Source organism: Ramlibacter sp. Leaf400, from assembly GCF_001424545.1.
Classification (GTDB): domain Bacteria; phylum Pseudomonadota; class Gammaproteobacteria; order Burkholderiales; family Burkholderiaceae_C; genus Ramlibacter.
This window is the reverse complement of record NZ_LMQL01000012.1, coordinates 167,424-221,723: the sequence shown is the minus strand read 5'-3', so window position 1 is coordinate 221,723 and position 54,300 is coordinate 167,424. Positions and strand designations below refer to the sequence as shown.

Annotated in this window: 54 protein-coding genes (2 of these 54 running past the window's edge); 28 read left to right on the top strand and 26 right to left on the bottom strand. The window is 70.3% G+C overall.

Annotated features, from left to right (window positions below):
• Positions 1-1,157, top strand: partial view of a diaminopimelate decarboxylase gene (gene lysA / locus ASG30_RS16825; RefSeq protein ID WP_055899330.1) — the 3' portion only. Its footprint begins 115 nt before the window's first position; only the last 1,157 of its 1,272 coding nucleotides appear in the window; its start codon lies beyond the left edge, outside the window; its stop codon occupies positions 1,155-1,157.
• On the opposite strand, the gene ASG30_RS16820 is transcribed toward lysA, so the two are convergent.
• Complete coding sequence (locus ASG30_RS16820; RefSeq protein WP_055899328.1) at positions 1,120-1,788, bottom strand: sulfite oxidase heme-binding subunit YedZ; 669 nt, start codon at positions 1,786-1,788, stop codon at positions 1,120-1,122. The two genes, lysA and ASG30_RS16820, sit on opposite strands and share 38 nt — an antisense overlap.
• 178 nt (positions 1,789-1,966) lie before the next feature.
• Here ASG30_RS16820 and ASG30_RS16815 point away from each other — a divergent pair, with 178 nt between their 5' ends.
• Entirely contained in the window at positions 1,967-2,536 is a 570-nt protein-coding gene (locus tag ASG30_RS16815) for a GAF domain-containing protein (protein ID WP_200947314.1), read from the top strand.
• Here the strand turns inward: ASG30_RS16815 and msrP are convergent, their stop codons facing one another.
• The 4 genes from msrP to ASG30_RS16795 form a co-directional block, all read right to left on the bottom strand.
• The gene (msrP, locus tag ASG30_RS16810; protein ID WP_055899326.1) at positions 2,537-3,532 is read right to left on the bottom strand and encodes a protein-methionine-sulfoxide reductase catalytic subunit MsrP; all 996 of its coding nucleotides are present in this window, start codon (positions 3,530-3,532) and stop codon (positions 2,537-2,539) included.
• Between the two features lie 70 nt (positions 3,533-3,602).
• Positions 3,603-4,922: a c-type cytochrome biogenesis protein CcsB gene (gene ccsB / locus ASG30_RS16805; RefSeq protein ID WP_055899324.1), complete on the bottom strand. Its 1,320-nt coding sequence runs from the start codon at positions 4,920-4,922 to the stop codon at positions 3,603-3,605.
• Positions 4,919-7,036: a cytochrome c biogenesis protein ResB gene (locus ASG30_RS16800; protein WP_055899323.1), complete on the bottom strand. Its 2,118-nt coding sequence runs from the start codon at positions 7,034-7,036 to the stop codon at positions 4,919-4,921. Before ASG30_RS16800 ends, ccsB begins: the two co-directional genes overlap by 4 nt.
• Before the next feature lie 94 nt (positions 7,037-7,130).
• Positions 7,131-7,847 carry a c-type cytochrome gene (locus ASG30_RS16795; RefSeq protein WP_055899321.1) on the bottom strand — a complete coding sequence of 239 codons (717 nt, stop codon included), beginning with the start codon at positions 7,845-7,847 and terminating at the stop codon, positions 7,131-7,133.
• A gap of 82 nt (positions 7,848-7,929) precedes the next feature.
• On the opposite strand from ASG30_RS16795, the gene yihA reads away from it, so the two are divergent.
• Positions 7,930-8,595: a ribosome biogenesis GTP-binding protein YihA/YsxC gene (gene yihA / locus ASG30_RS16790; RefSeq protein WP_055899319.1), complete on the top strand. Its 666-nt coding sequence runs from the start codon at positions 7,930-7,932 to the stop codon at positions 8,593-8,595.
• Positions 8,592-9,509, top strand: coding sequence for an alpha/beta fold hydrolase (locus ASG30_RS16785; RefSeq protein WP_235579825.1), 918 nt, complete (start codon positions 8,592-8,594; stop codon positions 9,507-9,509). The genes yihA and ASG30_RS16785 overlap by 4 nt, the downstream gene beginning before the upstream one ends.
• Before the next feature lie 466 nt (positions 9,510-9,975).
• Here ASG30_RS16785 and ASG30_RS22655 read toward each other — a convergent pair whose 3' ends face one another.
• Both ASG30_RS22655 and ASG30_RS22650 read right to left on the bottom strand, forming a co-directional pair.
• Positions 9,976-10,842 (bottom strand): LpxL/LpxP family acyltransferase, encoded by an 867-nt coding sequence (locus ASG30_RS22655; RefSeq protein WP_055899315.1) that lies wholly within the window; start codon positions 10,840-10,842, stop codon positions 9,976-9,978.
• Positions 10,842-11,660, bottom strand: a complete 819-nt coding sequence (locus tag ASG30_RS22650; RefSeq protein WP_055899313.1) for a lysophospholipid acyltransferase family protein — start codon at positions 11,658-11,660, stop codon at positions 10,842-10,844. The genes ASG30_RS22655 and ASG30_RS22650 overlap by 1 nt, the downstream gene beginning before the upstream one ends.
• A gap of 141 nt (positions 11,661-11,801) precedes the next feature.
• Here ASG30_RS22650 and metK point away from each other — a divergent pair, with 141 nt between their 5' ends.
• Positions 11,802-12,986, top strand: a complete 1,185-nt coding sequence (gene metK / locus ASG30_RS16770) for a methionine adenosyltransferase (protein WP_055899311.1) — start codon at positions 11,802-11,804, stop codon at positions 12,984-12,986.
• Positions 12,987-13,008: 22 nt separating this feature from the next.
• Here the strand turns inward: metK and ASG30_RS16765 are convergent, their stop codons facing one another.
• The 3 genes from ASG30_RS16765 to ASG30_RS16755 form a co-directional block, all read right to left on the bottom strand.
• A complete protein-coding gene (locus tag ASG30_RS16765; protein WP_055899310.1) occupies positions 13,009-13,614 on the bottom strand; it encodes a class I SAM-dependent methyltransferase in 606 nt (201 codons plus the stop codon).
• 18 nt (positions 13,615-13,632) lie between these two features.
• Positions 13,633-15,081, bottom strand: coding sequence for an APC family permease (locus tag ASG30_RS16760; protein WP_082522160.1), 1,449 nt, complete (start codon positions 15,079-15,081; stop codon positions 13,633-13,635).
• A gap of 127 nt (positions 15,082-15,208) precedes the next feature.
• Positions 15,209-16,105 carry a hypothetical protein gene (locus ASG30_RS16755; RefSeq protein WP_055899308.1) on the bottom strand — a complete coding sequence of 299 codons (897 nt, stop codon included), beginning with the start codon at positions 16,103-16,105 and terminating at the stop codon, positions 15,209-15,211.
• 231 nt (positions 16,106-16,336) lie between these two features.
• Between ASG30_RS16755 and ASG30_RS16750 the strand changes: the two genes are divergently transcribed.
• The 4 genes from ASG30_RS16750 to ASG30_RS16735 all read left to right on the top strand — a co-directional run bounded on the left by ASG30_RS16750 (position 16,337) and on the right by ASG30_RS16735 (position 21,825).
• Positions 16,337-17,452 (top strand): ferritin-like domain-containing protein, encoded by a 1,116-nt coding sequence (locus ASG30_RS16750; protein WP_055899306.1) that lies wholly within the window; start codon positions 16,337-16,339, stop codon positions 17,450-17,452.
• A gap of 61 nt (positions 17,453-17,513) precedes the next feature.
• Positions 17,514-20,123 (top strand): DNA ligase D, encoded by a 2,610-nt coding sequence (ligD, locus tag ASG30_RS16745; RefSeq protein ID WP_055899304.1) that lies wholly within the window; start codon positions 17,514-17,516, stop codon positions 20,121-20,123.
• 17 nt (positions 20,124-20,140) lie between these two features.
• The gene (locus tag ASG30_RS16740; RefSeq protein WP_055899298.1) at positions 20,141-20,899 is read left to right on the top strand and encodes a histidine phosphatase family protein; all 759 of its coding nucleotides are present in this window, start codon (positions 20,141-20,143) and stop codon (positions 20,897-20,899) included.
• Positions 20,899-21,825, top strand: coding sequence for an NAD(P)H-hydrate dehydratase (locus tag ASG30_RS16735; protein WP_055899296.1), 927 nt, complete (start codon positions 20,899-20,901; stop codon positions 21,823-21,825). Before ASG30_RS16740 ends, ASG30_RS16735 begins: the two co-directional genes overlap by 1 nt.
• Here ASG30_RS16735 and ASG30_RS16730 read toward each other — a convergent pair.
• The 3 genes from ASG30_RS16730 to ASG30_RS16720 form a co-directional block, all read right to left on the bottom strand.
• Positions 21,791-22,474, bottom strand: a complete 684-nt coding sequence (locus tag ASG30_RS16730; protein ID WP_055899294.1) for a hypothetical protein — start codon at positions 22,472-22,474, stop codon at positions 21,791-21,793. The genes ASG30_RS16735 and ASG30_RS16730 overlap by 35 nt on opposite strands.
• Positions 22,475-22,582: 108 nt before the next feature.
• Positions 22,583-23,647 (bottom strand): M14 family metallopeptidase, encoded by a 1,065-nt coding sequence (locus tag ASG30_RS16725; RefSeq protein ID WP_055899292.1) that lies wholly within the window; start codon positions 23,645-23,647, stop codon positions 22,583-22,585.
• Positions 23,644-24,615, bottom strand: a complete 972-nt coding sequence (locus ASG30_RS16720; RefSeq protein ID WP_055899290.1) for a tripartite tricarboxylate transporter substrate binding protein — start codon at positions 24,613-24,615, stop codon at positions 23,644-23,646. The genes ASG30_RS16725 and ASG30_RS16720 overlap by 4 nt, the downstream gene beginning before the upstream one ends.
• A gap of 98 nt (positions 24,616-24,713) precedes the next feature.
• Here ASG30_RS16720 and ASG30_RS16715 point away from each other — a divergent pair, with 98 nt between their 5' ends.
• From ASG30_RS16715 to ASG30_RS16705, 3 genes are all read left to right on the top strand, one after another.
• Positions 24,714-25,616, top strand: coding sequence for a LysR family transcriptional regulator (locus ASG30_RS16715; protein WP_055899289.1), 903 nt, complete (start codon positions 24,714-24,716; stop codon positions 25,614-25,616).
• A 128-nt stretch (positions 25,617-25,744) separates the two neighbouring features.
• The gene (locus ASG30_RS16710; RefSeq protein ID WP_055899287.1) at positions 25,745-26,077 is read left to right on the top strand and encodes a helix-turn-helix transcriptional regulator; all 333 of its coding nucleotides are present in this window, start codon (positions 25,745-25,747) and stop codon (positions 26,075-26,077) included.
• A 10-nt stretch (positions 26,078-26,087) separates the two neighbouring features.
• Positions 26,088-27,362: a type II toxin-antitoxin system HipA family toxin gene (locus ASG30_RS16705; protein WP_055899285.1), complete on the top strand. Its 1,275-nt coding sequence runs from the start codon at positions 26,088-26,090 to the stop codon at positions 27,360-27,362.
• A 17-nt stretch (positions 27,363-27,379) separates the two neighbouring features.
• Here ASG30_RS16705 and glmS read toward each other — a convergent pair whose 3' ends face one another.
• The gene (gene glmS, locus ASG30_RS16700) at positions 27,380-29,230 is read right to left on the bottom strand and encodes a glutamine--fructose-6-phosphate transaminase (isomerizing) (RefSeq protein WP_055899283.1); all 1,851 of its coding nucleotides are present in this window, start codon (positions 29,228-29,230) and stop codon (positions 27,380-27,382) included.
• 130 nt (positions 29,231-29,360) lie between these two features.
• Here glmS and ASG30_RS16695 point away from each other — a divergent pair, with 130 nt between their 5' ends.
• Entirely contained in the window at positions 29,361-29,867 is a 507-nt protein-coding gene (locus ASG30_RS16695; protein WP_055899281.1) for an Lrp/AsnC family transcriptional regulator, read from the top strand.
• A gap of 40 nt (positions 29,868-29,907) precedes the next feature.
• Here ASG30_RS16695 and glmU read toward each other — a convergent pair whose 3' ends face one another.
• Positions 29,908-31,293: a bifunctional UDP-N-acetylglucosamine diphosphorylase/glucosamine-1-phosphate N-acetyltransferase GlmU gene (glmU, locus tag ASG30_RS16690; RefSeq protein ID WP_055899280.1), complete on the bottom strand. Its 1,386-nt coding sequence runs from the start codon at positions 31,291-31,293 to the stop codon at positions 29,908-29,910.
• Here glmU and ASG30_RS16685 point away from each other — a divergent pair.
• Together ASG30_RS16685 and ASG30_RS22645 are read left to right on the top strand one after the other, a co-directional pair.
• Positions 31,292-32,185 carry a DUF6279 family lipoprotein gene (locus ASG30_RS16685; RefSeq protein WP_055899277.1) on the top strand — a complete coding sequence of 298 codons (894 nt, stop codon included), beginning with the start codon at positions 31,292-31,294 and terminating at the stop codon, positions 32,183-32,185. The genes glmU and ASG30_RS16685 overlap by 2 nt on opposite strands.
• A complete protein-coding gene (locus ASG30_RS22645) occupies positions 32,182-33,324 on the top strand; it encodes an MFS transporter (RefSeq protein WP_055899274.1) in 1,143 nt (380 codons plus the stop codon). The genes ASG30_RS16685 and ASG30_RS22645 overlap by 4 nt, the downstream gene beginning before the upstream one ends.
• 139 nt (positions 33,325-33,463) lie before the next feature.
• Here the strand turns inward: ASG30_RS22645 and ASG30_RS16675 are convergent, their stop codons facing one another.
• From ASG30_RS16675 to ASG30_RS16655, 5 genes are all read right to left on the bottom strand, one after another.
• Positions 33,464-33,796 (bottom strand): hypothetical protein, encoded by a 333-nt coding sequence (locus ASG30_RS16675; protein ID WP_055899271.1) that lies wholly within the window; start codon positions 33,794-33,796, stop codon positions 33,464-33,466.
• Between the two features lie 118 nt (positions 33,797-33,914).
• Positions 33,915-34,904 carry an MBL fold metallo-hydrolase gene (locus ASG30_RS16670; protein WP_055899268.1) on the bottom strand — a complete coding sequence of 330 codons (990 nt, stop codon included), beginning with the start codon at positions 34,902-34,904 and terminating at the stop codon, positions 33,915-33,917.
• Between the two features lie 98 nt (positions 34,905-35,002).
• Complete coding sequence (locus tag ASG30_RS16665) at positions 35,003-35,497, bottom strand: gluconokinase (RefSeq protein ID WP_055899265.1); 495 nt, start codon at positions 35,495-35,497, stop codon at positions 35,003-35,005.
• A complete protein-coding gene (locus ASG30_RS16660) occupies positions 35,494-36,093 on the bottom strand; it encodes a TetR/AcrR family transcriptional regulator (RefSeq protein WP_055899262.1) in 600 nt (199 codons plus the stop codon). Before ASG30_RS16660 ends, ASG30_RS16665 begins: the two co-directional genes overlap by 4 nt.
• Before the next feature lie 41 nt (positions 36,094-36,134).
• A complete protein-coding gene (locus tag ASG30_RS16655) occupies positions 36,135-36,605 on the bottom strand; it encodes a DUF2917 domain-containing protein (RefSeq protein WP_055899260.1) in 471 nt (156 codons plus the stop codon).
• Between the two features lie 129 nt (positions 36,606-36,734).
• On the opposite strand from ASG30_RS16655, the gene ASG30_RS16650 reads away from it, so the two are divergent.
• Positions 36,735-37,718, top strand: coding sequence for a LysR substrate-binding domain-containing protein (locus ASG30_RS16650; RefSeq protein WP_055899257.1), 984 nt, complete (start codon positions 36,735-36,737; stop codon positions 37,716-37,718).
• A 95-nt stretch (positions 37,719-37,813) separates the two neighbouring features.
• Here ASG30_RS16650 and ASG30_RS16645 read toward each other — a convergent pair whose 3' ends face one another.
• The gene (locus tag ASG30_RS16645; protein ID WP_055899254.1) at positions 37,814-38,401 is read right to left on the bottom strand and encodes a 5-formyltetrahydrofolate cyclo-ligase; all 588 of its coding nucleotides are present in this window, start codon (positions 38,399-38,401) and stop codon (positions 37,814-37,816) included.
• Between the two features lie 10 nt (positions 38,402-38,411).
• On the opposite strand from ASG30_RS16645, the gene ASG30_RS16640 reads away from it, so the two are divergent.
• The 4 genes from ASG30_RS16640 to ASG30_RS16625 all read left to right on the top strand — a co-directional run bounded on the left by ASG30_RS16640 (position 38,412) and on the right by ASG30_RS16625 (position 43,033).
• Positions 38,412-40,403, top strand: coding sequence for a lytic transglycosylase domain-containing protein (locus ASG30_RS16640; protein ID WP_055899251.1), 1,992 nt, complete (start codon positions 38,412-38,414; stop codon positions 40,401-40,403).
• A gap of 66 nt (positions 40,404-40,469) precedes the next feature.
• Positions 40,470-41,000, top strand: a complete 531-nt coding sequence (locus ASG30_RS16635) for an MgtC/SapB family protein (protein ID WP_055899248.1) — start codon at positions 40,470-40,472, stop codon at positions 40,998-41,000.
• Positions 41,001-41,085: 85 nt separating this feature from the next.
• Complete coding sequence (locus tag ASG30_RS16630; RefSeq protein ID WP_055899245.1) at positions 41,086-41,769, top strand: glutathione S-transferase family protein; 684 nt, start codon at positions 41,086-41,088, stop codon at positions 41,767-41,769.
• 34 nt (positions 41,770-41,803) lie between these two features.
• Entirely contained in the window at positions 41,804-43,033 is a 1,230-nt protein-coding gene (locus ASG30_RS16625) for a multifunctional CCA addition/repair protein (protein ID WP_055899243.1), read from the top strand.
• A gap of 131 nt (positions 43,034-43,164) precedes the next feature.
• Here the strand turns inward: ASG30_RS16625 and ASG30_RS16620 are convergent, their stop codons facing one another.
• The 3 genes from ASG30_RS16620 to ASG30_RS16610 are packed head-to-tail and all read right to left on the bottom strand — an operon-like array spanning position 43,165 to position 45,426.
• Positions 43,165-44,088 (bottom strand): ROK family protein, encoded by a 924-nt coding sequence (locus ASG30_RS16620; protein WP_055899240.1) that lies wholly within the window; start codon positions 44,086-44,088, stop codon positions 43,165-43,167.
• A 10-nt stretch (positions 44,089-44,098) separates the two neighbouring features.
• Positions 44,099-44,293 carry a DUF2905 domain-containing protein gene (locus ASG30_RS16615; RefSeq protein ID WP_055899237.1) on the bottom strand — a complete coding sequence of 65 codons (195 nt, stop codon included), beginning with the start codon at positions 44,291-44,293 and terminating at the stop codon, positions 44,099-44,101.
• A 38-nt stretch (positions 44,294-44,331) separates the two neighbouring features.
• Positions 44,332-45,426, bottom strand: coding sequence for a class I SAM-dependent methyltransferase (locus ASG30_RS16610; protein ID WP_055899234.1), 1,095 nt, complete (start codon positions 45,424-45,426; stop codon positions 44,332-44,334).
• 37 nt (positions 45,427-45,463) lie between these two features.
• Between ASG30_RS16610 and ASG30_RS16605 the strand changes: the two genes are divergently transcribed.
• Genes ASG30_RS16605 through ASG30_RS16595 form a run of 3 tightly spaced genes read left to right on the top strand, consistent with a single transcriptional unit; the run spans position 45,464 to position 47,033 of the window.
• On the top strand, positions 45,464-46,237 hold the full coding sequence (locus ASG30_RS16605) for an SDR family oxidoreductase (RefSeq protein ID WP_055899231.1): 774 nt from the start codon (positions 45,464-45,466) through the stop codon (positions 46,235-46,237).
• Positions 46,238-46,257: 20 nt separating this feature from the next.
• Entirely contained in the window at positions 46,258-46,629 is a 372-nt protein-coding gene (locus ASG30_RS16600) for a dihydroneopterin aldolase (protein WP_055900154.1), read from the top strand.
• A complete protein-coding gene (locus ASG30_RS16595) occupies positions 46,623-47,033 on the top strand; it encodes a GFA family protein (RefSeq protein WP_055899228.1) in 411 nt (136 codons plus the stop codon). The genes ASG30_RS16600 and ASG30_RS16595 overlap by 7 nt, the downstream gene beginning before the upstream one ends.
• 7 nt (positions 47,034-47,040) lie before the next feature.
• Here ASG30_RS16595 and ASG30_RS16590 read toward each other — a convergent pair whose 3' ends face one another.
• The gene (locus ASG30_RS16590) at positions 47,041-48,459 is read right to left on the bottom strand and encodes an MFS transporter (protein ID WP_055899225.1); all 1,419 of its coding nucleotides are present in this window, start codon (positions 48,457-48,459) and stop codon (positions 47,041-47,043) included.
• Between the two features lie 59 nt (positions 48,460-48,518).
• On the opposite strand from ASG30_RS16590, the gene ttcA reads away from it, so the two are divergent.
• The 5 genes from ttcA to ASG30_RS16565 all read left to right on the top strand — a co-directional run bounded on the left by ttcA (position 48,519) and on the right by ASG30_RS16565 (position 53,847).
• Positions 48,519-49,439, top strand: a complete 921-nt coding sequence (ttcA, locus tag ASG30_RS16585) for a tRNA 2-thiocytidine(32) synthetase TtcA (RefSeq protein ID WP_055899222.1) — start codon at positions 48,519-48,521, stop codon at positions 49,437-49,439.
• A 25-nt stretch (positions 49,440-49,464) separates the two neighbouring features.
• A complete protein-coding gene (locus ASG30_RS16580) occupies positions 49,465-50,157 on the top strand; it encodes a DUF4136 domain-containing protein (RefSeq protein ID WP_055899219.1) in 693 nt (230 codons plus the stop codon).
• Positions 50,158-50,213: 56 nt separating this feature from the next.
• Positions 50,214-50,861: a histidine phosphatase family protein gene (locus ASG30_RS16575; RefSeq protein WP_055899216.1), complete on the top strand. Its 648-nt coding sequence runs from the start codon at positions 50,214-50,216 to the stop codon at positions 50,859-50,861.
• Positions 50,833-52,026 (top strand): DSD1 family PLP-dependent enzyme, encoded by a 1,194-nt coding sequence (locus tag ASG30_RS16570; RefSeq protein WP_055899214.1) that lies wholly within the window; start codon positions 50,833-50,835, stop codon positions 52,024-52,026. Before ASG30_RS16575 ends, ASG30_RS16570 begins: the two co-directional genes overlap by 29 nt.
• 75 nt (positions 52,027-52,101) lie before the next feature.
• Positions 52,102-53,847, top strand: a complete 1,746-nt coding sequence (locus tag ASG30_RS16565) for a lysoplasmalogenase family protein (protein WP_055899211.1) — start codon at positions 52,102-52,104, stop codon at positions 53,845-53,847.
• Here the strand turns inward: ASG30_RS16565 and ruvB are convergent.
• Positions 53,844-54,300 carry the 3' end of a Holliday junction branch migration DNA helicase RuvB gene (gene ruvB, locus ASG30_RS16560; RefSeq protein WP_055899208.1) on the bottom strand. 602 nt of this gene lie beyond the right edge of the window, so 457 of the gene's 1,059 nt are visible here — the last part of the coding sequence; its start codon lies beyond the right edge, outside the window — the gene reads right to left on this strand; the stop codon is at positions 53,844-53,846. The two genes, ASG30_RS16565 and ruvB, sit on opposite strands and share 4 nt — an antisense overlap.

The following is a 54,300-nucleotide window of genomic DNA, read 5'->3' as shown; positions in this document are numbered from 1 at the left end:
AGGCTTCGATGCTCGCCGCGCTCGAGGCGTACCGGCGCGGCTTTGCCGGTCGCAGGTCGAAGATCTGCTACGCGATGAAGGCCAACTCGTCGCTGGGCATCCTGCAGGTGTTCGCCCAGGCGGGCTGCGGCTTCGACATCGTCTCGGGCGGCGAGCTCGAGAGGGTGCTGGCGGTCGGCGCGCCGGCTCGCGACATCATCTTCTCGGGCGTGGGCAAGACACGCGCCGAGATGGCCCGTGCGCTCGAGGTCGGCATCGGCTGCTTCAACGTCGAGAGCGAGGCCGAGCTCGAAGTGCTGAGCGAAGTCGCCGCCGCGCACGGACACACCGCCCCGGTGAGCATCCGGGTCAATCCCAACGTCGATCCCAAGACGCACCCCTACATCTCCACCGGGCTCAAGGGCAACAAGTTCGGCATCGCGCACGAGCGCACGCTGGCCGCCTACCGACGCGCCGCCGAGCTGCCGGGACTGCGCGTGGTGGGCATCGACTGCCACATCGGCTCGCAGATCACCGACAGCAGCCCCTACCTGGACGCCATGGACCGCGTGCTCGACCTGGTCGAAGCGATCGAAGCCGCCGGCATCCGCCTGCAGCACATCGACTTCGGCGGGGGCCTGGGCATCGACTACCAGGGCGTGCTGCCGCCGGCAGCCGACCAGCTGTGGGCACAGCTGCTGCGCCGGCTGGACGCCCGGGGCTATGGCGATCGCGAGCTGATGATCGAACCGGGCCGCTCGCTGGTCGGCAACGCCGGTGTTTGCGTCACCGAGGTGCTCTACCTCAAGCCCGGCGAGCAGAAGAACTTCTGCATCGTCGATGCAGCCATGAACGACCTGCCGCGGCCGGCCATGTACGAGGCCTTCCACGGCATCCTGCCGGTGACACCACGTGCGCAGGCCGAAGAGTCGAGCTACGACGTGGTGGGCCCCGTCTGCGAAAGCGGCGACTGGCTGGGGCGCAACCGCAGCCTGGCGGTGCAGCTGGGCGACCTGCTGGCCGTGCTGTCCGCCGGTGCGTACTGCATGAGCATGGCCAGCAACTACAACACGCGGCCACGCGCCGCCGAGGTGCTGGTCGACGGCGACCGGGCGCACCTGATCCGAGAGCGCGAACAGGTCAGCGACCTGATGCGGGGCGAGCGCCTGGTGCGCTAGCCGCCACCGCAGCGCCGCGCAGACGCCGCCACAGGCGCCAGCCGAGCAGCAGGCCCAGGATGGCGGCATAGACCGCCACCTCGGCGAAATCGTTCTTGCCCGCGCGCATCCAGAAGAAGTGAAGGATCGCCAGCCCGGCGATGACGTACACCAGCCGGTGCAGCGCCTGCCAGCGCGCGGCACCGAGCGCGCGGATCACGCGGTTGAACGAGGTGGCGGCCAGCGGCGTCAGCAGCAGGAAGCCGGAGAAGCCCACCAGGATGAACGGCCGCTTGGCGATGTCCTTGGTGATCTCGGCGACGTCGAAGCCCATGTCGAACCACGCATAGCCCAGCAGGTGCAGGAAAGCGTAGAAGTACGTGAACAGCCCCAGCATGCGGCGAAAGCGCACCAGCGCCGGCTGGCCCATGGTCACGCGCAGCGGCGTGATCGCCAGTGTCAGGCACAGGAAACGCAGGGTCCAGTCGCCAAGCGATCGGATCAGGTACTCGGCCGGATTGGCGCCCAGCTGGTCGGTGAGCGCGCCGTGGAACAGCCAGGCGAAGGGCAGCAGCGAAGCGGCGAAAAGAACGGGCTTGGCCGCGGGATGCAGCCAGATCACGCGCCGCGCGCGGGGGGCGGTCGAGGCCATCTCAGTCGGACCCGCGCAAAGCAAGTGGGCCTGCTTCTGCGCAGCGCCTGCTGCCGGGAGGGTCGTGATCCATGCGTGCTCCAGATTGAATTTCAAGGTAGGCCGGCCCGGTCGGAACGCTCTTCACCGCGCTCTTCTTGCCAGCGGCCACGGCAAGTCGAAGCATTACGATTCGGGAATGAGTCACTTCTTCGATTACGACCCCGACGACATCGACGTGCAGTTCGCCGAACTGCTGACCGCCACGCACGACAGCGTCGACCCGCTGGTGCACCCGAAGGTGAGCGAAGCGCTGGGCCTGATGCGCCGGCACCTCGGCATGGACGTGATGTTCGTGTCGCAGTTCAGGGACCGCAAGCGCACCTTCCGCGTGGTGGACGCCAGCCCCGGGCTGACCAAGGTCGTCGCCGGCCATTCCGACCCGCTGGAGGAGAGCTGGTGCCATTTCGTCGTCGAAGGCCGGGCGCCGCAGCTCATCACCGACCCGGCGCCACTGGTCGAGGCCGGCACGCTGCCGGAGCCCGACCTTCCGATCGGGACCCATCTCAGCACGCCCATCCGGTTGAAGAACGGCACGGTGTACGGCACGCTGTGCTGCTTCAGCGAGGAGGTGAAGCAAGGCGTCTCCGGGACCCAGCTGCGCCGCCTGCAGGCGGCCGCGAAGATCCTGGGCGAGGACCTGAGCCGCACTCCCCTGGGCGCGGAACTGGAACTCTCGCCACTCGAGCCTCCCGCCAGGACGCGCTGACTAGTAGTTCTTCTTCAGATCCATGCCGGCGTACAGCTGCCCGACCTGGGGCTCGTAGCCGTTGAACATCAGCGTCTTGCGCTTCTTGGTGAACAGGCCGTCCTCGCCGATGCGCCGCTCGGTGGCCTGGCTCCAGCGCGGGTGGTCCACTTCGGGATTCACGTTGGAATAGAAGCCGTACTCGTTGGCCGCGGCCTTGTTCCAGGCGGTCTTGGGCTCCTTGTCGGAAAAGCGGATGCGAACCAGGCTCTTGGCGCTCTTGAAACCGTACTTCCAGGGCACCACCAGCCGCACCGGCGCGCCGTTCTGGTTGGGCAGCACCTCGCCGTACATGCCGAAGGAGAGCAGCGTCAGAGGATGCATGGCCTCGTCCATCCGCAGGCCCTCGACGTACGGCCAGTCCAGCACGCCCGAGCGCAGGCCCGGCATGGTGGCGCGATCGGCTTGCGTGTGGAACTCGACGAACTTCGCGCCGCCCAGCGGCTCCACGCGCTCGACCAGCTTCGACAGCGGGTAGCCCACCCAGGGCACGACCATCGACCAGCCCTCCACGCAGCGCAGCCGGTAGATGCGTTCCTCCTGCGGGGACAGCTTGAGCAGGTCCTCCAGCGCGAACTTGCCCGGCTTCTTGACCATCCCGTCGACCTCCACCGTCCAGGGCGAAGTCTTGAGCGTGCCCGCGTTCTTCGCCGGGTCGGCCTTGTCGGTGCCGAACTCGTAGAAGTTGTTGTAGGTGGTGGCGTCCTTGTACTCGGTGACCTTCTCCATGGTCACCGCGCCCGGCACCTGCGACCGCGTGGCCTGCAGCGCCGCCAGCTTGCCCGGCCGCTGCACCTGGGCCAGCGCCTCGCGCCCGGCCCAGGAGGCCAGCGCCGCGCCAGCGGCGCCGGTGGCCATCAGCTTGAGCATCTCGCGCCGCTGGCGGTACATCGCCTCGGGCGTGATCTCGCTGGAGTTCGGGTGGTGGAATCCGTCGCGTCCGGTCTTGATCAGCATGAAGGTCCTCTTCGCAGGTTGCCCTGGTTAGACGGTTCTACGCGCCCGGACCTTACACGGATTCGCAAAGTCAGAGCGCGCCGTAGCTGTGCAGGCCCGAGAGGAACATGTTGACGCCCAGGAAAGCGAACGTCGTCACCGCCAGGCCGACCAGCGCCCACCACGCCGAGACGGCGCCCCGCAGGCCCTTCATCAGCCGCATGTGCAGCCAGGCCGCGTAATTGAGCCAGACGATCAGCGCCCAGGTCTCCTTCGGGTCCCAGCTCCAGTAGCCGCCCCAGGCTTCGGCGGCCCACAGCGCGCCCAGCACGGTGGCGATGGTGAAGAAGGCGAAGCCGACGGCGATGGACTTGTACATCACGTCGTCCAGCACCTCGAACGAAGGCAGCCGCGCAGCAATCCGGCGACGGCCCCAGAGGATCGTGGCGACGATCAGCGCGGCGATGCCGAAGTACACCGCCCAGTAGCTGCTGCTGCCCCCGACGTCGCGGCGGAACACCACCGGCTCGAAGCACAGCACCACGCCCAGGCCCCAGAGCGGCGCCAGCTTCCACCAGCGCGTCTCGCCGGCCTTCTGCTTGATCAGGTAGGCGAAAGCCACCATCGCGGCCAGCGCGAATGTGCCGTAGCCGATGAAGTTGGCCGGCACGTGCAGCTTCATCCACCAGCTTTTGAGCGCGGGCACCAGGGGCTGGATCTCGTGCGCTTCGCGCACCACCGTGTACCAGAGCAGGAAACCCACCGCGGCGCTCACCACCAGCATCACGAAGGCGCCCAGCGAACGCGTGCCGTAGTGCGCCTCGAAGTACAGGTAGAACAGCGCCGTCAGCCAGCAGAACAGGACGAAGACCTCGTACAGGTTGCTGACCGGGATGTGGCCGATGTCGGCGCCGATCAGGTAGCTCTCGTACCAGCGAACCATGGTCCCGACCAGCGCCATGCCGACCGCCACCCACGCGAGCCGCGAGCCGATGCGCTCCATCGCGTCGGCCTGGCTGCGCCCGACCATGCCGAACCAGTAGAACGCCGTGCTCATGAAGAACAGCACGCTCATCCAGAGGATGGCCGACTGGCTGGACAGGAAGTACTTGAGCCAGAACACGCTGTCGGCGCGTTCCAGCGAGCCCTGGTACGAGAAGACCCCGAGCAGCGAGAACCCGGCCACGGCGGCCATCAGCCCCTGCAGCGGCCGCCAGAACCAGCCCAGCCAGATGGCTGCGGGTATGGCGCCCAGCAGGATGCCCTTCTCGTACACGTCCATGTAGGCCGAGTAGCGGGCGAAGGCGAACAGCCCGCCGGCGACGACCAGGAGGGCGAACAGCCAGTCGAGCGGGCGGCGCCGGGCGAAGAAGCCTTCGTCGAGGGTGATGGTCTGGGTGGCGGTGTTCATCGTGGTCCGAGCAGTTGGGTGCGCAGGCGGTCGAACTCGCGATCGACCTCCAGGGTCTGGCGGTTGCTCGACAGCGCCATCGAGGCCTCGCTGCCATCTCCCGCGGGCCGCAACCACACCCACAGGCGGCGCTCGCGGACGTAGAGCATCGCAAAAATGCCAAGGATCAGCAAAGCGCACCCCAGGTAGACAACGTTGCGCCCGGGGGAACGTGTCACCTGGAACACGCTGGCCTGCAGTTGCTGGAAATCCTTGAGCTGGAACGCCATGGGCGCGGGATAGAGGTGCGCGTCGCTCAGTGCCATCACGGCCTGCGTCATGAAGGCCTGCGTGCGATCGCCCGGCTCCAGCGGTTTCTGGCCGGCCTGCTCGCGCGTGATCTGCGCCAGCTCGAACAGCACGCCGCCCAGGATGCGCACCACCACCTCGCCGGCGCGATTGCGCTCGGCCTCGGGCACGCGCGTCTCGAGGAAATCGGAGACGGCCGCCAGCCCCGCGCCCTTGCCGCCCGCAGCGGGGTCGCCGGCGAACAGCGCCAGCGCCTGGCCGGCCGAGCCCGCGAGCTGCTCGGCGAGTTGCGGCCGCGAGGCGTCGGTGGCGGCCTTCGCATAGCGGCTCACTGCCTGTTCACGCAGCGCCGGATTGGCCAGCGCCGCGCGCAGCCGCATGAAGCCGTCCAGGTTGCCCTGGTCGTCCGCGGGGATGCGCAGGTAGCGGAAGCTCTCCGCCGGCGTGTCGCGCAGGCCGAGCAGGAACAGCGGCACGCCGTCGCCCAGGTCCACCGGCAGCATGTAGTTGTTGAACTCGCGCGCCTGGCCCGCCGCGTCGCGCAGCTTGTAGCTGACCGAAGGCCCGATGTTGCGCAGCTCCTTCTTGGTCGTCGTCCTGTTGGCTGCACCCAGCCGGGCGTCGATGGACGACCGCAGGTCGACCTTGCGCGGATCGGCGCCGCTCGCGCCGGCCTCGGTCATGTTCTCCACGTTGATCACGCGCAGGCCGGTGAACTCCAGCGTGAGCTTGTCGACGCCCTCGCCCGGGCCGCGAGTGAGCTGCGTGCTGCTGCCGATCGTGCCCTGCACCTCGAAGGGCTTGCCGCTCCCGCTCATCGGCACCGCCGCCAGCTTCACCACCGAGCCGCCATCGTCGAAGCTGGACTGGTAGATCTCGATGCCGCGCCAGCGCGCCGGGTGGTTCACCTCCACCCGCGCCGGCACCTTCTCCCCGGTCTCGCGGTCGTGGATCACGATCTCGCTGGCGAACAGCTTGGGCATGCCGGTGGAGTAGTACTCCACGATGAATTTCTTCAGCTCGATCGAGAACGGCAGCTCCTGCAGCAGGATGCCGTCCGACTGCGCCAGGATGGCCGTGCTCGACTGCGTGCCTTCGGACACCAGGATGTTGCCGCGGAAGGTCGGGTTGCTGGCCGGCAGGCGGTGCCGGGAAGGCACGTCGGCGATCAGGCCGCCGCCGTTGTACGGCAGCTTGCCCCCCATCAACATTTGCGCGCGCACGATCAGGTCGCCGTCCAGCAGCCCGCCCAGGCAGACCAGCACGATGGCGCTGTGGGCGGCGATGTAGCCGACCTTGTTGGCCGCGCCCGCCTTGGCCGCCACCATCCAGCCGTCGCCCTGCGGCGTGGGCCGCTGCTGCAGCCGCACCTTCCAGCCGCCCGAGGCCAGCGCCTGGCCGATGCGCCGCGCGGCCGCCTGCGGCGCATCGCCCAGTCCGCCGGTGGCGCGGTGGTGGAAGGCCTGCAGGCTCTGCTCGCGGATGTTTTCCTTGTAGCCCTTGAGGTCCGTGATGATCTTGGGCGTGTTGCGCGCGATGCACAGCGAGGTGCTGGTCACCAGGAAGGCCAGGATCAGCAGGAACCACCAGGCGCTGTAGACCGCGTTGAGCTTGAGCGCCAGGAACAGCTGCGACCAGAACGGGCCGAACTGGTTGACGTAATTGACCGCCGGTTCGTGCTGCTTGAGGATGGTGCCGATCACCGAGGCGATGCAGATCACCGTCAGCAGCGAGATCGCGAACCGCATCGACGACAGCAGTTCCACCCCGGCGCGAAGCCGTTCGGAAGGTGTCGTCAGGCGAAGGCCCTCGGCGGAAGCGGTCATCGGGGAGGCTTTGAAAAACAAAAAGGCGGGATCCGAAAGATCCCGCCCACTGTAGTGTCGGGCCGGACCTGCTTGGTTCCCGGCCCGCGCTGGGTCAGCGCAGGCCGGCGATGTAGTCGGCCACGGCGCGGATCTCCTGGTCGGTCATGCGCGAGGCGATCTGCATCATCTGGACACTGTTGCCGCGGGCGCTCTCGCCCTTGACGTTGGGCACGTTGGCGGCGATGCGGAACTTGCCGAGCTGGGCCGTCGTGTAGTCGGCGTGCTGGCCCGACAGGCGCGGGTACTGGGCCGGGATGCCGGCGCCGTTGGGGCTGTGGCAGCCCGCGCAGGCGGCGATCTGCCGGTCGGCGATGCCGCCGCGCCAGATGCGCTCACCCTGGGCCACCAGGCCCTTGTCGCGGGCGAAGCCCGGCTTGGCCTTGCTGCCGGCCAGGAAGGCGGCGATGTTCAGCATGTCCTGGTCGCTCAGCTGCGACGCGAACGGCTGCATCACGGCGCTGGGCCGCTTGCCGGACTTGAACTCCTGCAGCTGCTTGACCACGTATTCGGGGAACTGCTGGGCCAGCTTGGGGTTGGCCGCGATGCCCGAGTTGCCGTCGGCCCCGTGGCAGGCGGCGCACACGGCGGCGTAGCGCTGGCCGCCGGCGGCCGCATCCACCTTGGCGGGGCCCGCAGGAGCAGCGGGCGCGGCGGCCGAAGCCGGCGCGGAAGCTGCAGCGGCCGCAGGGGCGGCGGGTGCCTGGGCAAAGGCGTGGAGCACGGGAGCGGCCAGGATCGCGGCGGCGAGCAGGCGGGCGAGCAAGGTCATGTTCTAAAGCTTGGTTTCTTGGCGCAAAACCTCGTGATTCTACAATGCGCCTCCCCGGGCTCCCCGGGCGGCACCTCCCCAGATGACCACACCGCCGGCCCCCAGCGCCGCTTCCCCTGGCCCGGCAGAGCGCGCGATGGCGTGGATGCACACGGCCCGCTTCCTCACCACCGCGCCCAAGCTGGAGTTCCTGCCCCCGCACGACCATCCGGAGATCGCGTTCGTCGGCCGCTCCAACGCGGGCAAGTCGACCTGCATCAACACGCTCACCCAGCAGAAGCGCCTGGCCTTCGCCTCCAAGACACCGGGGCGCACCCAGAGCATCAACCTGTTCTCGCTGGGCAAGCAGGGCATCACCGACGCCGTGCTGGCCGACCTGCCCGGCTACGGCTACGCCGCCGTGCCCAAGCAGGACAAGCTGCGCTGGCAGCAGGTGATGGCCAACTACCTGGTCAGCCGCCCCAACCTGCGCGGCATCGTGCTGCTTTGCGATCCGCGCCATGGCCTCACCGAGCTGGACGAGGTCCTGCTCGAGGTGATCCGCCCCCGGGTCGAGGCGGGCCTGAAGTTCCTCGTGCTCCTGACCAAGGCCGACAAGCTCAACCGCAGCGAGGCGGCCAAGGCGCTGTCCATCGCGCGACTGCAGACGGCGGGCGGCGACATCAAACTCTTCTCCGCCCTCAAGCGGCAGGGCGTCAGTGAGACGGCGCTGCTGCTGTGGCAATGGACGCACGAGGAAGAGGCTTGATTGACACCTACCTGCAGGAACTCCCGCACGGCATCACGCTGAGCTGCCGCGCCAGCGGCGAGCGCGGCCGGCCGGTGCTGATGTTCCTGCACGGCTTTCCCGAAGCGGCCTTCGTGTGGGACGAGCTGCTGGCGCATTTCGCGCGGCCGGAGAACGGCGGCTACCGCTGCGTCGCGCCCAACCTGCGCGGGTTCGAGCGATCTTCCTCGCCCGCCGAAGTCAGCGCCTACCGGGCCAGGCACCTGGTGCAGGACATCTCGGCCCTAATCGCGGCCGAAGGGGGCCGCCTCGAATGCCTGGTGGCGCACGACTGGGGCGGCGCCGTCGCCTGGAACCTCGCCAACCAGCAGCCCCGGCTCATGCGCCGGCTGGCCATCGTCAACTCGCCCCACCCCGGCACCTTCCTGCGCGAGCTGCGCGACAGCCCGCAGCAGCAGCAAGCCAGTGCCTACATGAATTTCCTGATCCGGCCCGATGCGGAAAGGCTGCTGGCGGAAGACGACTACCGGCGGCTCTGGGCCTTCTTCACGAACTGGGGCGGCGCGATCTGGCTGACCGAGGCCGTGAAAGAGCAGTACCGCGGGGTGTGGAACGGGCCGGCTGGCGGCGCGCCGGGCGCGGGGCTGGTCGGTGGGTGCAACTACTACCGGGCTTCGCCGGTGCGCCCGCCGACGGCCGAAGACCCGGGTGCTGCGGGCGTGACGTTGCCGCGCGAGATGCTGACGGTGTCGCTTCCCACGCTGGTGCTTTGGGCCATGGAGGATGTGGCGCTGCCGCCTGCCTTGGTTGACGGGCTGGAGGAGTACGTGGCCGACCTGACGCTGGAGCGCGTGCCGGGGGCGACGCATTGGATCGTGCACGAGCAGGCGGGGTTTGTGGCGGAGCGGTTGAAGGCGTTCCTTTTGCGGACTTAGCCTGCCGCGTGGGAGCAGGGTGCGGGGGTGGGCAGGAAACCGTCAGCGCCCCGCCTCTCGCCCCGTGACCGCCATTCGCTTTTCTTCGCCACCGTCATCCCCGCGAAGGCGGGGATCCAGTGCTTCCTTGAAGTCCGCTGAAGGCGGACGCTCTGGATTCCCGCCTTCGCGGGAATGACGGAACAGGGCGAGCGGGACCGGCGTGGCGAAGAGAGGAGCCGGAGTGACGGTGGGGCCTTGCCCAACGAACCACCACCGCCTCCAGCGGCAGGGGGTCCCCGGCGGGGGGCGATTTCTGTGCCGAGCGGCGCCGCAGTGGTGCGGGCCCTGCGAGCCCGCGGCAAGACATGAACCTCCATCTCGCGGCAACTGTCTGAACGGAGCGGTGCGAAGCAGCGCGCAGTGAGTTTTGCCGCGCGGGCCCGCACCACGGAAGGCGACGAGCCCAGGACGTACGCCGCCGTCTTCAGTACACCGGCTTCGCCCCCTCAGGCCGCGTCTTGAACCGCTTGTGCACCCAGTAGTACTGCTCCGGCATCCCGTCGATGTAATCCTGCAGCCGCTCGTTCATCAGCGCCGTATCCGCCTCCAGGTCGTCGGACGGGAAATCGCGCCAGGCCGGCAGCACCTGCACCTCGTACCCCTGCGGCGTGATGCGCGTGAGCAGCGGCACCACCTTGGCCCGCCCGAGCCGCGCGAAGCGGGAGAGCGACGGCACCGTGGCCGCGGGCACGCCGTAGAACGGCACGAAGATCGATTCCTCCGGCCCGAAATTCATGTCCGGCAGCAGGCACAGCGGAACCCCGTCCCGCAGCGCGCTGACCACCACCTTCACGCCGTCCGCGCGGCGGAACAGCCGCACCCGGCCGAAACGCTGGCGGCCCTCCAGGATCCAGTCGTCCACCACACGGTTCTTCTGGTGCGTGTAGATCGTCATGAAGGGCCGGTGCGAATCCAGCGTCAGCGCGGTCCAGCCCGCGTCCATGCCGACGAAGTGCGGCCAGAACACCACCGTGGGCTCGGCGCCCTCGAGTTCGGCCACCGCGCCGCTCAGCCGCACGCGTTCGCGCACCCTTTTCGGGTCGCCATGCCACAGCCAGCTGCGGTCCAGCCAGGCCTGGGCAAAGGCGATGAACACGCGGGGCACCAGCGCCTTGCGCTGCTCGGCTGTCCATTGCGGGAAGCACAGGTCCAGGTTCACCCGCACCACGTGGCGCCGGCGCGGCACTACCGCGTACAGCACCCAGCCCAGCCCCCAGCCGAGGCCGCGCACCCAGGTGAGCGGCAGCGGCGCCAGCGCCTTCATGAACAGAACGCCCAGACGGCTGAGCATCAGCGGGCCTCCCTCGGCGACTTGTAACGCTCGTAACCCCAGAGGTACTGAGCCGGGCACTCACGGATCAGCGCCTCCATCTGGGCGTTGACCCGCCCCGCGGCGGCCAGCGGCTCAGCCGGCAGCTCGCCCGGCCAGGGACGCAAATGGATGCGGTAGCCGCGGCCCCAGGCGAGCCGCTCGCCCCAGGCCAGCAGGACGGTGGCGCCGGTCTGGCGGGCGAGGCGCGACGACAGCGTCATCGTGTACGCGGGCCGGCCGAAGAACGGCGCCCACACGCCCAGTCCCGAGGGCGGGACCTGGTCCGGCAGCAGTCCCACCGCCTGGCCGGCCTGCAGGGCCTTGAGCATCTGCTTGACGCCAGCCAGCGTCGTGGGAGCGGTCGACAGGTTGTGGCGGGCGCGCGCGCCGTCCACCAGCGGCCGCAGCCAGGCCTTGCGGGCCGGCCGGTACAGCACCGTGATCGGGCCGAAGCGCCCGGCGTAGCCCTGCGCCGTGGCCTCGAAGCACCCCAGGTGCGGCGTGAGGAAGACCACGCCGCGTCCGCGGGCCAGCGCCGCGTCCACCAGTTCGGCCCCCGACCACTGCACCCGGGGCGCCGCGCCGAACCACAGGCGCGGCACCTCCGCGACCAGCCGGCCGGCCGCCGACACCGCCCCGCCCACGTCCGCCAGCCGGTAGCCCGCCTGGCGCGCGTTCTCGGCGAACCGGCGCCGGTACGTGGGCGACGCCAGGAAGGCCCCCCAGCCCAGGACACAGCCGATGCCATGCAGCAGCCACAAGGGCAGCACGGCCAGCGCACGGAAGAGGGCGATCACTTTCAGGAGGCTTTAGAATTGGCGGGTCGCCGAGTTATTGAACTACTTGCAGGGCGACTCAAAAAATTCTGCTAAAGCGTTCGCCCGAAGCTCCGGCCAAGGCAACGCGCCTTGCAACCGCCAACCGCTGGAGTTTATTCAATGGCGAACGACTTCCTCTTCACCTCCGAATCCGTCTCGGAAGGCCACCCGGACAAGGTGGCCGACCAGGTCTCCGACGCGATCCTCGACGCGATCTTCAAGCAGGACCCGCGCAGCCGCGTGGCCGCCGAGACCCTGTGCAACACCGGCCTGGTGGTCCTGGCCGGCGAGATCACCACCAACGCGCACGTCGACTACATCCAGGTCGCGCGCGACACCATCAAGCGCATCGGCTACGACAACACCGAGTACGGCATCGACTACAAGGGCTGCGCGGTCATGGTCTGCTACGACAAGCAGTCCAACGACATCGCCCAGGGCGTGGACCACGCCAGCGACGACCACCTGAACACCGGTGCCGGCGACCAGGGCCTGATGTTCGGCTACGCCTGCGACGAGACGCCGGTGCTGATGCCCGCGCCGATCTACTACGCGCACCGGCTGGTGGAGCGCCAGGCCCAGCTGCGCAAGGACGGCCGCCTGCCCTTCCTGCGTCCCGACGCCAAGAGCCAGGTGACGATGCGCTACGTGAACGGCAAGCCGCACAGCATCGACACCGTGGTGCTCTCCACGCAGCACGACCCGAGCCAGAGCGAGTCGCACACCAAGATGAAGGCCAGCTTCAACGAGGCCATCATCGAGGAGATCATCAAGCCGGTCCTGCCCAAGGAGTGGCTCAAGGAAACCCGCTACCTGATCAACCCGACCGGCCGCTTCGTCATCGGCGGCCCGCAGGGCGACTGCGGCCTGACCGGCCGCAAGATCATCGTCGACACCTACGGCGGCGCCTGCCCGCACGGCGGTGGCGCGTTCTCGGGCAAGGACCCGTCCAAGGTCGACCGCTCGGCCGCCTACGCCGCGCGCTACGTGGCCAAGAACATCGTGGCCGCCGGCCTGGCGCGCCAGTGCCAGATCCAGGTGGCGTACGCGATCGGCGTGGCCAAGCCGATGAACGTGACGGTCTACACCGAAGGCACCGGCGTCATCCCCGACGAGAAGATCGCCGAGCTGGTCAACGAGCTCTTCGACCTGCGTCCCAAGGGCATCATCCAGATGCTGGACCTGCTGCGTCCGGTGTACGAGAAGACCGCCGCCTACGGCCACTTCGGCCGCGAGGAGCCGGAATTCACGTGGGAGCGCACCGACCGCGCCCAGGCGCTGCGCAGCGCCGCCGGCCTGAAGTAAGGCCCATCGCGTCGGGGATCCGTCAGGCCCGGGACTTCTTGTGCTCGGGCCGGATGGTCCAGGAATAGATCGTCTTGAAGTCCACCCGCTCGGTGCGCTCGGGCGGCCATTCGTCGCCCATGTCGAACGCGTGCGACACCACGCGCGTGCCGACCTTGAGCTGCTGCCACAGCTGCGGCCGCAGCTTGCGATTGAGGTCGGGCAGCAGGTAGAGCGTGACCACCGTGGCCGGCGCGAAGTCGGCCTGGAACAGGTCGCCCACGCGGAACTCCACCCGGTTCTTCACGCCCGCCTTCTCCGCGTTCTCGTTCGCCTCGGCGATGCGCTGCGGGTCGATGTCGATGCCCACGCCGCGCGCGCCGCGCTCCTTGGCCGCCGTCACCACGATGCGGCCGTCGCCGCACCCCAGGTCGTACAGCACGTCCGAGGCGCCGACCTTGCCCATGTCCAGCATCTTGTTGACCACCTCCATCGGGGTGGGCACGTAGGGCACGTCCAGCTTGGGCTTGGCGTCCTGCGCGTAGAGCGGCAGCGCGGGATACGCCAGGGCGGCCAGCGAGGCCGGCAGGGCGATCGAGACGGCCCGCCGGTGCGGGTCGAAGTCCACGGGGCGGCGGGGCTGCGTCATGGTTTCCTCCGGCAAGGGTCAGGGACGTAGGGGCGTGGGCGCCAGACCCGCGGGCCGGCTGCGCATCACCAGCAGCAGCACGCAGCCCAGCGCCAGCACGGCCACGCCGATCCACGCAGCGTTCAGGCCGCCGAGCGACTGGCTGTACACGTACGACAGGCTCGACCACAGCATGTAGGCGCAGGTGGCGCAGAACACCACCGGCAGCAGCGGATAGAGCGGCACCTTGAACGGCCGCTCGGTGTCCGGCTCCCTGGCGCGCAAGACGAACAGCGACAAGCCGGCCAGCAGGAAGAAGAACCAGAACACCGGCGCGGTGAACTCGACCATCGAGCGGAAGCCGCTGCCGGTCCAGGCACCCAGGCCCACCAGCAGCAGCGCCGCGATGTTCTGCACGTGCATCGCATTGGCCGGCGTGCCGCGACGGCCATCCCACAGCGCCAGCTTCTGCAGCACCGGCCAGTCGCGGCCGAGCGCGTAGTTGGTGCGCGCGCCCACGATCATGGTGGCGTTGATCGACGTGAGCGCGGCCACGGCCACCAGCACGGCGATGACCTTCTCGCCCGCGGGCCCGAACGCCACCCGCATCAGGTCGGCGGCCAGCGCCTCCGACTTGGCCATGCCCTGCAGGCCCAGGCCGCGCCAGTAGGCCCAGGTCACCAGCAGGTACAGCAACGTGATCAGCAGGATGGAGAACACCAGCGCGCGGACCATGTTGCGGCGCTCGTCCTTCAGCTCGGCGCTGATGTAGGCCGCCTCGTTCCAGCCGCCGAAGGTGAGCAGCACGAACACCATCGCCAGGCCGAACGAAGCGAGTCCGGGCGCCGGAGCGGGCGCAGCCGGTGCCGCGGCGGTCGCCGGCGCGGGCCCGCTCACCAGCCACAGCGCCGCCACCACGATCAGCAGCAGGCCGGCCACCTCCACGCCGGTGAGCCAGCTCTGGGTGGAGGCGCCCGCGCGGATGCCGCGCGAGTTGACCCACCACAGCACAACGATGGCGGCCAGCGCGTACGCCGCGGGGCCAACCGCCGTCTGCCCCATGTACAGCGGCACGGCCTGGTGCAGGTAGTCGCCGAACACGAAGGCCAGCAGCGCGATCGAACCGGTGGTGATCACCGAGAAGCGCGCCCATCCAAACAGGAAGGCCACCGAACGCCCGTAGGCGCGGCGCAGGAAGTGGTAGTCGCCGCCCGCGCTGGGATACGCGGTCGCGAGCTCCGCGTAGCAGAGCGCGCCCACCAGCGAGATCAGCCCGCCCAGCAGCCAGGCCCCGAACATCCAGGGGGCCGATCCGGTCATGCCGGCCACCATCGAGGGCGCCTTGAAGATGCCGGCGCCGATCACCACGCCCACGATCAGCAGCATGGCCTCGCGCAGGCCCAGCACGGCGGCGGGCTGGGCCTCCGCCAGCGGCACCGCGGCGGAAGCGGCCTGCGCGGCGGCAGGCCGGGTCGTGGGATGTTCCATGGGCCGGGTCCTCGTCAGTGCGCCGCAGACGGCAAAGGCCGCGATGGTGGGTCCGCTTCCTCTTCTTTCCGTGTCGGCCGGCGATGAACCTGGCGTAAGACCGCCCTTGCGCCGAGCAAGGCGCGCTCTACTGCAGCAGGGTCTGCTGGCGCTCGTGCTCGACCATCTTCATGGTGGCGTAGGTCGGGAACGGCATCTCCCGCAGCTGCTGGGGAAAGCGCTCGGTGGCCGCGAACCAGCGGCGGATGCGCTCCTCCACCTGCTTGGGCGCAGGCGCCGAGAGGGAATCGAGGTACGCGTCGATGGCCAGGTAGTAGCGCATGGCGTTGCGCTCGACCGCGCCTCGCACGCCGCCGATGAACTGCGGTTGACCGTTGCCGTCGCGGCCGGTGACGGTGAAGCCGATCTTGTCCGCGCCCACCGTGCCGAGGTAGGCCTGCATCGCCATGCGGCCGAGCGAGCCGAAGCCGTAGGCATAACTGAGCTGCAGGAAGGTGCGCTTGCCGTCGTCCAGCGGCACGGCGGAGACCGCGATGCGGTAGTCGCGCGTGCCCATCGGCCCGCTGGGCGCGGAGAGGCGGCTCTCGAAATAATCCGGCCGCGCCGCCACGCTGCGGTACGCGAATTCCAGGCGGAAGGCCTGCTCGACCGGCTGGTCGTACTTGCGGCCGATGCGCACCAGCAGCGCCGGGCCGTTGGGGCCGTCGACCGCGTGGCAGTACTTGGTGTTGAAGGGAAGGATCAGGATGTCGCACCAGCGCGCCGGGTCCTTGAGCGCCTGGCTCACGGTGGCGAAGGAGTGGTCGAGCACCGCGTACACGTCGCCTCGCAACGTGTCGGGCTGCTCGGCCGAGTCGATGTGCATCGCGCTGCCGAAAGGACTGTTGCGAAGCTGCTCGCGCAACTGGCCATGGCGGGCGTGCAGCTGGCCGGCGTCGGCCGCTGCGGGGGCCGGCAGCATCGCGGCGCCGGCCAGGGCGAAGGCGGCCAGCGATGCCGCACGAAAGGCGCGAAGGATGCGCATGGGGGGCTCCTGGATGCGTCCGAGGTTGCGCGCGACTCGCCGCGCGAGGTGTAGGACCTCGGCGGAAAACACGCCGGCCGCAGCCTTGGCCGGCCGTGACGCCGTTCTCCTACAGCCAGTCCTAGGATTGACTGACGGCCCAGTTCCGGCCTCGTCCGAAGATGCCTTTTGCAGCGGTGCGCCCTCGACACCGCAGGCCTTCATTCCACCGGAAAAGCAAAGGAGCATCCCATGGCTGCAGAAGACAAGGACCTGAACCGCGACCCGATCACCGACGAGCCCGGTGCGCATCCCGTGGGCACCGGCGTGGGCGCCGCGGGCGGCGCGATGGCAGGCGCCGCCGCAGGCACGGTCGGCGGTCCCGTCGGCACGCTGGTGGGCGGCGTGATCGGCGCCGTGGTCGGCGGGCTGGCCGGCAAGGCGGCGGCCGAGGCCATCAACCCGACGGCCGAGGAAGAGCACTGGCGCGAGAACTACACGCGCGAGCCTTACTACGAGCAGGGCCGCAGCTACGACGACTACGGGCCGGCCTACATGCACGGCGTGCGCGGCCGCATGGAGCATGAGAGTGACTGGGACACGGCCGAGCCGCGCCTGGCCTCCGACTGGTCGACCGCACGCGCCAGCTCCGGCCTCAACTGGGACCAGGCGCGGCCCGCCAGCCGCGCCGCCTGGGAACGCGCGGACCGCATCCGCAAGACCACGCCCGACTCGGGCCGGACCGGCATCACCCCGATCAGCAGCGACACGGCGGCCGTGCGCGCCGCCGACCTGTCCACCAGCACCGGCAGCGGCGGCACCGACATGGCCGGCCTGCGCAGCAGCGGCATGGGCGCCGACCTGCGCGACCAGAACACCGGCGCGGCCGGCATCGTCGGCTCCGCGCAGAGCGCGGGCAACACCAGCGGCGACCGCGGCGACGTGATCGATGCGTTGCAGGACCTGGTGGAGTGCTGCAAGGACGGCGAGTACGGCTTCCGCGAATGCGCCGAGCAGGCGAAGCGTCCGGACCTCAAGTCCATGTTCCTGCAGCGTGCCGACGATTGCCGTCGCGGCGCCGACGAACTGAACCAGAAGCTGCGCTCCCTGGGCGGCAAGGCCGAGGAGAGCGGCAGCGCCGCCGGTGCGCTGCACCGCGGCTGGGTGGCCGTGCGCTCGGCGCTCACCACCTATGACGACAAGGCCGTGCTGCAGGAGTGCGAACGCGGCGAGGACAACGCCATGGCGCGTTACCGCAAGGCGCTCAAGCAGGCGCTGCCGGCCGACGTCAAGCAGCTGGTGGAGCGCCAATTCCAGCAGGTGCAGCGCAACCACGACGAGGTCAAGCGGCTGCGCGACAGCGCCTGACGACCGGCAACCGCACGGACGCGGGCTCGCCCGCCGCGCCCCGTCCCCTGCGAACCACCGAATGGCAGACGAGCGACCCCCAACTTCCGATGCGCTGAGGACCTACCGGGCCAAGCGCCGGTTCGACGCCACGCCCGAGCCGGCGGAGGGCGGCACGGCCAACGAGCAGGAGCGCGCTTTCGTCGTGCAGAAGCACTGGGCCACTCGCCTGCATTACGACTTCCGCCTGGAGCTCGAAGGCACGATGAAAAGCTGGGCCGTTCCCAAGGGCCCCAGCTTCGATCCGGCCCACAAGCGCATGGCGGTGCCCACCGAGGACCACCCGATCGCCTACAACCGCTTCGAGGGCACCATCCCCGAAGGCAACTACGGCGCGGGCAAGGTCATCATCTGGGACAAGGGCACCTGGGTCCCGCTGGAGGACCCGCACAAGGGCTGGCGCGACGGCAAGCTCAAGTTCGAATTGCGCGGGCACAAGCTGCACGGCCACTGGACGCTGGTGCGCATGAAGGGCCGCGGCAACGGACGTGAAGACCCCTGGCTGCTGATCAAGGAGCGCGACGACTTCGCCCGGCCGGCCACGGAGTACAGCGTGGTCGACGAGCGGCCGGAGAGCGTGCAGAAGCTGGACGACCGCCCTGCCTCCGTCGCGCAGGCTTCCGCAGCACCGCCGCCCCAAAATGCCGCGCCAGCCTCGGGCCCGCCGGAGGGCGCCGTGAAGGCCAGGCTGCCCGACACGCTGCAACCCGAACTCGCCGTGCTGGTCGATGCGCCGCCGCCCGACCCGCAGCAGTGGTTGTTCGAGATCAAGTTCGACGGCTACCGCATGCTGGCCCGCGCCGAAGACGGCGCCATCCGCCTCCTCACGCGCAACGGCAACGACTGGACGTCGCGCCTGCCCGCACTGGTTCGCGCGCTGCAGGCCATGGAGCTGCCCGACGGCTGGTACGACGGCGAGATCATCATGCCCGGCCGCGACACGCCGGCCGACTTCCAGGCGCTGCAGGGCGCGTTCGACACCCGGCGCACCGAACAGATCGTCTACTACCTGTTCGACCTGCCCTACTGCGCCGGGCACGACCTGCGCAACGTGCCGCTGGAGCAGCGCCGCGAGGTGCTCCGGCGCATCGTGGAGCGCAAGCCGCACGCCAACGTGCGCTTCAGCGAGGTGTTCGAGGCGCCGCCGGCGCAGATCCTGGCCTCGGCCTGCCGGCTCGGGCTGGAGGGCGTGATCGCCAAGCGGCGCGAGTCCGGCTACGTGTGCCGGCGCTCCAGCGACTGGATCAAGCTCAAGTGCGCGCATCGCCAGGAATTCGTGATCGGCGGCTGGACCGATCCCAAGGGTTCGCGCACCGGCATCGGCTCGCTGCTGCTGGGCGTGCACGAGGACGACGGCAGGCTGCGCTATGCGGGCAATGTCGGCACCGGCTTCAACGAGCGCACGCTGCGCGACGTGCGCGAGCGGCTGGAGAAGGTGGCGGCGGACAAGAGCCCGTTCCAGGCCGGCGTCGGCCTGCCGCGCGCGGCGCACTGGACCCGGCCCGAGCTGGTCTGCGAGGTCTCGTTCGGCGAATGGACGCGCGAAGGCAAGGTGCGCCACTCGGTCTTCCACGGGCTGCGCACCGACAAGCCCGCGGACCAGATCTCGGTGGAGACGGCCCGGCACGCGCCGGGCGTCGATTCGCCCGCAAGGGGCGCGAAGGCCGCGAAGGCGGCCAAGCCTGCGACGGCGAAAGCATCGAAGGCGGCGCGGCCCTCCGAAGCGGCACCGCCCTCCGCCGCCCTGCCGGCCAACCTGCGCATCAGCAATCCGCAACGCGTGGTCGACCCGCAGAGCGGCATCACCAAGATCGAGCTGGTGCGCTACTACGCGCTGGTGGCGACGCTGATGATGGAGCACCTGCGCCGCCGGCCGATCGCGATGGTGCGCGCGCCCGACGGCATCGAAGGCCAGCTGTTCTTCCAGAAGCACCTGGAGCGCTACAAGATGCCCGGCGTCGAACCGCTGGACGCTTCGATCTTCCCGGGCCACCCGCCCATGCTGGAGATCGCGGCGCCCGAAGGCCTGCTGTCGGCCGCGCAGATGAACGTGATCGAGTTCCACACCTGGAACGCCGTCGCGAACAAGGCGGACCTGCCGGACCGGATGACATTCGACCTCGACCCCGGCGAGGGCGTGGGCTGGCCGCAGGTGCAGGAGGCCGCGATGCTGGTGCGGGCCTTCCTCACCGAGCTGGGCCTGCCGGCCTGGCTCAAGACCAGCGGCGGCAAGGGGCTGCACGTGGTTGTTCCGCTCAAGCCCAAATACGGCTGGGACACGGTCAAGGATTTCTCGCAGGCCATCGTCGAGCACCTGGCCCGCACCATCCCGCAGCGCTTCGTTGCCAAGAGCGGACCGAAGAACCGGGTGGGCCGGATCTTCATCGACTACCTGCGCAACGGCTTCGGCGCCACCACGGTGTCGGCCTGGTCGGCGCGCGCGCGGCCGGGGCTGGGCATCTCGGTGCCGGTCGGGTGGGACGAGCTCAAGGGCCTCAAGGGCGGCGCGCACTGGACGGTGGGCAGCGTGCACGAGCGGCTGGACGCGGGCAATGAACCCTGGGCCGGCTACCGCGAAAGCAGCGCCAGCCTGCCGGCCGCGATGAAGGCGCTGGGCTTCAAGCCGGACTGAAAGGACGAGAGAAAAAGATGTCGCAGAACTGGCCGCGCACGCTGTGGATCGTCCGCCATGGGCAAAGCGCGGGCAACGTCGCGCGCGACGCCGCCGAGGCCCAGGGCCTGGCCATGATCGACATCGCCGAGCGCGACATCGACGTGCCGCTGTCCGAGCTCGGGCGCGAGCAGTCCGCCGCGCTGGGGCACTGGTTCGGCGAGCTGCCGCCCTCGCGCCAGCCGGAAGTGGTGCTCACCTCGCCCTACGTGCGCGCCCGCGAGACCGCGCGGCTGCTGATGGAGACCGCCGGGCTGGACCCGCGCAAGGTCCGCGTGCGCGTGGACGAGCGCCTGCGCGAAAAGGAGTTCGGCATCCTGGACCGGTTCACCGTGCACGGCATCCGCGAGCGCTATCCCGAGCTGTCCGCGCAGCGTGGCCACGTCGGCAAGTTCTACTTCCGCCCGCCCGGCGGCGAGAGCTGGTGCGACGTGATCCTGCGCCTGCGCAGCGTGCTGGAGATGGTCACGCGCGAGCACTGCGGCCAGCGGGTGCTGGTGGTGGCGCACCAGGTCATCGTCAACTGCATGCGCTACCTGGTCGAATGCCTGGAGGAGCACGAAGTCCTGGCGATGGACCGGCAGGGCGACGTGCCCAACTGCAGCGTGACCTCGTACGAGCACGACCCGCTGACCGACTCGCTGCGCCTGGACCTGGCCTGGTTCGTCGCGCCGCTGCGCGAGGCCGGCGCCCCCGTCACGGCGGAACCCGACGCCCAGGCCGCGCCCAAGCCCTGATGGACACCAGCGTCCGCCCGCAACGGATCGACTCCGAAGCCCTGCGCCTCTGGCCGCTGCCGCCGCTCGACGACGGAGCGGACAAGGAGGCGCGCGGCCGCATCGTGGTGATCGCCGGCAGCCGCGAGATCCCCGGCGCGGCGGTACTGGCCGCGACCGCGGCGCTGCGCGTGGGCGCCGGCAAGCTGGTGATCGCGACCGGGCTTTCCGTCGCGGGGCCGATGGCCTTCGCGCTGCCGGAGGCGCGCGTGATCGCATTACCGGAGACGGCGGCCGGCGGTTTCGAGGCGAACGGCGCGGAGCTGCTGGAGACCGCGCTCGAAGCGGCGCATGCGGTGGTGATCGGCCCCGGACTGATGGACGCCGACGCGACCTGCGCCTTCGTGCAGCGGCTGCTGCCATTGCTGCGTGGCCGCTGCGTGGTGCTCGATGCGCTGGCGATGGACTGCGTGGCGGCGGTCGGCCGCTTCCCCGAGCCGGTGCTGCTGACGCCCCATGCGGGCGAGATGGCGCACCTCACGCAGGCGGACAAGGACGAGGTGCTGGCCGACCCGCTGTCGGCCGCGGTGCGCGCCGCGCGGACCTGGAATGCCGTCGTGGCCGTCAAGGGCCCGGTCACGGCCATCGCCGCGCCGGATGGCCGCAGCTGGCTGCACGAGGGCGGCAACTGCGGGCTGGCGACCTCGGGCTCGGGCGACACGCTGGCCGGCGCCATCGGCGGCATCGCCGCGCGCGGCGCAACGCTGGAGCAGGCCTGCGCGTGGGGCGTGCTGCTGCATGCGCAGGCCGGCGAGCGGCTGGCCCGCCAGGTGGGGCCGGTGGGCTACCTGGCGCGGGAGATCGCGCGGGAGATGGTGGCCGTGCTGCGCAGGCTGGAAGGCGGCGAAGGCCTCACGCCGACGCCGCCAGCGCCCACGGGAAGGTGATCACGACCTGTCCGGCCGCCGGGCGGGACAGCTGCACGCCTTCCGCCTCGGCCAGGGCCTGCACGTCGCTCCACGCGAGCGGCCGGTAGCCGCGCGTCGCGTCGATGCCGGCCTCGCCTTCCGCCTTGCCCACCTGCAGCAGGACATGAAGCCCTTCGGCCGAGGATGCCGTCGTCAGCTGGACGTCGGCCGGCGGCGGCAGTTCGTCGGTGGCCTGGATCAGCGCGGCGGTCAGCACGTTGCGCATCGCCGAGAGCCGGACCTCGCCCGGCAGCGGCGTGCCCAGGTTGCGCAGGGTGTAGCCGCGGAAGCTCAGCGTCGTGGCCAGGAGCGCGGTGCACTCGCGGGTGCCGTTCATCACGGTCGTGACCGCGCCCTCTTCCGGCGCCAGCCAGGTCACCACGTTGAGGCAGGAGGCCAGCGCCGCGCGGGCGAAGCCGTGGATCTTGTGGGCGCTGGCCTGCACGTGGGCCAGGTCGGGCTGAGCCGCCCGCAACCGGCGGTCGAGCACCTCGTAGATCATGCCGATGGGCTGCAGGTTGACCACCAGGTTGTGGCGCATCGCGGGCGCAAGCCGTCGCAGGAGGGCGTACCGCGCGGCCTCCGCACGGTCGATGTGCGAATCGGTGGCGGCGGGAGACTGGCCCATGGTCCGGACCATTCTTCACCGCGCCCCAGCCTTGTCAATGTGGCTGCGCCCTCGGCCGGTCGCAGCCCACCGGGCTCAATTGAAACGGCCTGCTACTCCGCGGCCTGGCTAACCGAGGAACGCGAACGCCGCCTGCCTGGCCTGGCGGACGACATCGGCCTTCCAGGCGTCATCGTCACCGTAGAACGCCTCCACCAGCTCCCGCTTGATGCGGGCACGCTGGTCGGCGGGGGCGTCCGGGTGGGCGTGCAGCCACTGGTCCGCGCGCAGGGCGTCGATCGTCTGCTGCAGCGGCACGACGCCGTACTCCAGCGCCACGCCCGCGTAGGCCGCGCGGGGCGCTTCCTCGTAGGCCGCCAGATAGATGTTGCCCGTGAGCGGCGCCGACGACGAACTGCCGTCGAAGTACGACGTGACGTCCCCCCACAGGGCGCGGGCGCGCTGCATGGACTCGGCTTGCCCGGCCAGGATCAGTTCTCCGTGTCCGCGCGGCCCCAGTCCCGTGTGGAAGTCCACCCAGCCGAGTTCCTCGCACTGGCTCGCCTGCTCGCGCAGGACGCGGCGAAGCGCGCCCTGGCTCCAGGTGGGCGAGCTCCCGCCGAAGAACAGTCCTTCCGGGTGACTGTGCTGCCCGCCCGTGATGGCGCGCTGCAGTGCCATGGCGCCGTGCTTTTGCGCGAAGGCCTCCAGCACCGCCCGGTTCTCCGGCGTTTCAGGCCACTGGCGCGGCACGATGTGGTCGGCCAGCTCCTCGTACCCTTCGTTGCGCGGCAGCGGCCGGCCGTAGTCGTGGACGTTGCGGTTCAGGTCCACGTTCTCGTGCGTCATCCGGCGCAGCCAGGCGAACCCCCAGGGGTTGAGCGCATGTGCGTAGACCACGGCCACGCCCGCGCGGGCGCACGCTTGCCGCCACTGCGCGTCGCGAAGCAGGGCGACCTGGGCGCCCGAGCCGCAGAAGCCTTCCACGCCGTGGCAGGCGCTCGATAGCAGCAGCACCCTTTTCGCGTCAGGCGGGCCTTCGCGCACGACGTCCAGGGCCAGCTCTTCGCCGGCCGGTCCGCGCAGCGGATGCACCAGGGCTTGCGACACCAGCCCGGCGTCGGTGGCCGCGGCCAGGAACTTCGCCCGGGCCTCGGCGTAGCTGGAAGAAAAGCAGGAACTCGTCTCGTTCATTGCGGTTTCAGGTTGATGTTCCGGGCCAGTTCGCGAAAGCGCTTGATCTCGGCGTCGTACATCCGCACGCCTTCGACCGCGGTGACCTGCTTGGCGGGCAGCAGGCTCTGGGCGTCGAGGACGGTCTTCACGGAAGGTTCCGCCAGGGCTTCGGTCAGGGCCCGGTTGAGGCGGACCACCACTTCCTCGGGCGTGTCGCGGCGAACCATGTAGCTGGTCCAGATGTCGAAGCTGAAGTTCTTCAGCGCGGTCCCTTCGTTCACCGTCGGGTACTGCTTCAGGCTCTCCGGCCGGGTCTCGGCCAGCGTTCCCAGGATCTTCATGCGCTTTTGCTGGGCGAGCGCGACGTACTGCTGCGCGAAAGGCAGCAGCGCGAAGTCGAGCTGGCCGCCGCCCATGTCCTGCAGCAGCGGCGCGCCGCCCTTGTAGGGGACGTGGAGCATCTCGGCCCCGGTCACCTTGGACAGCTGCTCGCCCAGCAGGTGATAGAAGGAGCCGATGCCGGTGCTGCCGTAGGTCAGCGGCTTGGTGCGGGCGCTGCTGCGGGCCAGCGCGACGAACTCGTCGATGGTGTTGGCCGGCAGGTCGTGGCGCACCACCAGCACCATGGGCGCGATGCCGATGAGCTGGACGACGCGGAAGTCCTCGCTGCGCAGCCGCACGGCGCTCATCGCCAGCGGCGGAAGGATCACCTCGTTGGGGGAGCCCTGCAGGATGAACATGCCGTCCGCAGGTGCGTTCAGCACCTTCTGGGCGGCCAGGGTGCCGCTCACGCCCGCGACGTTGTCGACGACCACGGTCTGGTTCAGGTGCTTCGACAGCACGGGCGCGACGCCTCGGGCGATCACGTCGGCCAGGCCGCCCGCTGGGTACGGGATCACCAGGCTCACGGTCTTGCCGGATTGGGCCAGCGCCGCGGTGGAGAGCAGCACGGCTCCCAGGGCGGTCAGGCAGTTCTTCAGGTTCATGGGGTTCCTTCTATTGGCGCGGCATCGTGGCGCCGGCGCTTCCATGTGTCCAATGCATTATTTTTCTCGATTGCATGAGCGGTGCGTATAGTCCCGGCGTGAACCTGCGTCAGCTCGAACACTTCGTCGCCCTGGCCGAGACCGGCTCCTTCTCGCGGGCCGCGCTGCGCCTGCACGTGACGCAGCCGGCCCTCAGCCGAAGCATCCAGCAGCTGGAAGCGGAGCTGGGGGGTGCGCTCGTCGACCGCGTCGGCAAGCGCAATGAACTCACCCCCCTGGGCGGGGAAGTGCTCAGCCGGGCCCGCCTCATCGGCTTCCAGGCTTCCGAGCTGAAACGGGCGGGCGAGCTGCTCGCCTCCGGCGGCATCGGCGAAATCCGCATCGGCTTCGGTGCGGGGCCGGGCGCCGTCCTGACCGTGCCGTTCATGCGGATGATGGCTGCCACGCACCCGCGCACCCGGGTGGTGGTGAGCCGAGGTGCGGTGGAGGCGCAACTGCGGGCGTTGCGCGCCCGGGAGATCGACGGCCTGTTGATCGACATCCGGTCCGTGGTCCCGGCATCGGACCTGCGGATCGAGCATGTCGCGGACCTGCGGGGCGCGTTTCTCTGTCGTCGCGGGCATCCTCTTGCGCGCCTGAAGGAAGTGCGCTTCGCCGACGTGCTGCGGTTCCCGATCGCGTCCTCCCCCATCAGTGCGGAGGTGAGGCGACTGCTGGTCCACCGGTACGGCCCCCACGCCGACCCGGAGCTGTGCACGACCATCGTCTGCGAGGACGTGGCCCCGCTCATCGAGACCACGCTCACGACCGACGCCGTGTTTCTCGGCACCGCGGCCGCCGGCCGCGACGGGCTGGCTTCGGGCGACCTGGTGGAGCTCGCGCTCACGCCGGCGCTGAGCGCCAGCGGCACGTTCGGTTTCGTGACGTTGGCAGGTCGCACCGAAGCGCCGGCGATGTCACTCCTGCGCGAGTTCGCGCGCGAGCACCTGCGCGACGCTTAGTTCGGCGGCTATTTGGGGCATATTTTCCCCGCTATGGTTGTTGACGGGGCTCCAATGCCCCATATCGATATCCAAGTCCCGATGGACTGGGTAAAATATTCCCCACTAACCGGAAAAGTGAGGCAAAGATGCCCCAGATCAAGGAATCGCTCCCGTATGAGGTGGTGCACGCCGTCGAGCAGCTCGGCGCCAACATCCGGACGGCCCGGCTTCGCCGCCGCATGAGCCAGGAGCACCTGATGAAAGCGGCCGGCGTCGATCGCAAGACGCTGTACCACCTGGAGACCGGCCAGCCGGGCGTGTCCCTCGGCCGGACCCTCAGCGTCCTCTGGGCCCTGGGCCTGCTGGACACCGTGCAGCACGTGGCCCACCCGGACCAGGACGAGCACGGCAAGGTCCTCGAGCAGGCCCGGCTGCCGCAGCGCGTGCGCGAACCCGCGACCCTGGACAGCAACTTCTGAAGGAGCGCGCGTGCCGCAGCCCGATCAGTCCTGCTTCGTCTTCATCCAGCTGCCCGGCACCTACGAATGGGCCATCTGCGGTGCCTTGCGGGTGCGGGAGGTCGGGCGCGGCAGCTTCCTGGGCACGTTCGTCTATGGCCAGTCATACCTGAAGCGCCAGAACGTCGCGGCCCTGGACGCCTTCCACCTGCCGCTTTCCGATCGGCTGCAGGAGTTCACCAGGCTCAAGGGCATCCCCGGTGCGCTGCGCGACGCCAGCCCGGATGCGTGGGGCCGACGCGTGATCCAGGCCAAGCTCGATCGGTCGGAAGCGGACATCTCCGAAGTCGACTACCTGCTCAACGGACCGGACGATGGCGCCGGCAACCTTCGATTCTCCCCGGACAAAAAGACGCCTGGCGCGCCGCGTCCTTTCAATCGCACCCACCAGCTGCAGGCGCTGGTGGACGCCGCGCAGACGCTGGAGGAGGAGGGCAAGCTCCCCTTCGAAGTGCTGGAGCAGCTCGAGCCGGGCACAAGCATGGGCGGCGCGCGCCCGAAGGTGACGATCGAAGACGGCCAGAAGGTCTGGCTGACCAAGCTCCCGGAGAAAGGGGATCGCTACAACATGCAGCGGGTGGAGTACGCGACGCTGGAACTCGCGCGCGCCGCGGGGCTGAACGTGTGCGGCACTCGCATCGAGACGGTGGGCAACGCCAATGCCCTGATGCTGGAGCGGTTCGACCGCGAATGGAACCCCGACGCCAAGGCCTACGCCCGTTACGGCCTCGTTTCCGGGCTCACGGTGCTGGACGCCGAAGAGGGCTACCAGGGCCGCGACCGCTGGTCCTACCTGCTGCTGGCCGACGAGTTGCGGCGCTGGTCGGCCGACCCCCGTGCGGATCGGCTCGAGCTGTTCCGGCGGATGGTGTTCAACGCCATGGTCACGAACAACGACGACCACCCTCGCAACCACGCGCTGCTCCAGAGGGATGGAAAGTGGCGGCTGTCCCCGGCGTACGATATCGTGCCCACGCCCATGGTCTCGCAGGAGAGGCGCGATCTCGCACTCGAAGCCGGCGCTTTCGGCCGGGCCGCCAGCAGGTACAACCTGGCCACCCGCGCGGAGGTCTTCGGGCTCACGCGCGAGCAGGCGAACGCCGAGATCGACCGGATTCGAGCCGTCGTGGGCGAGTGGCGAAACCTGTTCCTGCAGCACGGCGTCAGCCGCAAGGACATCGAAGTGATGGAGCAGGCGATCCTGCCGGCCAGCTTCGAGCGGACCGAGCCGCCCGAAGCCGTCTGACCGAGGCGGGGCCCGCCCTACTCGACCGTGACCGACTTGGCCAGGTTGCGCGGCTTGTCCACGTCGGTCCCGCGCGCGCAGGCGGTGTGGTACGCCAGCAGCTGCAGCGGCACCACGTGCAGCAGGGGGCTCAGCGGGCCGTAGTGCTCCGGCATGCGGATCACGTGGATGCCCTCCTCGCTCTCGATGCGCGAGTCGGCGTCGGCCAGCACGTAGAGCACGCCGCCGCGCGCCCGCACTTCCTGCATGTTGCTCTTGAGTTTTTCCAGCAGCGCGTCGTTCGGCGCCACCGTCACCACCGGCATCTGGCTGGTCACCAGCGCCAGCGGCCCGTGCTTGAGCTCGCCGGCCGCATAGGCCTCGGCGTGGATGTAGGTGATCTCCTTGAGCTTGAGCGCGCCTTCCAGGGCGATCGGGTAGTGCAGGCCGCGGCCCAGGAACAGCGCGTTCTCCTTGCCGGCGAACTGCTCGGCCCAGCCGATGAGCTGCGGCTCCAGCGCCAGCACGGCCGTGAGCGCCGCGGGCAGGTGCCGCATCGCCTTCAGGTGCGCGGCCTCGGCCGATTCCGTCATGCGGCCCTTGACCTGCGCCAGCGCCAGCGTCAGCAGGAACAGGCCGGCCAGCTGGGTGGTGAAGGCCTTGGTCGAGGCCACGCCGATCTCGGCGCCGGCGCGCGTGATGTAGGCCAGCTTGCACTCGCGCACCATGGCGGAGGTGGACACGTTGCACACCGTCAGCGTGTGCTCCATGCCCAGCTCGCGCGCGTGCCGCAGGGCCGCCAGCGTGTCGGCGGTCTCGCCCGACTGGCTGATGGTGACCACCAGCGTGCGCGGGTTGGGCACCGACTCGCGGTAGCGGTACTCGCTGGCGATCTCCACCTGCGTCGGGATCTTCGCGATCCCTTCCAGCCAGTACTTGGCGGTGCAGCCGCTGTAGTAGCTGGTGCCGCAGGCCAGGATCAGCACCGAGTCGATCTCCTGGAACACGCGGTGGGCGCCGTCGCCGAAGAGCTCGGGCACCACGGCCTGCACGCCTTCCAGCGTGTCGGCAATGGCACGGGGCTGCTCGAAGATCTCCTTCTGCATGTAGTGGCGGTACGGGCCCAGCTCGGCCGCGCCGCTGTGCGCGTGCACGGTCTTGACCGGTCGGGTGACCGACTTGTCGTTGCGGTCCTCGACCCAGTACTTGCCCAGCTGGATGTCGACGACATCGCCCTCTTCCAGGTAAACGATCTGGTCGGTGACACCGGCCAGCGCCATCGCGTCGCTGGCCAGGAAGTTCTCGCCGCCCTCCTTGCCCACGCCCAGGATGAGCGGCGAGCCGGCGCGCGCGCCGACCACGCGCAGCGGCTCGTCCTTGCAGAACACGGCGATCGCGTACGCGCCGTGCAGGCGCTTGATGGCCGACTTCACGGCTTCGAACAGGTCGCCCTCGTACAGGCTGTCGACCAGGTGGCAGATCACCTCGGTGTCGGTCTGGCTGAGGAACTGGTAGCCCTTGGCCTTGAGCGCGGCACGCAGCTCGTCGTGGTTCTCGATGATGCCGTTGTGCACCAGCGCCACCCGGCCGGCGCGTTCGGCCGCGTGGTCGCCGGGGCCGTGGCTGAAGTGCGGATGGGCGTTGTGCACGGCCGGGGCGCCGTGGGTGGCCCAGCGGGTGTGGGCGATGCCGGTCGTGCCTTCGATGCCTTCGCGGTCGACCTGGGTCAGCAGCTCGGCCACGCGCGAGGTGCTGCGGGCGCGGCGCAGGCCCTGGTCGTAGACGGCGACCCCGCAGGAGTCATAACCGCGGTATTCCAGCCTTTGCAGGCCCTGGACGAGGACGGGGACGATGTTGCGGGTCGAGACCGCGCCGACGATTCCACACATGAGGACAGCTCCTTGATGGCCGAGACTGTATGGTCCCAGGGTCGAAATAAGTCATCTACTTTTTGAGAAAAATGAAATTTTCTTTTCGCCATCAATTTACAAGCAATATTATTTCATTCATGATCGATAGATGGAATCATCATCGCTAGACGACATCGACATAGCTCTCCTGGGCCATCTCCAGGAAGACGCCTCGATGACCAACCAGGACCTGGCCGCCCGCGTCCACATCTCGCCGCCGACCTGCCTGCGGCGCGTCAAGCGCCTGGTCGAGGCCGGTTTCATCGAGCGGCAGGTCGCCATCCTCAGCCGCGACCGCCTGGCCCGGCTGGCCGGCCCCGGCCTGGACGCGCTGGTGGAGATCACGCTGGACCGCCAGGACAACGAGGCGATGGAAGCCTTCGAGGCCAGGGTGGTGGCCGACGCGGCCGTGCAGCAGTGCTGGCGCGTCTCGCCCGGCCCCGACTTCATCCTGGTGGTGCAGGCGCCGGACATGCCGGGCTACCTGGCGCTGGCGCAGCGCCTGTTCACGGCCGACGCCAACGTGCGCAACGTCAAGGCCTTCTTCGCGGTCAAGCGCGCCAAGTTCGGCTCGCGCATCGCTTTGCCGAAGCCGGCGCGCGGCGCCTCTGCCTAGGCGCCTGCTTGCGCCGCTACCTCGGCGCCTTCTTGCGCCGCTACTTCGGCGCCTTCTTCGGCCGCTGCCAGCCGCTGATGCCGATCTGCTTGCCGCGGGCGACCGCCAGCACGCCCGGGTCGGTGTCCTTGGTGATGGTGGAGCCGGCCCCGACCGTGCCGCCCTTGCCGATGCGCACCGGTGCCACCAGCACGCAGTTGCTGCCGATGTGCACGTCGTCCTCGATCACGGTGCGGTGCTTGTTGGCGCCGTCGTAGTTGGCGGTGATGGAGCCGGCGCCGTAGTTGACGCGCTCGCCCACCTGGGCGTCGCCCAGGTACGCCAGGTGATTGGCCTTGGCGCCGCGCGCCAGCACCGAGTTCTTGACCTCGACGAAGTTGCCGATGTGCACCTCGGGGCCGAGCCGCGCGCCCGGGCGCAGCCGCGCGAACGGGCCGATCTCGGCGCGCTCGCCCACTTCGGCGCCGGCCTTCTCGCCCTGGATGTGGGTGAAGGCCTGCAGCAGCGCCCCGGCGCCGATGGTCGCGTTGGCGATCACGCAGTTGGGGCCGATGCGGGCGCCGTCGCCGATCACCACCTTGCCCTCGAACACGCAGTTGACGTCGATCTCCACGTCCTGGCCGCACTGCAGGCTGCCGCGCACGTCGATGCGGGCCGGGTCGGCCAGGCGCACGCCGCGCTCCATCAACCCGCGCGCGTTGCGCTGCTGCCAGGCGCGCTCCAGTTCGGCCAGCTGCAGCGGGCTGTTGACGCCGTCGACCTGCACCCGGTCGTCGCAGGTGACGCCCACGACCTCCACGCCGTCGGCCACCGCATGCTTCACGACGTCGGTGAGGTAGTACTCGCCCTGCGCGTTGTCGTTGGTCAGGCGCGCCAGCCAGCGCTTGAGCAGCGCGTTGGGCACGGCCATGAAGCCGGTGTAGACCTCGTGGATCGAGCGCTGCCGCTCGTTGGCATCCTTGTGCTCCACGATGGCCAGCACGCGCTGGCCCTGGCGCACGATGCGGCCGTAGCCGGCGGGGTCGGGCATCTCCACGCTCAACAGCGCCAGGCGCTCGCCGCCGCAGGCCTGCACCAGGTGCTGCAGCGTCTCGGGCCGGATCAGCGGCACGTCGCCGTTGAGGATCAGCGCGATGCCGTCGTCCGGCAGCTGCGGGACGGCCTGCTGCACGGCGTGGCCGGTGCCCAGTTGCGGCTCCTGCCGCACGAAGATCGCTTCGGCGAAGGTGCCGCCCACGGAGGCCTCGACCTCCTCGGCGCCGTGGCCGGTGACCAGGATCGTGCGGCGGGCCTGGAGCTGGCGCGCGCAATCGATCACGTGGTCGACCAGCGCACGGCCGGCCAAACGATGCAACACTTTGGGGCGTCGGCTTTTCATGCGCGTGCCCTTGCCGGCGGCCATGATGACCACGTCCACTGCTGTCATGTCTTTCCCTTTTTTCACTGCGCGCCACGTGCCGCGCCTGGCCCGGATTATCGGCTTGCTGAGCCTGGCTCTTGCGTTGGCCGGCTGCAGCACGCTCAAGCTCGGCTATTCCACGCTCCCCGAGATCGCCTACTGGTGGCTGGACAGCTACATCGACCTGGAGGATGGCCAGTCGCAACGCCTGCGCGAGGACCTGCAGCGCCTGCACGCCTGGCACCGGGCGAACGAGCTCCCGCGGCTGGTCGCTTTGCTGGAGCGCATGGAAAAGCTGGCGCCGCAGGACGCCACGCCGGCCCAGGTCTGCGCCTTCGAACCCGAGCTGCGCGAGCGCTACGCCGCCGCCCGCGAGCGGGCCGAGCCGGCCATCGTGACCAACGCGCTGACCGTCACGCCGGCGCAGCTGGACCACCTGCAGCGGCGCTACGCGCGCAACAACCGCGACTTCGAGAAGAACTGGATCCGCCCCCCGCCGGCGGAGCAGATCGACCGGCGGATGAAGCTGGTGGGCGACCGCCTGGAGGCCGTCTACGGCACGCTGACCGAGCCGCAGCGCGCGGCCCTGCGGCGCCACCTGGAGGCTTCGCCCTTCCCCGCCGCCCAGGTGCTGGCCGAGCGCAAGCGCCGCCAGCAGGACACGCTGGCCGTGCTGCAGCGCCTGACCGCGCAGCAGGTCTCGCTGGGCGACGCCCGCGCCGCCCTCCGCGGCCTGCTGGACCGGTTCACCGAGTCGCCCGATCCGGCCTACCGCGCCTACCAGGCGGAATCGGTGCAGGACCTCTGCCGCATGGTCGCCACCGTGCACAACGCCGCCGGCCCGCCGCAGCGCGAGCAGGCCGCACGGCGGCTGCGGGGCTGGCAGCGCGACCTCGGCGAGCTCTCGTCGGCTCCATGACGGCGGTTGCGCCGGGCAACCGCATGGGCGTGGTGTGGCGGTTCGCCGCCGCCACCACGCTGATCGTGCTGGCCTTCGCCATGACCGGGCCGGTGCTCGCGGTGAGCCTGCAGCAGGCCGGCGCCAGCACCACGGCCGTCGGCCTGTTCGCGATGATCCCGTTCGGGATGATCGGGCTGCTGATCCCCTTCGTGCCCTCGGTGCTGGCCCGCTGGGGCGTGGTGCGCACCTACCGCGCGGGTTGCCTGCTCAACCTGGCCGGCGCGGCGGTGTACGCGGTCACCGACCACTGGCTGCCGTGGACGTTCGCGTCGGTGCTGGGGGGTGTCGGTGCCGCGGCGCTGTGGAACGCCACCGAAGCGCTGCTGGCGCGCGAAGCGCCGGCCGACCAGCGCGGGCGCGTGATGGGTCTGTACCAGGCGTCGCTGGGGGCGTCGCTGGCGCTGGGACCCTTCATCCCGGGCCTGCTTGGCTGGGGCGCGCGGCCGGTGCTGTGGGCCGCGCTGGTGCTGGTGGCCGTGTGCTGCGCCATCGCGGCGGCGATCCCGCGCCGGTCGTCCGTGGAGCCGCGGCACGCGCAGGCCAGCACCTGGGAGGCGATCCGCACCGTGCCGCTGCTGGTGCTGATCGCTTTCAGCGGCGGCGTGTTCGAGGCCGGTCTCAGTTCGGTGAGCGCGGCGAACGCGTCGGCCAACGGCCTCAGCCTGGGCGGCGCGGCCAGCATCGCCGGGGCCATCGGCGTGGGCAGCTTCCTGTGCCAGATCCCGGCGGGGCTGGCGGCCGACCGCTTCTCTCTGCGCAACGTGTTCTCCACCGCGGCCCTGCTGCTGCTGGCGTCGAGCGTCGCGTTCGCCTTCGCCGGCCACGCGCCCTGGCTGCTGTGGGCGGTGGGCGCGGTGTGGGGCGGCGTGGGCGGGGCGCTCTACACGCTGACCATGGTGGAAGTGGCGCACGCCTTCCAGGGCCGCGCCACGGCCGGCGGTGCGGCCGCGATGATCACCGGCTACACGGTCGGGGCGACGGTCGGTCCCGTGGCCAGCGGCGCCGCGCTGCAGTGGGGCGGCATCCTGGGGATGGCGGTCGTGCTGGGCGCGCTGGCGCTGGCAACGCTGGTGGCCGCGCGCAGCGTGCCGGATTGAGTCGAGGCGCTGTCACTCCGTCATTCCCGCGGAGGCGGGAATCCAGCGCTTCCAGGCAGCCCGCAAAGGCGGACGCACTGGGTCCCCGCCTTCGCGGGGACGACGGGAGTTCAGTCGTGGCGGGGACGACGGGAGCGCTTCAGTCCTCGCCCTTGGCGTGCGACTTGCCCTCTTCCTCGGCCTGCTTCATCTCGCGCGCTTCCTGTTCGGAACGCGGCTTGGCCTTCTCGGCATCGGCTTCGACGTCGGCGTTCTTCACGTAGCGCTCGGTGCGCTCCTTGTAGTCGCGCGCGCCTTCGTAGCTGCCTTCGCCCATCTGCTGAGGCTTGCCGGCGCCGCCCTGCTGCGGGCTGCCCTGCTGCTCCCCGGGCTGGCCCTGCTTCTGGAATTCGTTGGAGCCGGCCATCTGCTGCTGCTGCGCGAGACGGTCGCCGGCCGGTTGCTGCTGCTGGGAGGTACTGCGGGGGTTCATCGTCGGTCTCCTGGAGGGACGTCTTGGCTCGAAGGAGCCAGCTTAGGAAGCACGACAGCCCGGCGCCGTCAGCCCACGGCGCGTGATCCGTCGGACGGCGCCGACACCCCGCCCAGGCTCAGCTTTGCAGCGAGGCCCACATCTCCTTATCCCGCTCGGCCGTCCAGATGCGCGGGTTCTTGATGCCGCGGGCCTCGTCGTATGCGCGGCTCACGTCGAACGGCAGGCAGTGCTCGTAGATGAACACGTGGCCGAACACCGGGTCCATGCTCTTGCGCGTGTGCGCCATCGCGGCCTTCAGGTCCATGTTGGCGGCGGCCGCCTCCTTGGCCGCGGCGAACAGCGTCTCCACCCAGCGCCGGGTGTAGTCGAGCGCCTTGTTCACCTGCGCGTTGCCCTTCATCGCCTCGCCGCGTCCGGGCACCAGCGCCTCGGCCTGGAGCGCACGCAGCGCCTCCAGCGTGGCGGGCCATTCCTCCAGGTGCGCGTCGCCGGTGTAGACGCCGGCGTCGTACTCGACCAGGTCGCCGGAGAACAGCACTTTCTCTTCTTCCACCCAGGCGATGGTGTCGCCGCGCGTGTGGCCCGGGCCCGGATGCCAGATCTCCACCTTCACGCCGCCCAGCTCGACGCTGAGCCGGCCGGGCACCTCGCCCTTGGTGGGGTTGCCGCCGCCGATCACCATGGTCGGCCAGGTCAGGCCCGGCACGCTCTCGGCGTTGCGGAACAGGCGCGGGAAGCGGTCCATCTCGGACTGCATGTCCTCCTTGCCACGCTCCAGGATCAGCTCGTAGGTGCCCTGGCTGGCGATGATCTCGGTCGCGCCTTCGGCGAAGTACGCGCTGGCGCCCAGCACGCGGACCGCGTGGTAGTGCGTGAGCAGAACGTACTTGATCGGCTTGTCGCTCACGGTGCGGATGCGCGCGATGAGGTCCCTGGCCATCGCGGGCGTGGCGGTGGCGTCGCTGACCATGATGAACTTGTCGCCGATGATCACGCCCGAGTTCGGGTCGCCCTCGGCGGTGTAGGCCCAGCAGTGCGGGGACAGCTGCTCGAAGGTGATCTTCTTGTCTTCCAGGTCGGCCTGGCTGGCGAAGGCTTTGCTCACGGAAACTCTCCTGGCGCCGGTCGCGGCGCGAATCCAGGGATTCTACTTACCGTAATGCATTACGGAATGTGAAACGACGGGCCGCAAGGCCCAGGCTCTCAGGACGCCAGGCCCTGGCGCGCGGCGGCCACCACCTGCGCCATCGGTTGCGAGGCATCGACGACCACCACGCCCGGCTCGCCGCCCGGGTCTTCCAGCGCGGCGAACTGGCTGTCGACCAGGCTGGCCGGATAGAAGTGGTCCTTGCGTGTCGCCACGCGCCCCAGCGCCTGCTGCGGCGTGAGCGACAGGTGCACGAAGCGCAGCCCGGGCGCGGCGGCGCGCAGCCGCTCGCGGTAGGCGGCCTTGAGCGCCGAGCAGGTCAGCACCGCGCCGGCGGGCCGCCGGGCGAGTTCCTGCCCCAGCGTGTCCAGCCAGCCCGCGCGGTCGGTGTCGTCCAGCGGCAGGCCGCGGCTCATCTTGTCGATGTTGGCGGGCGGATGGAAGCTGTCGCCCTCGATCAGCGGCAGCCCCAGCGCCTGCGCCAGCTGCTCGCCGACGGCGCTCTTGCCGCAACCCGAGACGCCCATGACGACGACGCGCATACCGCTCATGCCGACAGCCCCCGGTCGACCAGGGCGACCACCTGCCCGGCGAAGTCCGCATACGTCATCGCCCCACCCGGCCGCAGCCAGGTGAAGGTCCAGTTGATCATGCCGAACAGCATCATCACCACCGCGGTCTGGTTGTCTTCTCGCACGTGCACAGGATAGGCGCGCCGCAGGAAACGTGTGGCGGCCGCGACCACGTCGCGCTGGCGGTCCAGGATCAGCTCGCGCTGCGCATCGCCCAGGAACTTGGTGTCGTGCAGCAGCGCGGCGTGGCGGGTGGCGCTGCTTTCGTACTCATCCAGGAAGGCGCGCACCAGCTCGTGCAGCGCGGCGCGGTCGTCGAGCCGCCGCCGCTGGGCCGTGGCCTCGACCTGGCCGATGAGGGCCAGCAGCCGCTGGGTGTAGCGGTCCAGCAGGTCGAACAGGATCGCTTCCTTGCTCTCGTAGTAGTGGTACAGGCGCGCCTTGGAGGTGCCGCCCGCCGCGGCGATGTCGTTCATGCTGGCCGCCGCATAGCTGCGTTCGGCGAAGCACTGCGCCGCGATCTCGAGGATCTCGTCCCTCTTGATCTCGTGCTGCTGGGAACGTGGGCGCGGCATGGGTGGCCGCGATTATCGCGGCCACCCTTTCGGCGCGGACGTCACATGGCGGGGCACTGGTTGTTCTGCGGCCGGGGCAGCAGCGCGCCCGCAGCCAGGGAGACCACGGCGGCCGCCAGGCGCCCACCGGCGTGCAGGCCCAGGGCGGCCGCCAGCTGCAGGTCGTCCCAGGACTGCGAGACCGCCGCGCGGCGCGAGGCGCGCACCGGCTCCACCTGGGGCGCGAAGTCCCAGCTGAAATAAGCCGGCGCGCTGCCGTTGCGGGGCTCGAGCACGACACGCCGGCCGGCCGGCACCCGGATCTGTTCGCCGGCGCCCAGCACGTGGTCGCCCTGGTCGTTGAGCGGTCCCGCGTGCGGGCCGTCGAAGGTGACCCACACGCAGCCGTGCGCGACGCGCAGCAGGCCGTCCTCGCGCGGCCGCAGCGTCACGGCGCGCGACGGCTCCAGCCGCCAGGTGCCCGACAGGTGGGCGACGGATTGTTGCGATTGCGTCAGCGTGAGGGCGGTCATGGCGTTCTCCTGGGGGGCGTTTGGTGGCTTGAATGATCGAGGGGAGCGCCTTGGCAGTCCAATGAAATACGGCTAGGCTATTCATTCGCATCCAGCATCAATCCAGTTCCCTGCCCGGCCGTTCAGACCATGCTGCACTCCCAGACCCACCTGCGCACCCGCCCGATCTCCGCCGGGCACCTGCGCGCCTTCGAGGCGGTAGCGCGCCACCTCAATTTCCGCGCCGCCTCGGAGGAGATGGCCCTCACGCAATCGGCCGTCAGCCGGCAGATCCAGGCGCTGGAGGAGGAAGTGGGCGCCGCGCTGTTCCTGCGGCACACGCGCGCGGTCGAGCTCACCGGCGCCGGCGCCCAGCTGCTGCTGGCGGTGTCGCAGGCGCTGCCGCGCATCGATTCGGCGGTGCGGCAGATCCGCCAGAGCGCGGGCCGCAAGAGCGTGTCGGTCACCACCTTCGCGTCGTTCGCGTCGATGTGGCTGATCCCGCGGCTGGAGCAGTTCCAGCGCGACAACCCGGACATGGACATCCGCATCGACGCCAGCGACGCGTCGCTCGACCTGGAGCTGGCCGACGTCGACCTCGCCCTGCGCTACGGGCCGACGGCCAACATGCCGCCCAAGGCGATCCGCCTGTTCGGCGAGCAGCTCACGCCGGTGGCCAGCCCCTGGCTGCTCAAGAGCGGCACGGCGGTGAAGAAGCCGGAGGACCTGGCGCAGTTCGCCCTGATCGAGGCGGGCGATGCGCACCGCACGCACCTGGAATGGCTGACGTGGCGCCGCTGGTTCGACGAGCAGCACCTCACGCGGCTGCAGCCCAAGCGCTGGCTGTATTTCAACTACGCCTACCAGATGGTGCAGGCCGCGCTCACCGGCCAGGGCGTGGTGCTGGCGCGGCTGCCCATGGTGGCCGAGAACCTGGCCAACGGCGACCTGATCGAGCCGCTGCCCCGGCTGCGCATGGACTCGCCGATGGCCTACTGGCTGATCCTGGGCCCGCGCAGCGGCGGCCGTCCGGAGATCAAGGCCTTCTGCGACTGGATCATGCAACAGGGCCGCGCGACCCGCCAGACGGTGGGCGAAGTGCCGGATCCGGACACGGTCGACAACATCGATTGAGAGATTCCGTCATTCCCGCGGAGGCGGGAATCCAGTGCGTCCGCCTTCCGCGGACTGCCGCAAGCCCGGGGTCCCCGCCTTCGCGGGGATGACGGTCACCGCATCGGCCAGACCACCCCGTTGTCATTGAGGATCGCATCCAGCGGCACGTCGTGCGGCTCGGGCTCCAGGTCGTCCACGTACCCCATCGTGTACCCCAGACCCGCCGTGAACGGCCTGGGTTCGAGCTTGGCCAGCGTGCGGTCGTAGAAGCCGCCGCCGTACCCCAGGCGGAAGCCGCCCGGCCCGTAGCCCACGCAGGGCACGAACAGCAGCGTGGGCACGATCACCTCGGTGTCCTTGGGCTTGGGGATGCCGTAGGCGTCCTCCTCCATCGGGCAGCCCGGGAACCAGGCGTGAAATTTGAGCGTCTTGTGCAGCTTGTCGACCACGGGCAGGCCGATTCTTCGCAATTGCGGCTGGTCCAGGAGTTCGCCGTCCTCCTTCCAGCGGTGCAGCGCCGGCAGCGGGTCGAATTCGCCCTTGATGGGCCAATAGGCGCCGATCACCGTGTCGGAGCGGCCCACCAGCCAGATCCGCATCACGCGCTGCAGCAGGTCGGCGCGCAGCATGCGGTCCGGGAGGTTCAGCCGCTCCTCGATCAGGCGCCGGCGCAAGGCAATTTTGTCGTCCGGCGTGCTCATAATCCCTGCGATGAAGTTCCGGGCGATTCTGACATTGATCATGGCCGCGCTCGCCTCCACGGCGTGCGCGCAGGGCAGGGGGGATGAGGCCATCCTCGAGATGGCGCAGGCCTGGCAGAAGGGGCAGAAGCCCCGGCTGTCGCAGCTGCTGCCGCAGGTGCGAGGCCACCTGCTGGAGCCGTGGGCCGCGTACTGGGAGCTCAATTCCCGGCTGGACACCGCCACGCCGCAGGAAGTGCAGGACTTCTTCTCCCGCTATGCCGGCACCTACCAGGAGGACCGCCTGCGCAACGACTGGCTGCTGCTCCTGGGGCAGCGGCGCGACTGGGCCGCCTTCGCCGAGGAGCATCCGCGCTTTCGCATGAACGACGATCCGCAGGTGCGCTGCTACGCCCTGCTGGTGCAGCACCTGCGCGATGGCGCCGCCGCGCCCGCGTCGCTGGACGACGAGGTGCGCCGCCTCTGGTTCGCACAGCGCGACAACGGCGATGCCTGCACCCAGGCCGCCGCCCGGCTGGTGGCCGAAGGCAGCGGCCGCCACCGGCTGACCACGGCCGACGTCTGGCGCAAGGCGCGCATCGCCATGGAAGGCAACCGGCCCCGCAACGTGGCCGGCGCGGTGGAACTGGTGGCGCCCGAATCGCTGCCGGTGCTGGCTGAGATCAACGCCAGCCCCTCGCGATTCCTCACCAGCCGCGTGACCGTCGCTTCGCGCACGCGCAAGGAGATGATCGGCCTGGCGCTGATCAAGCTGGCCACCAGCGACACCGACAACGCCGCCCAGCTGCTGGACCGCAAGTGGGGCCCGCAGCTCTCGCCCGAGGAGCGCAACTGGGTCTGGGGCGTGCTGGGCAAGCAGGCCGCGCAGCGCCTGAGCCCCGACGCCCTGGGCCACTACGCCCGCGTGACCCGCGACAGCGACCTCACCGACGACATGCTGGCGTGGAAGGCCCGTGCCGCCCTGCGCGCCGGCAACACGCCGCGCTGGGACGCGCTGCAGTCCGCCATCGACGCGATGAGCGACGACGCCCGCAAGGACACCACCTGGCAGTACTGGAAGGCGCGCGCGCTGCTCGCCTCGGGCCGGGAAGGCCAGCGTGCCGATGCCATCAAGCTGCTGGAAGGCATCGCCTCGCCGCGCGGCTTCTACGAGCAGCTCGCGCTGGAAGAGCTCGGCCGCCCCATCGCCGTGCCCGAGCGGCCGGCCCCGCTCACCGCGGAAGAAAAGGACGCGGCCCGCGCCAACCCGAGCCTCAACCGCGGCCTGCACGCCATCTCGATCGGCCTGCGGTCGGAGGGCGTGCGCGAGTGGAACTACGGCACCAACCTGGCGCGCCCCGGCGGCCTGGGCGACCGCGAACTGCTGGCTGCCGCCGCCATCGCCTGCGAACGCGAGGTCTGGGACCGCTGCATCAACACCAGCGAGCGCACCCGCGGCGAGTTCGACGTCGAGCAGCGCTTTCCCATGCCCTTCCGCGACGCCGTGGTGCGCCGCGCCCAGGACATCGGCCTGGACCCGGCCTACGTGTACGGCCTGATCCGCCAGGAAAGCCGCTTCGTGATGGACGCGCGCTCGCACGTGGGCGCCTCCGGCCTGATGCAGGTGATGCCGGCCACGGCCCGCTGGACCGCGCGGCGCATCGGCCTGAACGGCTTCACGCCCGACCAGCTCACCGACCGCGACACCAACATCGCCATCGGCACCGGCTACCTCAAGCTGGTGCTGGACGACTTCAACGGCTCCATGCCGCTGGCCGCGGCCGCCTACAACGCCGGGCCCAGCCGCCCGCGCAACTGGCGCAACGGCCCGGTGGTCGAGGCGGCCGCCTGGGCCGAGAACGTGCCGTTCAACGAGACCCGCGACTACGTCAAGAAGGTGCTGGCCAACGCGACGATGTACGCCGCCGTGCTCAGCGGCCAGCCGCAGTCGCTCAAGTCGCGCCTGGGCATGGTGGGCCCCCGCGATGCGGCGATGCCCGAGCCCAACCGCGAGCTGCCCTGACCGCATGAGCCGCGCCCGGCCGTCCGAAGCGGCTCGCACCGCAGTGCGAAGCACGGAGGTTTCCTGATGTCCGCCTGGGACACGATCGCCCGCACCGTCGTCGCCGAGTTCTCGGACATCCCCGACCTGGAGCAGCTCACCCGCGTGGTGGTGCGCCTGCTGGTCGCCGCCTTCCTGGGCGCGCTGGTGGGGCTGGAGCGCGAACTCGCGGGCAAGGCCGCCGGCCTGCGCACCCACATGCTGGTGGCGCTGGGCTCGGCCCTGTTCGTGCTGATCCCCTTGCAGGCGGGCATCGAGCTGGCCGATCTCAGCCGCGTCATCCAGGGCCTGCTGGCCGGCGTGGGGTTCCTGTGCGCCGGCGCCATCCTCAAGGCGGCGAGCGAGGAGCAGGTGCAGGGCCTCACCACCTCGGCCAGCCTCTGGATGATCGCGGCCATCGGCATGGCCGCCGGGCTCGGCCGCGACGCCACGGCGGTGCTCAGCACGCTGCTGGCGCTGGCCATCCTGACGATGGAAGGGCCCCTGCGGCGGTTCTTCGACGGCCGCCGCCGGCAGCACCGCATCGTCACCCCGCGCGAGCCGGACACGCGCGGCTGACGCATCAATGGCGGGGCCATCCGGCATCAATGCCGCCGGGCCCCGCCACTAGCATCGGGCCACTTCGGACTTTCCGGGAATCCCCATGCTCCAGCTCTACATCGGCAACAAGAACTACTCGTCCTGGTCCATGCGGCCCTGGGTGCTGCTGCGCCAGGCCGGCATCCCGTTCGAGGAGGTCAAGGTCCGATTCGATTCGTTCGCTTCCGGATCCAGCTTCAAGCAGGCCATCGCCGGAGTGAACCCGGTCGGCAAGGTGCCGGTGCTGGTGGACGACGGCCTGGCGGTCTGGGACTCGCTGGCGATCTGCGAGTACGCCGCCGAGCGCTTCCCCGACAAGCAGCTGTGGCCCCGGGACGCCAAGGCCCGGGCGCGCGCCCGCAGCGTCTGCGCGGAAATGCACTCGGGCTTTTCCGCGCTGCGCAACCACTGCCCGATGAACATCGAGGCCTCGCTGCCGCAGATCGGCGCCCTGGTCTGGCGCGACCAGCCCGCCGTGCGCGAGGACGTGCAGCGCATCGTGGCGATGTGGAGCGACCTGCTGGAGCAGCACCGCGGGCCGATGCTGTTCGGCGCCTTCAGCGTCGCCGACGCCTTCTTCGCGCCGGTGTGCATGCGGCTGCGCAACTACGCGCTGCCGGTGCCGGGGCACGTCACCGACTACATCCGCCGCGTCTGTGCCCTGCCGGGGGTGAAGGCCTGGATCGACGACGCGCTGGAAGAAAAGGACTTCGTGGAGTTCGACGAGCCTTACCGCACCGCACGCTGAACGGCGCCGCGAAGGTGCGGCTTACACTGCCGCCATGCAGACGTTCATGGTGGGGGGTGCGGTCCGCGATGCGCTGCTGGGACTGCCGGTGAACGACCACGACTGGGTCGTCGTCGGCGCGACGCCGGAGCAGATGGTGGCGCAGGGCTACCTGCCCGTCGGCCGCGATTTCCCCGTCTTCCTGCACCCCGAGACGCGCGAGGAGTACGCGCTGGCGCGCACCGAGCGCAAGACCGGCCGCGGCTACCACGGCTTCGCCTTCCATGCCGATCCCGGCGTCACGCTGGAAGAAGACCTGGCGCGTCGCGACCTCACCATCAATGCGGTGGCGCAGGACGGTGAGGGCCGCCTGATCGATCCCTTCAACGGGCAGGCGGACCTGCGCGCGCGCGTGCTGCGCCACGTGACCGAGGCCTTCCGCGAGGACCCGGTGCGCATCCTGCGGCTGGCCCGCTTCGCCGCGCGCTTTTCCGACTTCGGCGTGGCGCCGGAGACGATGGCGCTGATGCGCGGCATGGTCGAGGCCGGCGAGGTCGATGCGCTGGTGCCCGAGCGCGTCTGGCAGGAACTGGCGCGCGGGCTGATGGAGCAGCGTCCTTCGCGCATGTTCGAGGTGCTGCGCGAATGCGGCGCGCTGCAACGGCTGCTGCCCGAGGTCGACCGGCTCTGGGGCGTGCCGCAGCGCGCCGAGTACCACCCGGAGGTCGACACCGGCGTGCACCTGATGATGGTGCTGGACATGTGCGCACGGCTGCAGGCGAACCTGCCCGTGCGCTTTGCCTGCCTGACGCACGACCTGGGCAAGGGCACGACGCCGGCCGCGGTGCTGCCCCGGCACATCGGGCACGAGGACCGCAGCGCGCGCCTGCTCAAGAAAGTGGCGCAGCGGTTGCGCGTGCCGACCGAATGCAACGAGCTGGCCGACGTGGTTGCGCGCGAGCACGGCAACATCCACCGCAGCAGCGAGTTCGGCGGGGCGGCGGTGGTGCGGCTGCTGGAGCGCTGCGATGCCTTCCGCAAGCCGCAGCGGTTTGCCGACGTGCTGCTGGCGTGCGAGTGCGATGCGCGGGGGAGGCTGGGGCTGGAGGAGAAGGCGTACGAGCCCAAGCCCAGGCTGCTGGGCGCGCTGAAGGCGGCGCAGCAGGTGAGCACCAGCGAGGTCGCGGCGGCGGCGCAGGCGAAAGGCGTGACGGGGCCGGGGGTGGGGGAGTGGATCCACAAGGCCAGGGTGAAGGCGGTGGAAGCGTTCCTGGTCGCGGCCTGATGTTCTTTTCCCTCCCCCTCCGGGGGAGGGCAGGGTGGGGGCGCTGCGGGAATTGATGAAGCGCGGGATCGATCAGTCGACGGGCGTGCCCCCACCCCAACCCTCCCCCGGAGGGGGAGGGAGCAAGACCGTCAGGCGATCAGCGCGAGCGCCGCGTAGTCGCCGACCCGGTTTTCCAACCCGGCAGTCACCAGCTCACACCCCGCCGTCAGCGCCGGCAAATGCCCCGCCACGTGCTCGCGCAGGCGCGGCAGCAGGTAGTCGCGGTTGTTCCAGTACACGCTGCCGCCCAGGCTGATGCGGCGCAGGTCCAGCGTGACCACCAGGTTGTACAGGCCCCGGCCGAGCACGCGGCACAGCTCCTCGACGATCCTGACCGCACCGGCGTCGCCGGCCTGGGCCCGCTTCAACAGCGTGGCGGCATCGGCGCCGAAGCGATGCGCCACCGACGCGCCGGCCACCAGCGCCTCGAGGTCGCCGATGTTCCCGCAGCCGCACAGCGCATCGTCGTTGTCGCTCACGAACATGTGGCCGGCATGCCCCGCGTTGCCGTTCTTGCCGCGCAGCACGTGACCGTCGACGCACAGCCCGGTGCCGATGCCCGTGCTCCACGTCACGTAGGCGCAGTCGTCCACCCCCTGCAGCGCGCCCCAGCGGCGCTCGGCCTCGAGCGCCGCCACGCAGTCGTTCTCGATGCGCAGCTGGCGGAAGCGCTGCGCCAGCGGGGCTTCCAGCAGCGCGGTCATCCAGTCGTTCGGCAGCCCGCGCCCTCCCCCGGCCAGGCCGCCGCAGATGTTGGGCGCGGCCAGTTCGATGCGCCGGTCGACCATCACGAACGGCCCGCAGGAGGACACGCCCGCGCACTGCACCTGGCCGGACGGCACGCCGGCTTCGGCGCAGGCCGCCTCGACCATGCGCAGCACCTGCACGGCAAGCGCGTCGTTGTCGCCTTCCTTGGCGGTGGGTTCGCTGCGGCGGGCGACCAGTTCGAGGCCGCTGCCGTCGTTCAGGCTGACGGCCACCTTGGTGCCGCCGATGTCGATGCAGGCTTTCATGCGGTGCGGGTCAGATCAGCCGGGCGAGGCCGGCGGCAAGCATGCTGAGCAGGAGGGTGGAGGCGAGCGGCACGTTCCACTCGCGGCCGAAGAGCTTGAAGCGAAGGTCGCCCGGCAGCTTGCCGAAGCCCAGGCGCTGCAGCAGCGGCGTGAGCCAGCTGATCAGCATCAGGGCCAGGAAGACGACGAGGAACCAGCGGATCATGGAGTCAGTGTAGGGGGAGCCACGCCGGCCGTGGCCGCTTACAACCGATCGGTGCGATCGCCGCGCGAGAAACCGATCGCGTCCCAGAAGCCGCCCCGCGCCAGGCCGATGACCTTGAACAGCTCGCCCATCTCGTGCTCGTTGACGAGCTTCTGCACGGCGGCCTGGTCGCGCAGGTCCGCGCCGGCGGCCAGGTCCAGCAGCCCGCAGTTGAAGAGGAAGTGCGCCTGCGAGGTGTAGCCCAGCAGGTTCAGGCCGGTCTCCTGCGCCGCCACCGCGATGCCGGTGAAATCGACGTGGGCCGTGATGTCCTTGGCGCCCACGCTGTCCAGCGGATCGGCGTCGGCCAGGTGGCCGCGGTGGCACATCAGCGTGCCCATGTGGCGCTGCGGGTGCCAGTACTCGCGCTCGGGAAAGCCGTAGTCGAGGAAGAAGGCGGCGCCCGCCTCCAGCCGGTCGGCCAGGGTGCGGATGAAGGCGAGGGCCTGCGGGTGGATCTCGGTCAGGTAGTCGTGCGGGCCGTCGACCTCGATCGGCGGGCGCAGCCCGGTCGGCCGGTCCTCGAAACGCAGGCCCCCTTGCGCCACCACCACCCCACGCTCGTGCCATGTGCCGGCGAGGCGGTGCAGCAGCTTCACCGGCATCGCGTCGAGCACCTCGTTGCCGACCACCACGCCGCGCAGGGTCGCCGGCAGTTCGCCGGCCCAGCGCACCTTGCCGCCGAACCCGGCCAGGCGCTGCCGCTGCCGCTCGCGCAACGTGCTGGAGAGGTCGACGATGGTGTAGGACCGCACGCGGTCGCCCAGGGCCTGCAGCAGCTGTTCGGCCAGGGCGCCGGAGCCGGCGCCGAACTCCCACACCTCGTGCGTGCCGGATGCGTCGAGCGCCTGCCGCACCTGCCGTGCCAGCGCGCGACCGAACAGCGGCGTGAGCTCCGGCGCGGTGACGAAGTCGCTGCCCGAGGACGGCATGGCGCCGAACTTGCGCGAGGCGTTGGCGTAGTAGCCCAGGCCGGGCGCGTACAGCGCCAGCGCCATGAAGCGGTCGAACGGCAGCCAGCCGCCGGCGCGCGCGATGGCCTGCGCGATCAGGGCGCCAAGGGCGCTCGTTACACTGCCTGTTTCGGGATTCACCCCGCGATTGTGCGGGCTGCCCCGCCCCCAACCTGCCGTGACCGCGACCTCCTTCCGCACCGCCCTCGTCACCGGCGCCGGCCAGCGCCTCGGGCGCGAGATCGCGCTCGCGCTGGCCTCGGCCGGCTGGCAGGTCGCGGTGCACTACCGGCGTTCGGCGCAGGAGGCGCAGCAGACAGTCGCCGACTGCGCGTCGCGCGCACCGGCCGGCGCCCGCTTCGCCGCCTTCGCCGCGGACCTGGCGCGCGAGGACGAAGCGCGCGCGCTGCTGCCGGCGGTGGTGGCGCAGCTCGGGCCGGTGGAGGCGGTGGTCAACAACGCTTCTCTCTTCGAACACGACAGCGCCGAGTCGTTCGGCTATGAGGGCCTGCAGGCCCACCTGCTGGCCAACACGGCGGCGCCGGTGGTGCTGGCGCAGGCGCTGCACAAGCACGTGCGGGACCGCGGGGCGGAAGGCGTAGTGGTCAATCTGCTGGACCAGAAGCTGTGGAACCCCAACCCCGACTTCTTCAGCTACACCCTGTCGAAGGCGGCGCTCGAATCGGCCACCACCCTGCTGGCCCAGGCGCTGGCGCCGCAGCTGCGCGTGGTCGGCGTCGCGCCGGGGCTCACGCTCACCAGCCATCTCTTGTCGCAGGAGAAGTTCGAGCGGCTGCACCGGCTCTCGCCGCTCGGGCGTTCGTCCAGCGCGCAGGACGTGGCCGGCGCCGTGCGCTTCGCGCTGGAGAACCGCTCCATCACCGGCACCACGCTGCTGGTGGACGGCGGCCAGCACCTGATGAAGTTCGAGCGCGACTTCTCGCTGATGTGAAGACCCACGGGCAGGACGACATGGCCAAGGCCGCCGGCACCCAGACCCTCACCCTCACCGGGCTGCGCTTCGACGCCAACCTGGGCATCCTGGAACACGAGAAGGGCTCGCCGCAGCCGATCCAGGTGGATGCCGAGCTCAACCTCGGCCCGCAGCCGCTGCTGCCGCGCGACGACGACATCCTGCACGTGCTGGACTACCGCAAGGTGCGCCGCATCATCATCGAGGAGTGCACCGCCGAGCACGTGAACCTGCTGGAGAGCCTGATCGGCAAGCTGGCCCACCGGCTGATGCAACTGCCCGGCGTGCTGGGCGTGCGCGTGAAGATCGCCAAGCTGGAGATCTTCGACGACTGCGAAGTCGCGATCCGCGTGGAGACGGGGCTGTGGTAGCCACCGCCCCCGCCCTCACCGGTGGCTGCCACTGCGGCCAGGTGCGCTACGAGGCGGCTGGCCGGCCGCGCAACGCCACCGTCTGCCACTGCAGCGACTGCCGCCGCGTGAGCGGCGCACCCATCCTGGCCTGGTTCACCGTAGACACCGGCGGTTATCGCATCGTGCAGGGCACGCCGCAGCGCTACCGCTCCAGCGCAAAAGTGTGGCGCACGTTCTGCGGCGCGTGCGGCACGCCCCTCACCTACCAGCGCGACGACACGGACGAGATCGACGTCACGACGTGCAGCCTGGACGAGCCCGAAGCCGTGCCCCCGACCGACCAGACGTTCGGCCGCAGCCGGCTGCACTGGGTCGAGGACCTGCAGGTTCTGCCGGCGCACCTGACGACGCGGCCCGGCTGACACCGCCTCAAAGCCACGGCCCCAGCGGCGGCGCCACTTCCTCCAGCGGCTTGCGCTCGGCATCGACCGCATGCCGCCACGCGATCGCCGCGGCCACCAGCACCAGCACCGCCCCGAACAGGTAGCCGGCGAAGACGTTGGCGCGGCTGCCGCTGGCGACCAGCATGCCGAACAGGGCCGGCGCGGCGAAGCCGCCGATGCCGGTGCCCACGGCATAGAACAGCGAGATCGCCAGCGCCCGCATCTCCAGCGGGAACACTTCGCTGACGGTGAGGTAGGCGGAGCTGGCGGCGGCGGACGCCAGGAAGAACACCGCCGACCAGGCCAGCGTCTGCGTCATCGCATCGAGCGCGCCGACGAGGAACGCGGCGCCCGTGGCAGCCAGCGCCACGCCCGAAAACCCATAGGTCGCGGTGATCATGCGGCGCCGGCCGAGCCGGTCGAACAGCGGTCCCAGCAGGAGCGGGCCCAGCACGTTGCCCACCGCGAAGGGCACGATGAACAGCCCGACCCGCGCTTCGTCCACGGCATAGAAGCGCGTGAGCACCAGCGAGTAGGTGAAGAAGATGGCGTTGTAGAAGAAGGCCTGCGACACCATGAGGGCCAGCACCACCGCGCTGCGCTCCGGGTAGCGGCGAATGAGCACCCCGGCCACCTGGCGCAGGGTCGGCAGCGAGGACACGCGCGGGCGGTCGACCTTGGCGGCCTGCGCGGGCTCCAGCGGCCGCACGCCCGCCGCCGCCTCGATGTCGGCGACGATGCGTTCGGCCTCTTCCACCCGCCCCTGGGACAGCAGCCAGCGCGGGCTTTCGGGCACGTTGCGTCGCACCAGCAGGATGGCCAGTGCCAGCACGGCGCCCAGCAGGAAGCCGGCGCGCCAGCCCAGTTCCGGCCCCAGCACCCGGGCGTCCAGCAGCACCAGGCTGAGCAGCGCGCCGAGCGCAGCGCCGATCCAGAAGCTGCCGTTGATCGCCAGGCTCACGCGGCCGCGCACGCGGGCCGGGATCAGCTCGTCGATGGCGGAGTTGATGGCCGCGTACTCGCCGCCGATCCCGATGCCGGTGACGAAGCGGCAGGCGGCGAACGAGGCGAAGCCGCCGCTGAAGGCCGTCGCCACCGTCGCGGCCATGTAGATCGCCAGCGTCCAGAGGAACAGGCGCTTGCGGCCGAGCCGGTCGGCCAGCCGGCCGAACACCAGCGCGCCCAGCACCGCGCCGCCCACGTAGAGCGATCCGGCCCAGCCGACTTGCACCGTGCTCAGGCCCAGTGTGTCGGTCCGCTGCAGCACGCTGCCGACCGAGCCGACGATGGTGACCTCCAGGCCATCGAGCACCCAGGCGACGCCCAGCGCCAGCACCACGCGCCAGTGCCAGCGTGACCACGGCAGGCGGTCGAGCCGCTCGGGGAGGCTGGGGACGGTGGGCACGCCGCCACTATGGCCCAGGGCGGGCCGCGCCGGGCCCCGTCTGAGACAATCGAAGGATCATGTCCGCAGTCTGGATCGACGCCGAACCCGCACCCCTGGCCCGCTCGCTGAAGATCGAGCGCGAGACGCACAAGCTCGAAAAGCGCCTGTGCCGCCTGGTCGGCCAGGCCATCGGCGACTACGCCATGGTCGAGGAAGGCGACAAGGTCATGGTGTGCCTGTCCGGCGGCAAGGACAGCTACGGCCTGCTGGACATCCTGCTCAAGATGCGCCAGCGCGCGCCGGTGTCGTTCGACATCGTGGCCGTCAACCTCGACCAGAAGCAGCCCGGCTTCCCGGCGCACGTGCTCCCCGACTACCTCAAGGCGTTGGGCATCCCGTTCCACATCGAGGAGCAGGACACCTACTCCATCGTCAAGGACAAGATCCCCGAGGGCAAGACGATGTGCAGCCTGTGCTCGCGGCTGCGGCGCGGCATCCTGTACCGCGTGGCCGACGAGCTGGGGGCCACCAAGATCGCGCTGGGCCACCACCGCGACGACATCCTCCAGACGTTCTTCCTGAACATGTTCTTCGGCGGCAAGCTCAAGGGCATGCCGCCCAAGCTGGTGAGCGACGACGGCCGCCACGTGGTGATCCGGCCGCTGGCCTACGTGCCCGAGAAGGACCTGATCCGCTGGGCCGAGCACCGCCAGTTCCCCATCATCCCCTGCACCCTGTGCGGCAGCCAGGAGAACCTGCAGCGCAAGCAGGTCGGCGCGATGCTGCGCGAATGGGAGAAGAAGCACCCGGGCCGCCTGGAGAACATGGCCAACGCGTTACAGAATGTCGTCCCTTCGCACCTGGGCGACGGAACGCTCTACGATTTCAAGGGTCTCTCGGCCACGGGCGTGGCCAGCGAAGACGGCGACAAGGCTTTCGACACGGAGGACTTCACGGCGCCGCCGACGCTGCCGGGCCTGTCGGTCGTCAAGCTCTGATCCACCCGCCGTCGTCAGCTCCACCATGAAGCGCCCACCGTCGCGCATCGTCACCGTTGCGGCCCTGGCCGCCGCGCTGCTGACGGGCTGCGGGACCTACCTGCTGGAAAACAATGTCCAGTCCTTCTCCGGACTGCCGTCGCTGCCGGCCAACCCCACCTTCACCTTCGAGCGCCTTCCATCGCAGGCCAACCAGCCGGCGCAGGCGCAGGTCGAGTCGCTGGCCGACCCGGCCCTGTTCAAGGCGGGGCTGCGCCGCGACGACGCGTCGCCGCGCTACGCCGTGCAGGTGTCGGCGCGGGTGCAGCGGGTGCTCTCGCCCTGGTACGACCCCTGGGATTCGTGGGGCTGGGGCGGCTGGGGCGGCCACTTCGCGCACGGCCACCGGATGGGCCTGGGCTGGGGCGGCCCGATCTTGCCGCGCTCGGACCAGGCCTGGTTCCAGCGCGAGGTCGCGGTGCTGGTGCGCGACAAGTCGAGCAACCAGGTGGTGTACGAGACCCGCGCCGCCAGCGATGGCCCCTGGCTCGACAATGCCGTCGTGCTGCCCGCGATGTTCGACGCGGCCCTGCAAGGCTTCCCCACCCCGCCGCAGGGCGTGCGGCGGGTGAACATCCAGCTGGGCGGCGAAACCAAGCAAGCCCAGGCGGCGGCTCCAGCGGCGTCTCCACAACCATCGGCGGTCCCCGCGGCCCCGGCTTCCGCGCCCGCCCGTTGACATTTGGCAACCGAGGCGGTGCGGCAGGCTGAGATCGCTTGCCTAGAATCCGCCGCATGGAAGCCACCCGCATCATCGCCGTCCGGCACGGCGAAACCTCGTGGAACGTGGATGCGCGGATCCAGGGCCAGACCGACATCGGCCTGAACGACACCGGCCGCTGGCAGGCCCGCCGCGTGGGCGAGGCCCTCGCGGGCGAGCCCATCACCGCCGTCTACACCAGCGACCTGGAGCGGGCGCACGAAACCGCGCGTTCCATCGCGCAGGTCAGCGGCAGCGAGGTCATCCCCCACCAGGGCCTGCGCGAGCGCTGCTTCGGCATGTTCGAAGGCAAGACCTTCGACGAGATCCACCAGACCTGGCCCGAGCACGCGCACAACTGGCGCAAGCGCATCCCCGAGTGGCAGCCGCCCGAGGGCGGCGAGTCGCTGATCGAGCTGCGCGAGCGGGTGATGCGCACGCTGCACGAGCTGGCGGCCCGGCACCCGGGCGAGCAGATCGTGGTGGTGGCGCACGGCGGCGTGCTGGACGCGCTGTACCGCATCGCCACCCGGCAGGAAGTCAACGCACCGCGCACCTGGGAGCTTCCCAACGGCGCCATCAACCGGCTGCTCTGGACGCCGGAAGGTTTCACCCTCGTCGGCTGGTCCGACACCCAGCACCTCGACGACGCGAATGCTCCGGCAGACGAAACCACCGCTTAGCGATCCCCTGAAGCAGCTGGTCGGCCAGCCGGTCGCCGCCATCGACACGCCGGCCCTGGTGGTCGACCTCGATGCCATGCAGCGCAACCTGAACCGCATGGCCGAGTTCGCGAAGAAGCGCGAGATCCGCTGGCGGCCGCACGCCAAGATGCACAAGTGCTCGGCCATCGCCCGGCTGCAGGTGCAGGCGGGGGCCGTCGGTGTCTGCGTGCAGAAGACCGCCGAAGCCGAGGCCATGGCGGCCGGCGGCGTGCGCGACATCTACATCAGCAACGAGGTCATCGCGCCGCAGAAGCTGGCGCGCGTGGCGCAGCTGGCGCACCGGCTGGCCGACGAAGGCGGCCAGCTCGCGATCGCCGTCGACAGCCGCGAAGGCGTGGAGCGCCTCGGGCAGGCGATGAACGAGGCGCGGCGCGACGGCGGCCGCTCCGCCGTGATCGACGTGTTCGTGGAGATCGACGTCGGCCACGGCCGCTGCGGCGTGGCGCCCGGCCGGCCCGCCGTTGCGCTGGTGCACGAGATCCGCAAGCACCCGGCCCTGCGGTTCGCCGGGCTGCAGGCCTACCACGGCCGCGCCCAGCACATCCGCAACCCGCAGGAGCGGCGCGAGGTGATCGCCCAGGTCGTGCGCGATGCGGCCGCCACGCGCAAGCTGATCGAGGACGAGGGCGTGAAGGTCCCCCTGGTCACCGGCGCGGGCACCGGCAGCATGGTCTGCGAGGCCGCCAGCGGCGTGTACGGCGAGTTGCAGTCCGGCTCCTTCCTGTTCATGGACGCCGACTACGCCCGCAACGAGCGCGATCCGGCCCAGCCGCATTTCGAGCACGCGCTGTTCGTCAAGACCCAGGTGATGAGCGCCGGGCCGCAGCATGCGGTGTGCGACGCCGGGCACAAGAGCCACGCCATCGATTCGGGGCTGCCCATGGTGCATCGGCTGGAGGGCGATCCCGAGCTGGAGTACGCCAACGGCGGCGACGAGCACGGCATCCTGCGCCCCGCCGCCGGCAACCGATTGCCGGAGATCGGACGGGTGCTGTGGCTGATCCCGGGGCACTGCGATCCCACGGTCAACCTGCACGACCACCTGATCGTCGTGCGCGGCGGGCTGGTGAACGGCAAGGTGGACCGCATCCTGCGGGTGGATGCGCGCGGGGCGCTGACCTGACCGGCGTCGAGTGACTCCCGCTTCAGGGTTCCGCCGAAGCTGCGCGCGGATGGGCCGGCGGGACAATCCGCGCCTATGTCGCCCAGCCAGGTCATCGTCCTCGCCACCCCCGTCTTCCTCCTGCTGATCGCGATCGAGTTCGCGTGGGGCTGGGCCAGGGGTCGCAACACCTACCGGCTGAACGACGCCGTCAACAGCATCGGGCTGGGCATGCTCAGCCAGCTCACGGCCATCTTCACCCGCCTCTTCCGCGTCGGGCTCTACACCGCCGTCTACGGCTGGGTGGCCGTGTGGCACAACGAGGCCTTCTGGATGTCGTGGTACGGCTGGCTGCTGGCGCTGGTGTTCTACGACTTCTGCTACTACTGGCTGCACCGCGCGGGCCACGAGTGCGCGATCTTCTGGGCCGCCCACGTGGTGCACCACCAGAGCCAGGACTACAACCTGTCGACCGCGCTGCGCCAGACCTCCTCCGGCGCGCTGCTCGGCTGGATCTTCTACCTGCCGATGGCCATCGCCGGCGTGCCGCCGCTGGTGTTCGGCGTGGTGGCGCTGATCGACCTGCTCTACCAGTTCTGGGTCCACACCGAGCATGTCCCCAAGCTGGGCTGGTTCGACCGCTGGTTCTGCTCGCCCTCCAACCACCGCGTGCACCACGCGGTGAACGACCGCTACCTCGATCGCAACTACGGCGGCGTGCTGATCGTCTGGGACCGCCTGTTCGGCAGCTTCAGGGAAGAAGACGAGAAGTGCGTCTACGGCACCCGCAGCCCGCTGAACAGCTGGGACCCGCTGTGGTCCAACGCCGAGGTCTACTGGGCGCTGGCCCGCGACAGCTGGCATGCGAAGCGCTGGCCGGACAAGCTGCGCGTGTGGTTCAAGCCGCCCGGCTGGCGTCCGGCCGACGTGGCGCAGCGCTTTCCCCGGCCGCCCTTTGACGTCGCGCGGATGGAGCGCTTCCACCCGCCGATGTCCAGGGCCGTCGCCGCATTCGGCGGCCTGCAGTTCCTGGCGCTGCTGGCCGGCGTCTCGGTGTTCCTCTGGCATGCGGACAGCACGCCGCTGTCGGTCAGCTCGGTGTGGCTGGCCGTGCTGGCTGCGGCGCTGTGGTCGGTGGGCGCCCTGATGCAGGGCCGCATCGGCATCCTGCAGGTGCTGCTGATCGAATCGGCCGCGCTCGCCACCGCCACGGCGGCGGTCGGCCTGCCGGAACTGCACCGCGTGTTCAAGCCGCTCACCATGGTGCTGGCCATCGCGCTCGTCGCCGGCCGCGCGCGCGAAGGCGGGTCCGGGCGCTTCGCCGCCCTGCTCATCGCCGGGCTGGCCTGCTCGCTGGTGGGCGACGTGCTGCTGATGCTGCCCGGCCGCTTCATCGGCGGTTTGGTCGCCTTCCTGCTGGCCCACCTGTGCTACCTGGCGCTGCTGCGCCAGGGCGCCGGCTGGCTGCCGCGCCCGGCGGCGCTGGCGGCCACGCTGGGGGTGGGGGCGGCGATGTACGCCGTGCTGTTCCCGGGCCTGGATACGGTGCTAAAGGGGGCGGTGGCGGCCTACGTCGTCGTGATCGCCGCCATGGCCGCCCAGGCGATCGGCCGCGCGGCGGTGCTGAAGGACGCGCCTTCCCTGGCCGTGGCTGTCGGCGCCGTGTTCTTCATGGCCAGCGACTCGCTGCTGGCGCTCAACCGCTTCTGGCAGCCGCTGCCGATGGCGCAGTTCTGGGTGCTGGCGACGTATTACGTCGCGCAGATCCTGATCGCGACCCATGCTCGGGCCGCGCTGTCCGGCACGCCGGCTGCGGCGCGACTCGCGCCCGCGAGCGTCTAGCCGCCGAACAGCTCGCCGTCGCTGCGCGGCGGAGCCACCCCCATGTGCCGGAAGGCCGCGAGCGTGGCGATGCGCCCGCGAGGCGTGCGCTGCAGGTAGCCCTGCTGGATGAGGTAGGGCTCGATCACGTCCTCGATGGTGTCGCGCTCCTCGCCGATCGAGGCCGCGATGTTGTCCAGGCCGACCGGGCCGCCGTCGAAGCGGTGGATCACCGCCTCCAGCAGCTTGCGGTCCATGACGTCGAAGCCCTGCGGGTCCACGTCCAGCATGGCCAGGGCCTTGTGCGCGATGTCCTCGGTGATGCGGCCGGTGCCCTTGACGTCGGCGTAGTCACGCACGCGGCGCAGCAGGCGGTTGGCGATGCGGGGCGTGCCGCGCGAGCGGCGGGCGATCTCCACCGAGCCCTCGTCGTCGATCGGCGCGTCGAGCAGCGATGAGCTGCGGCGCACGATG

What these genes read in the sequence shown, in the direction of transcription:
- ASG30_RS16820 (WP_055899328.1), bottom strand. Translation starts at nt 1,788, where the DNA reads ATGGCCTCGACCGCCCCCCGCGCGCGGCGCGTGATCTGGCTGCATCCC.
- ASG30_RS16815 (WP_200947314.1), top strand. Translation starts at nt 1,967, where the DNA reads ATGAGTCACTTCTTCGATTACGACCCCGACGACATCGACGTGCAGTTC.
- msrP (WP_055899326.1), bottom strand. Translation starts at nt 3,532, where the DNA reads ATGCTGATCAAGACCGGACGCGACGGATTCCACCACCCGAACTCCAGC.
- ccsB (WP_055899324.1), bottom strand. Translation starts at nt 4,922, where the DNA reads ATGAACACCGCCACCCAGACCATCACCCTCGACGAAGGCTTCTTCGCC.
- ASG30_RS16800 (WP_055899323.1), bottom strand. Translation starts at nt 7,036, where the DNA reads ATGACCGCTTCCGCCGAGGGCCTTCGCCTGACGACACCTTCCGAACGG.
- ASG30_RS16795 (WP_055899321.1), bottom strand. Translation starts at nt 7,847, where the DNA reads ATGACCTTGCTCGCCCGCCTGCTCGCCGCCGCGATCCTGGCCGCTCCC.
- yihA (WP_055899319.1), top strand. Translation starts at nt 7,930, where the DNA reads ATGACCACACCGCCGGCCCCCAGCGCCGCTTCCCCTGGCCCGGCAGAG.
- ASG30_RS22655 (WP_055899315.1), bottom strand. Translation starts at nt 10,842, where the DNA reads ATGCTCAGCCGTCTGGGCGTTCTGTTCATGAAGGCGCTGGCGCCGCTG.
- metK (WP_055899311.1), top strand. Translation starts at nt 11,802, where the DNA reads ATGGCGAACGACTTCCTCTTCACCTCCGAATCCGTCTCGGAAGGCCAC.
- ASG30_RS16765 (WP_055899310.1), bottom strand. Translation starts at nt 13,614, where the DNA reads ATGACGCAGCCCCGCCGCCCCGTGGACTTCGACCCGCACCGGCGGGCC.
- ASG30_RS16760 (WP_082522160.1), bottom strand. Translation starts at nt 15,081, where the DNA reads ATGGAACATCCCACGACCCGGCCTGCCGCCGCGCAGGCCGCTTCCGCC.
- ASG30_RS16755 (WP_055899308.1), bottom strand. Translation starts at nt 16,105, where the DNA reads ATGCGCATCCTTCGCGCCTTTCGTGCGGCATCGCTGGCCGCCTTCGCC.
- ASG30_RS16750 (WP_055899306.1), top strand. Translation starts at nt 16,337, where the DNA reads ATGGCTGCAGAAGACAAGGACCTGAACCGCGACCCGATCACCGACGAG.
- ligD (WP_055899304.1), top strand. Translation starts at nt 17,514, where the DNA reads ATGGCAGACGAGCGACCCCCAACTTCCGATGCGCTGAGGACCTACCGG.
- ASG30_RS16740 (WP_055899298.1), top strand. Translation starts at nt 20,141, where the DNA reads ATGTCGCAGAACTGGCCGCGCACGCTGTGGATCGTCCGCCATGGGCAA.
- ASG30_RS16735 (WP_055899296.1), top strand. Translation starts at nt 20,899, where the DNA reads ATGGACACCAGCGTCCGCCCGCAACGGATCGACTCCGAAGCCCTGCGC.
- ASG30_RS16730 (WP_055899294.1), bottom strand. Translation starts at nt 22,474, where the DNA reads ATGGGCCAGTCTCCCGCCGCCACCGATTCGCACATCGACCGTGCGGAG.
- ASG30_RS16725 (WP_055899292.1), bottom strand. Translation starts at nt 23,647, where the DNA reads ATGAACGAGACGAGTTCCTGCTTTTCTTCCAGCTACGCCGAGGCCCGG.
- ASG30_RS16720 (WP_055899290.1), bottom strand. Translation starts at nt 24,615, where the DNA reads ATGAACCTGAAGAACTGCCTGACCGCCCTGGGAGCCGTGCTGCTCTCC.
- ASG30_RS16710 (WP_055899287.1), top strand. Translation starts at nt 25,745, where the DNA reads ATGCCCCAGATCAAGGAATCGCTCCCGTATGAGGTGGTGCACGCCGTC.
- glmS (WP_055899283.1), bottom strand. Translation starts at nt 29,230, where the DNA reads ATGTGTGGAATCGTCGGCGCGGTCTCGACCCGCAACATCGTCCCCGTC.
- ASG30_RS16695 (WP_055899281.1), top strand. Translation starts at nt 29,361, where the DNA reads ATGGAATCATCATCGCTAGACGACATCGACATAGCTCTCCTGGGCCAT.
- ASG30_RS16685 (WP_055899277.1), top strand. Translation starts at nt 31,292, where the DNA reads ATGTCTTTCCCTTTTTTCACTGCGCGCCACGTGCCGCGCCTGGCCCGG.
- glmU (WP_055899280.1), bottom strand. Translation starts at nt 31,293, where the DNA reads ATGACAGCAGTGGACGTGGTCATCATGGCCGCCGGCAAGGGCACGCGC.
- ASG30_RS22645 (WP_055899274.1), top strand. Translation starts at nt 32,182, where the DNA reads ATGACGGCGGTTGCGCCGGGCAACCGCATGGGCGTGGTGTGGCGGTTC.
- ASG30_RS16675 (WP_055899271.1), bottom strand. Translation starts at nt 33,796, where the DNA reads ATGAACCCCCGCAGTACCTCCCAGCAGCAGCAACCGGCCGGCGACCGT.
- ASG30_RS16665 (WP_055899265.1), bottom strand. Translation starts at nt 35,497, where the DNA reads ATGAGCGGTATGCGCGTCGTCGTCATGGGCGTCTCGGGTTGCGGCAAG.
- ASG30_RS16660 (WP_055899262.1), bottom strand. Translation starts at nt 36,093, where the DNA reads ATGCCGCGCCCACGTTCCCAGCAGCACGAGATCAAGAGGGACGAGATC.
- ASG30_RS16655 (WP_055899260.1), bottom strand. Translation starts at nt 36,605, where the DNA reads ATGACCGCCCTCACGCTGACGCAATCGCAACAATCCGTCGCCCACCTG.
- ASG30_RS16650 (WP_055899257.1), top strand. Translation starts at nt 36,735, where the DNA reads ATGCTGCACTCCCAGACCCACCTGCGCACCCGCCCGATCTCCGCCGGG.
- ASG30_RS16645 (WP_055899254.1), bottom strand. Translation starts at nt 38,401, where the DNA reads ATGAGCACGCCGGACGACAAAATTGCCTTGCGCCGGCGCCTGATCGAG.
- ASG30_RS16640 (WP_055899251.1), top strand. Translation starts at nt 38,412, where the DNA reads ATGAAGTTCCGGGCGATTCTGACATTGATCATGGCCGCGCTCGCCTCC.
- ASG30_RS16635 (WP_055899248.1), top strand. Translation starts at nt 40,470, where the DNA reads ATGTCCGCCTGGGACACGATCGCCCGCACCGTCGTCGCCGAGTTCTCG.
- ASG30_RS16630 (WP_055899245.1), top strand. Translation starts at nt 41,086, where the DNA reads ATGCTCCAGCTCTACATCGGCAACAAGAACTACTCGTCCTGGTCCATG.
- ASG30_RS16625 (WP_055899243.1), top strand. Translation starts at nt 41,804, where the DNA reads ATGCAGACGTTCATGGTGGGGGGTGCGGTCCGCGATGCGCTGCTGGGA.
- ASG30_RS16620 (WP_055899240.1), bottom strand. Translation starts at nt 44,088, where the DNA reads ATGAAAGCCTGCATCGACATCGGCGGCACCAAGGTGGCCGTCAGCCTG.
- ASG30_RS16615 (WP_055899237.1), bottom strand. Translation starts at nt 44,293, where the DNA reads ATGATCCGCTGGTTCCTCGTCGTCTTCCTGGCCCTGATGCTGATCAGC.
- ASG30_RS16600 (WP_055900154.1), top strand. Translation starts at nt 46,258, where the DNA reads ATGGCCAAGGCCGCCGGCACCCAGACCCTCACCCTCACCGGGCTGCGC.
- ttcA (WP_055899222.1), top strand. Translation starts at nt 48,519, where the DNA reads ATGTCCGCAGTCTGGATCGACGCCGAACCCGCACCCCTGGCCCGCTCG.
- ASG30_RS16580 (WP_055899219.1), top strand. Translation starts at nt 49,465, where the DNA reads ATGAAGCGCCCACCGTCGCGCATCGTCACCGTTGCGGCCCTGGCCGCC.
- ASG30_RS16575 (WP_055899216.1), top strand. Translation starts at nt 50,214, where the DNA reads ATGGAAGCCACCCGCATCATCGCCGTCCGGCACGGCGAAACCTCGTGG.
- ASG30_RS16570 (WP_055899214.1), top strand. Translation starts at nt 50,833, where the DNA reads ATGCTCCGGCAGACGAAACCACCGCTTAGCGATCCCCTGAAGCAGCTG.
- ASG30_RS16565 (WP_055899211.1), top strand. Translation starts at nt 52,102, where the DNA reads ATGTCGCCCAGCCAGGTCATCGTCCTCGCCACCCCCGTCTTCCTCCTG.